At 65.1% G+C, this 55,871-nt stretch carries 54 protein-coding genes and 1 tRNA gene (2 of these 55 only partly in view); 32 read left to right on the top strand and 23 right to left on the bottom strand.

Annotation, left to right across the window (positions count from 1 at the left end; translation table 11 throughout):
• The 4 genes from bfr to hemA all read right to left on the bottom strand — a co-directional run.
• Positions 1-33, bottom strand: the 5' portion of a protein-coding gene (gene bfr / locus AZ34_RS16550; protein WP_035610125.1) for a bacterioferritin. It extends 465 nt beyond the left edge of the window; 33 of the gene's 498 nt are visible here — the first part of the coding sequence; its start codon is at positions 31-33; the stop codon falls past the left edge of the window.
• Positions 34-230: 197 nt separating this feature from the next.
• On the bottom strand, positions 231-1,082 hold the full coding sequence (gene prmC / locus AZ34_RS16545) for a peptide chain release factor N(5)-glutamine methyltransferase (RefSeq protein ID WP_035610124.1): 852 nt from the start codon (positions 1,080-1,082) through the stop codon (positions 231-233).
• A gap of 96 nt (positions 1,083-1,178) precedes the next feature.
• On the bottom strand, positions 1,179-2,279 hold the full coding sequence (prfA, locus tag AZ34_RS16540; protein WP_035610122.1) for a peptide chain release factor 1: 1,101 nt from the start codon (positions 2,277-2,279) through the stop codon (positions 1,179-1,181).
• A gap of 3 nt (positions 2,280-2,282) precedes the next feature.
• Entirely contained in the window at positions 2,283-3,569 is a 1,287-nt protein-coding gene (gene hemA, locus AZ34_RS16535) for a glutamyl-tRNA reductase (RefSeq protein ID WP_035610119.1), read from the bottom strand.
• A 78-nt stretch (positions 3,570-3,647) separates the two neighbouring features.
• On the opposite strand from hemA, the gene AZ34_RS16530 reads away from it, so the two are divergent.
• The 6 genes from AZ34_RS16530 to AZ34_RS16505 all read left to right on the top strand — a co-directional run bounded on the left by AZ34_RS16530 (position 3,648) and on the right by AZ34_RS16505 (position 7,277).
• A complete protein-coding gene (locus AZ34_RS16530; protein ID WP_051509974.1) occupies positions 3,648-3,941 on the top strand; it encodes a hypothetical protein in 294 nt (97 codons plus the stop codon).
• Positions 3,942-3,975: 34 nt separating this feature from the next.
• Positions 3,976-4,335, top strand: coding sequence for a YciI family protein (locus AZ34_RS16525; RefSeq protein WP_035610116.1), 360 nt, complete (start codon positions 3,976-3,978; stop codon positions 4,333-4,335).
• A 129-nt stretch (positions 4,336-4,464) separates the two neighbouring features.
• Positions 4,465-5,019 (top strand): SRPBCC family protein, encoded by a 555-nt coding sequence (locus AZ34_RS16520; protein ID WP_035610112.1) that lies wholly within the window; start codon positions 4,465-4,467, stop codon positions 5,017-5,019.
• An 83-nt stretch (positions 5,020-5,102) separates the two neighbouring features.
• The gene (locus AZ34_RS16515) at positions 5,103-5,525 is read left to right on the top strand and encodes a YciI family protein (RefSeq protein ID WP_035610111.1); all 423 of its coding nucleotides are present in this window, start codon (positions 5,103-5,105) and stop codon (positions 5,523-5,525) included.
• A gap of 23 nt (positions 5,526-5,548) precedes the next feature.
• Positions 5,549-5,965, top strand: coding sequence for a VOC family protein (locus AZ34_RS16510; RefSeq protein ID WP_035610109.1), 417 nt, complete (start codon positions 5,549-5,551; stop codon positions 5,963-5,965).
• Positions 5,966-5,972: 7 nt separating this feature from the next.
• Positions 5,973-7,277 (top strand): RNA polymerase sigma factor, encoded by a 1,305-nt coding sequence (locus AZ34_RS16505; RefSeq protein WP_035610107.1) that lies wholly within the window; start codon positions 5,973-5,975, stop codon positions 7,275-7,277.
• Positions 7,278-7,344: 67 nt separating this feature from the next.
• On the opposite strand, the gene ugpQ is transcribed toward AZ34_RS16505, so the two are convergent.
• The 6 genes from ugpQ to ugpB form a co-directional block, all read right to left on the bottom strand.
• Positions 7,345-8,148: a glycerophosphodiester phosphodiesterase gene (gene ugpQ, locus AZ34_RS16500; RefSeq protein WP_035610106.1), complete on the bottom strand. Its 804-nt coding sequence runs from the start codon at positions 8,146-8,148 to the stop codon at positions 7,345-7,347.
• A 33-nt stretch (positions 8,149-8,181) separates the two neighbouring features.
• Entirely contained in the window at positions 8,182-9,201 is a 1,020-nt protein-coding gene (locus AZ34_RS16495; protein ID WP_035610105.1) for a sn-glycerol-3-phosphate import ATP-binding protein UgpC, read from the bottom strand.
• A gap of 2 nt (positions 9,202-9,203) precedes the next feature.
• On the bottom strand, positions 9,204-10,055 hold the full coding sequence (gene ugpE / locus AZ34_RS16490) for a sn-glycerol-3-phosphate ABC transporter permease UgpE (protein WP_035610101.1): 852 nt from the start codon (positions 10,053-10,055) through the stop codon (positions 9,204-9,206).
• Between the two features lies 1 nt (position 10,056).
• Positions 10,057-10,938, bottom strand: coding sequence for a sn-glycerol-3-phosphate ABC transporter permease UgpA (gene ugpA, locus AZ34_RS16485; RefSeq protein WP_035610099.1), 882 nt, complete (start codon positions 10,936-10,938; stop codon positions 10,057-10,059).
• Between the two features lie 48 nt (positions 10,939-10,986).
• Complete coding sequence (gene phrB, locus AZ34_RS16480; protein ID WP_081767264.1) at positions 10,987-12,480, bottom strand: deoxyribodipyrimidine photo-lyase; 1,494 nt, start codon at positions 12,478-12,480, stop codon at positions 10,987-10,989.
• A gap of 74 nt (positions 12,481-12,554) precedes the next feature.
• On the bottom strand, positions 12,555-13,907 hold the full coding sequence (gene ugpB, locus AZ34_RS16475) for a sn-glycerol-3-phosphate ABC transporter substrate-binding protein UgpB (protein ID WP_051509973.1): 1,353 nt from the start codon (positions 13,905-13,907) through the stop codon (positions 12,555-12,557).
• A gap of 246 nt (positions 13,908-14,153) precedes the next feature.
• Here ugpB and AZ34_RS16470 point away from each other — a divergent pair, with 246 nt between their 5' ends.
• The 16 genes from AZ34_RS16470 (at position 14,154) to AZ34_RS16395 (ending at position 34,865) form a co-directional block, all read left to right on the top strand.
• The gene (locus tag AZ34_RS16470) at positions 14,154-18,092 is read left to right on the top strand and encodes a DUF3683 domain-containing protein (RefSeq protein WP_035610097.1); all 3,939 of its coding nucleotides are present in this window, start codon (positions 14,154-14,156) and stop codon (positions 18,090-18,092) included.
• 22 nt (positions 18,093-18,114) lie between these two features.
• Positions 18,115-18,546 (top strand): gamma-butyrobetaine hydroxylase-like domain-containing protein, encoded by a 432-nt coding sequence (locus tag AZ34_RS16465; RefSeq protein ID WP_035610096.1) that lies wholly within the window; start codon positions 18,115-18,117, stop codon positions 18,544-18,546.
• A 13-nt stretch (positions 18,547-18,559) separates the two neighbouring features.
• The gene (gene ubiE / locus AZ34_RS16460) at positions 18,560-19,291 is read left to right on the top strand and encodes a bifunctional demethylmenaquinone methyltransferase/2-methoxy-6-polyprenyl-1,4-benzoquinol methylase UbiE (protein ID WP_035610095.1); all 732 of its coding nucleotides are present in this window, start codon (positions 18,560-18,562) and stop codon (positions 19,289-19,291) included.
• 53 nt (positions 19,292-19,344) lie between these two features.
• Positions 19,345-20,409 carry a Tim44 domain-containing protein gene (locus tag AZ34_RS16455; RefSeq protein WP_155831847.1) on the top strand — a complete coding sequence of 355 codons (1,065 nt, stop codon included), beginning with the start codon at positions 19,345-19,347 and terminating at the stop codon, positions 20,407-20,409.
• A gap of 169 nt (positions 20,410-20,578) precedes the next feature.
• Positions 20,579-21,178 (top strand): hypothetical protein, encoded by a 600-nt coding sequence (locus tag AZ34_RS16450; protein WP_231495598.1) that lies wholly within the window; start codon positions 20,579-20,581, stop codon positions 21,176-21,178.
• Entirely contained in the window at positions 21,175-22,806 is a 1,632-nt protein-coding gene (gene ubiB, locus AZ34_RS16445) for a ubiquinone biosynthesis regulatory protein kinase UbiB (RefSeq protein ID WP_035610093.1), read from the top strand. Before AZ34_RS16450 ends, ubiB begins: the two co-directional genes overlap by 4 nt.
• A gap of 100 nt (positions 22,807-22,906) precedes the next feature.
• Entirely contained in the window at positions 22,907-24,040 is a 1,134-nt protein-coding gene (locus tag AZ34_RS16440) for a polyamine ABC transporter substrate-binding protein (RefSeq protein ID WP_035612022.1), read from the top strand.
• Positions 24,041-24,090: 50 nt separating this feature from the next.
• On the top strand, positions 24,091-24,432 hold the full coding sequence (locus AZ34_RS16435) for an FmdB family zinc ribbon protein (protein WP_035610091.1): 342 nt from the start codon (positions 24,091-24,093) through the stop codon (positions 24,430-24,432).
• A 65-nt stretch (positions 24,433-24,497) separates the two neighbouring features.
• On the top strand, positions 24,498-25,127 hold the full coding sequence (locus AZ34_RS16430; RefSeq protein ID WP_035610087.1) for a DUF502 domain-containing protein: 630 nt from the start codon (positions 24,498-24,500) through the stop codon (positions 25,125-25,127).
• 58 nt (positions 25,128-25,185) lie between these two features.
• A complete protein-coding gene (gene aspS, locus AZ34_RS16425) occupies positions 25,186-26,979 on the top strand; it encodes an aspartate--tRNA ligase (protein WP_035610086.1) in 1,794 nt (597 codons plus the stop codon).
• 347 nt (positions 26,980-27,326) lie between these two features.
• Positions 27,327-30,110 (top strand): cache domain-containing protein, encoded by a 2,784-nt coding sequence (locus tag AZ34_RS16420; protein ID WP_035610084.1) that lies wholly within the window; start codon positions 27,327-27,329, stop codon positions 30,108-30,110.
• Between the two features lie 139 nt (positions 30,111-30,249).
• Entirely contained in the window at positions 30,250-30,756 is a 507-nt protein-coding gene (gene nudB, locus AZ34_RS16415; protein WP_035610081.1) for a dihydroneopterin triphosphate diphosphatase, read from the top strand.
• Between the two features lie 13 nt (positions 30,757-30,769).
• Positions 30,770-31,555, top strand: a complete 786-nt coding sequence (locus AZ34_RS16410; protein WP_035612020.1) for an endonuclease/exonuclease/phosphatase family protein — start codon at positions 30,770-30,772, stop codon at positions 31,553-31,555.
• Between the two features lie 7 nt (positions 31,556-31,562).
• Complete coding sequence (gene clsB / locus AZ34_RS16405; RefSeq protein WP_081767263.1) at positions 31,563-32,909, top strand: cardiolipin synthase ClsB; 1,347 nt, start codon at positions 31,563-31,565, stop codon at positions 32,907-32,909.
• 20 nt (positions 32,910-32,929) lie between these two features.
• Complete coding sequence (gene folE / locus AZ34_RS16400; protein ID WP_051509970.1) at positions 32,930-33,661, top strand: GTP cyclohydrolase I; 732 nt, start codon at positions 32,930-32,932, stop codon at positions 33,659-33,661.
• A 22-nt stretch (positions 33,662-33,683) separates the two neighbouring features.
• Positions 33,684-34,865, top strand: a complete 1,182-nt coding sequence (locus AZ34_RS16395) for a hypothetical protein (protein ID WP_155831846.1) — start codon at positions 33,684-33,686, stop codon at positions 34,863-34,865.
• An 89-nt stretch (positions 34,866-34,954) separates the two neighbouring features.
• Here the strand turns inward: AZ34_RS16395 and AZ34_RS16390 are convergent, their stop codons facing one another.
• The 4 genes from AZ34_RS16390 to gpmA form a co-directional block, all read right to left on the bottom strand.
• On the bottom strand, positions 34,955-35,812 hold the full coding sequence (locus tag AZ34_RS16390; RefSeq protein WP_231495556.1) for a MinD/ParA family protein: 858 nt from the start codon (positions 35,810-35,812) through the stop codon (positions 34,955-34,957).
• 231 nt (positions 35,813-36,043) lie between these two features.
• Positions 36,044-36,841, bottom strand: coding sequence for a HesA/MoeB/ThiF family protein (locus AZ34_RS16385; protein ID WP_035610075.1), 798 nt, complete (start codon positions 36,839-36,841; stop codon positions 36,044-36,046).
• Positions 36,842-36,856: 15 nt separating this feature from the next.
• Complete coding sequence (locus tag AZ34_RS16380; RefSeq protein WP_035610072.1) at positions 36,857-38,299, bottom strand: S41 family peptidase; 1,443 nt, start codon at positions 38,297-38,299, stop codon at positions 36,857-36,859.
• A gap of 174 nt (positions 38,300-38,473) precedes the next feature.
• Positions 38,474-39,214, bottom strand: coding sequence for a 2,3-diphosphoglycerate-dependent phosphoglycerate mutase (gene gpmA / locus AZ34_RS16375; protein WP_035610070.1), 741 nt, complete (start codon positions 39,212-39,214; stop codon positions 38,474-38,476).
• 91 nt (positions 39,215-39,305) lie between these two features.
• On the opposite strand from gpmA, the gene AZ34_RS16370 reads away from it, so the two are divergent.
• The 8 genes from AZ34_RS16370 (at position 39,306) to AZ34_RS16335 (ending at position 44,559) form a co-directional block, all read left to right on the top strand.
• Positions 39,306-39,740: a rhodanese-like domain-containing protein gene (locus tag AZ34_RS16370; protein WP_035610069.1), complete on the top strand. Its 435-nt coding sequence runs from the start codon at positions 39,306-39,308 to the stop codon at positions 39,738-39,740.
• A 3-nt stretch (positions 39,741-39,743) separates the two neighbouring features.
• Positions 39,744-40,010 (top strand): glutaredoxin 3, encoded by a 267-nt coding sequence (gene grxC, locus AZ34_RS16365; protein ID WP_035610066.1) that lies wholly within the window; start codon positions 39,744-39,746, stop codon positions 40,008-40,010.
• A gap of 101 nt (positions 40,011-40,111) precedes the next feature.
• Entirely contained in the window at positions 40,112-40,564 is a 453-nt protein-coding gene (secB, locus tag AZ34_RS16360; protein ID WP_035610063.1) for a protein-export chaperone SecB, read from the top strand.
• Positions 40,565-40,586: 22 nt separating this feature from the next.
• Entirely contained in the window at positions 40,587-41,624 is a 1,038-nt protein-coding gene (locus AZ34_RS16355; RefSeq protein WP_035610061.1) for an NAD(P)H-dependent glycerol-3-phosphate dehydrogenase, read from the top strand.
• A gap of 9 nt (positions 41,625-41,633) precedes the next feature.
• Positions 41,634-42,545 carry a carboxylating nicotinate-nucleotide diphosphorylase gene (gene nadC, locus AZ34_RS16350; RefSeq protein ID WP_035610058.1) on the top strand — a complete coding sequence of 304 codons (912 nt, stop codon included), beginning with the start codon at positions 41,634-41,636 and terminating at the stop codon, positions 42,543-42,545.
• Positions 42,546-42,571: 26 nt separating this feature from the next.
• Positions 42,572-43,693, top strand: coding sequence for a quinolinate synthase NadA (nadA, locus tag AZ34_RS16345; RefSeq protein ID WP_035610056.1), 1,122 nt, complete (start codon positions 42,572-42,574; stop codon positions 43,691-43,693).
• A 99-nt stretch (positions 43,694-43,792) separates the two neighbouring features.
• Positions 43,793-44,293 (top strand): pantetheine-phosphate adenylyltransferase, encoded by a 501-nt coding sequence (gene coaD, locus AZ34_RS16340; RefSeq protein ID WP_035610053.1) that lies wholly within the window; start codon positions 43,793-43,795, stop codon positions 44,291-44,293.
• A 5-nt stretch (positions 44,294-44,298) separates the two neighbouring features.
• Entirely contained in the window at positions 44,299-44,559 is a 261-nt protein-coding gene (locus AZ34_RS16335; RefSeq protein ID WP_035610049.1) for a YfhL family 4Fe-4S dicluster ferredoxin, read from the top strand.
• A gap of 33 nt (positions 44,560-44,592) precedes the next feature.
• Here AZ34_RS16335 and pth read toward each other — a convergent pair whose 3' ends face one another.
• The 6 genes from pth to AZ34_RS16305 form a co-directional block, all read right to left on the bottom strand.
• On the bottom strand, positions 44,593-45,258 hold the full coding sequence (pth, locus tag AZ34_RS16330; RefSeq protein ID WP_051509968.1) for an aminoacyl-tRNA hydrolase: 666 nt from the start codon (positions 45,256-45,258) through the stop codon (positions 44,593-44,595).
• Positions 45,259-45,393: 135 nt separating this feature from the next.
• Positions 45,394-46,047: a 50S ribosomal protein L25/general stress protein Ctc gene (locus AZ34_RS16325; RefSeq protein ID WP_035610047.1), complete on the bottom strand. Its 654-nt coding sequence runs from the start codon at positions 46,045-46,047 to the stop codon at positions 45,394-45,396.
• Positions 46,048-46,182: 135 nt separating this feature from the next.
• Complete coding sequence (locus AZ34_RS16320; protein WP_035612013.1) at positions 46,183-47,166, bottom strand: ribose-phosphate pyrophosphokinase; 984 nt, start codon at positions 47,164-47,166, stop codon at positions 46,183-46,185.
• Positions 47,167-47,252: 86 nt separating this feature from the next.
• Positions 47,253-47,329: transfer RNA gene (locus AZ34_RS16315), tRNA-Gln, on the bottom strand.
• A 103-nt stretch (positions 47,330-47,432) separates the two neighbouring features.
• Positions 47,433-48,422, bottom strand: coding sequence for a 4-(cytidine 5'-diphospho)-2-C-methyl-D-erythritol kinase (ispE, locus tag AZ34_RS16310; protein ID WP_035610044.1), 990 nt, complete (start codon positions 48,420-48,422; stop codon positions 47,433-47,435).
• Positions 48,423-48,532: 110 nt separating this feature from the next.
• A complete protein-coding gene (locus AZ34_RS16305; RefSeq protein ID WP_035610041.1) occupies positions 48,533-50,467 on the bottom strand; it encodes a tetratricopeptide repeat protein in 1,935 nt (644 codons plus the stop codon).
• A 97-nt stretch (positions 50,468-50,564) separates the two neighbouring features.
• On the opposite strand from AZ34_RS16305, the gene mutM reads away from it, so the two are divergent.
• Positions 50,565-51,392, top strand: coding sequence for a bifunctional DNA-formamidopyrimidine glycosylase/DNA-(apurinic or apyrimidinic site) lyase (gene mutM, locus AZ34_RS16300; protein WP_035610039.1), 828 nt, complete (start codon positions 50,565-50,567; stop codon positions 51,390-51,392).
• An 11-nt stretch (positions 51,393-51,403) separates the two neighbouring features.
• Positions 51,404-52,492, top strand: a complete 1,089-nt coding sequence (gene mutY, locus AZ34_RS16295; RefSeq protein ID WP_081767262.1) for an A/G-specific adenine glycosylase — start codon at positions 51,404-51,406, stop codon at positions 52,490-52,492.
• Here mutY and rapZ read toward each other — a convergent pair.
• From rapZ to AZ34_RS16280, 3 genes are all read right to left on the bottom strand, one after another.
• On the bottom strand, positions 52,489-53,433 hold the full coding sequence (gene rapZ / locus AZ34_RS16290) for an RNase adapter RapZ (RefSeq protein WP_035610030.1): 945 nt from the start codon (positions 53,431-53,433) through the stop codon (positions 52,489-52,491). The two genes, mutY and rapZ, sit on opposite strands and share 4 nt — an antisense overlap.
• A gap of 33 nt (positions 53,434-53,466) precedes the next feature.
• Entirely contained in the window at positions 53,467-55,155 is a 1,689-nt protein-coding gene (gene recN, locus AZ34_RS16285; RefSeq protein ID WP_035610028.1) for a DNA repair protein RecN, read from the bottom strand.
• Positions 55,156-55,217: 62 nt separating this feature from the next.
• Positions 55,218-55,871 carry the 3' portion of an NAD kinase gene (locus tag AZ34_RS16280; protein WP_035610025.1) on the bottom strand. Its footprint extends 282 nt past the window's final position, so only the last 654 of its 936 coding nucleotides appear in the window; its start codon lies off the right edge, out of view; it ends in the stop codon at positions 55,218-55,220.

Genomic DNA, 55,871 nt, shown 5'->3' with positions numbered 1-55,871 from the left:
GAGGGTGTGGATGATTTGTTGTTTGCCCTGCATGAGGAGCCTCCGTGCGCGTATGAGATGCGAGATTCTGATGCAGCATCGCCCCAATGCAAAACCAAGGTCTAAAGAAATCGGATTCGGATTGAAAACCAGACTCAGTTGATGCACCGACGAGGGCTGCACACGAGGTGGTGCAGGCGCGCCGCGCGACCTGCCCCGGGTGTTCCGCAGCGAGTGTCGGAACTCGGCTTTCAAACTGGCCAGCGGCCACCACTGCAGCGTTCGATGCCCGCCAGGTCGCAGCGCGACTGCACCTGCGTGAAACCCACCTGCGCAAGCATGTCGCGCACGGCCATGGCTTGGTCCCAGCCATGTTCCAGCAGCAGCCAGCCGCCGGGTCGCAGATGGTCCGGCGCCTGCCCGACGATGGTGCGAATCGCGTCCAGGCCATCGGGGCCGGAGGTCAAGGCCAGCCGGGGCTCGTGCCCCAACGCATCCAGGTGCGGGTCGCCTTCGGCGATGTAGGGCGGGTTGGAGACGATGAGGTCGTAGCGTGCGGGGATGCCGGTCAGCCAGGCACCCAGCATGAACTGAACTGGCAGGTTCAGGCGTTCGGCATTGGCTTGGGCCAGCGCCAGCGCGTCAGGGCTGACGTCCAGGGCATGGACATCACCTGCCTGCCCGGTCCGTACGAGGAAACGGGCGATGGCCAGGGCCACGGCACCGCTGCCCGTGCCGAGGTCGATGATCTGGGGAACTGACCCGGTGGGCGCGCCAAGGCTCGGCACACATTCCAGCGCCCAGTCCACCAGGGTCTCCGTGTCGGGCCGCGGGATCAGCACCCGTCCGTCCACCTGCAAGGGCATGCCGTGGAATTCGACGTGGCCCGTCAGGTAGGGCAGGGGCGTGCCGGCGGCCCGTTGACGGGCCAGATTGATGTAGCGCAACTCGGTCTGGGCGGGTAGTGAGTCGGTGTCGTGCGCGATCAGCCAGGCACGGTCCACCAGCGATTTGCCCAAGGCGTGCAGCAGCAGCAGCTGTGCATCCCGCCGTTCCAGGCCCAGGGAAGAACAAGCGGTGTTGATGGCTTGCTGAATCTGCATGGCGCTGATTAGAACCTCGGGACGTAAAGCCGCCGTGAACCCGGGCAAACCGTAAGCGCCTCGCTGGTCAGGCTGCGGCTTGGTCTGGACCTCCCGTCAGTGCAGCGCGACTTCCAACTCGGCGAGCTGCTCGGCTTCGCGTGCTTGCCGCAGGGCCTGGATCACGTCGTCGAGCGCGCCTTCCATCACCTGGCCAAGTTTGTAAAGCGTGAGGTTGATGCGATGGTCGGTCAAACGCCCTTGCGGGAAGTTGTAGGTGCGGATGCGGTCGCTGCGGTCACCGCTGCCGATCAGGCCCTTGCGGGTGGCGGCGTCCTTGGCGGCGCGCTCGCTGCGTTCCTTTTCCTGGATGCGCGCTGCCAGGACCTGCAGCGCCTTGGCCTTGTTGCGGTGTTGACTGCGGTCGTCCTGGCATTCGGCGACGATGCCGGTCGGGATGTGGGTGACGCGCACGGCGGAGTCGGTCTTGTTGATGTGCTGGCCGCCCGCGCCGCTGGCCCGAAAGGTGTCGATGCGCAGGTCGGCCGGGTTGATCCGCACCGCCTCCTCCTCGTCGGGCTCGGGCAGCACGGCCACCGTGCATGCACTGGTGTGGATGCGGCCCTGGGTCTCGGTGGCGGGCACGCGCTGCACGCGGTGGCCGCCGGATTCAAAGCGCAGCTCGCCATAGACGCCGCCCTCGCCGGCGGCGCTGCCGTCGATGCGCAACACCACTTCCTTGTAGCCCCCGAGCTCGCTGGGGGACTCGCTGATGATCTCCGTCTTCCAGCCGCGCTGGTCAGCGTAGCGCGTGTACATGCGCAGCAGATCGGCCGCGAACAGGGCTGACTCGTCCCCGCCCGTGCCCGCGCGGATTTCAAGAAAGGCGTTGCGCGCATCGTCCGGGTCCTTGGGCAGCAGCAGGCGCTGCAGCTCGTCCTCCAGCCGACTCAGGTCGGCGGTGGCCGCCGTGATCTCTTCCCGGGCGATCTCCGTCATGTCCGGCTCGGCCAGCATCTCACGCGCGCTGGCCAGATCGGCCTCGCGTTGCTGGTATGCCGCGTAACGGCCCGCGATGGCGGTGACCTCGTTGTGCTCGCGCGAGAGGCCGAGGAACTGCTTCATGTCCGCCATGATGTCCTCGCGGCTGAGCAGGAAGTTCAATTCTTCGAGGCGCTGGGCATAACGCTCCAGCTGCTGGCGCAGGAAGTCTTTCAATGTTCACCGTTCCTTGCGCAGGAAGATCCGCTGGATGGACAGCGCCGCCCGCTCGCGCGCGGCGCTGTCGCCCGTGTTCAATTCCGCCAGGGCGCCATGCAGCATCTTCTGCGTCAGGCCGCGGGCCAGGGCTTCGAGCACGGCCTCCGTGCTTTCGCCCTTCGCGATGAGCTTGCGCGCCCGGGCCAGTTCGGCGGCGCGCCAACTTTCAGCCTGGGTGTTGAGTTGCTGGATCAGCGAGACCACGCCGTTCGCCGGGTCGCGCTGGTCCATCCAATGCATGAAATTGCGCACACCGGTGTCGATGATGACCTCGGCTTGCGCCACGGCGGCCTGGCGCTGGGCCTGGCCAGCCTGCACCACGGTGGCGAGGTCGTCCACGGTGTAGAGGTAGACGTCGCTGAGTTGACCCACTTCCGGTTCAATGTCGCGCGGCACGGCCAGGTCGACCATGAACATGGGGCGGTGCTTGCGCTGCTTCAGTGCCCGTTCGACCGCGCCCAGGCCGATCAGCGGCAGGGTGCTGGCGGTGCAGGAAATGACGGCGTCGAATTCGTGCAGGCGCGCGGGCAGGTCAGCCAAGCGCATGGCTACGCCGTCGAAGCGGGTGGCCAGCGCTTCGCCACGCTCCAGGGTGCGGTTGGCGATGGCGATGGACCGAGGGTTTTTAGCCGCAAAGTGGGTGGCTGCAAGCTCGATCATTTCCCCCGCGCCAACGAAGAGAATGCGAATTTGTCGCAAATCCTCGAACAGATTGCCCGCCAGCCGCACGGCGGCAGCGGCCATGCTGATGCTGTGCGCACCGATTTCGGTGGAGCTGCGCACCTCCTTGGCCACGGCGAAGCTGCGTTGGAAGAGCTGGTTCAGGGTCTGGCCCAGGGCGCCGGCTTCCTCGGCGGCGCGCACGGCGTCCTTCATCTGGCCCAGGATTTGCGCTTCTCCCAGCACCATGGAATCGAGCCCGCTGGCCACGCGAAAGGCGTGGCGCGCGGCCTCGTCGCCTTGCAGCATGTAGGTGTGGCTCCGCAGTTCCTCGGGCGAAATGCCGCCGCTTTGCGCCAGCCACTGCAGGGTGGGGGTGATTTCAGCCGCCTCGCTGGCGCAATAGATCTCGGTCCGGTTGCAGGTGGACAGAATGGCTGCCTCGGCCAGGCGACCCTGCGGTGCGGCGCGCAAGGCCTCGCGCAGGTGGTCCAGCGTCGGGGGCAGTTGCTCCGGGGCAAAAGCAAAGCGACCGCGCAGATCCAGCGGCGCGGTCGTGTGGTTGATGCCGAGAGCCCAGACGGCCATGGAAGAGTTCTTATGCAAAAGCAAGTCGCGAGAGGGCTGAATTATAAAATTTGCGCAAGCACCTGACCGTACTCCTGCATGAACCCCTCCGATTCTTCTTCTATCCTGCTCTGGCACGGGCTCAATTTCGCCGCGCCGGCCACTGTGCTGGCCTTGTTGTTGCCGCTGTTGGGGCGCCTGTTGCTGGGGCGCCGCGCGGCCATCCTGCCCTGGTGGGGGCAGATGCTGGCGCAGTGGCTGCTGGGTCTGACCGTGCTGGCGGCCTGCTTCTGGCAGTTTGGGGACGAGGGCCAGATGGCCTCGTATGCTGCCTTGGTGGTGGGGGCGGGCACCTTGCAATGGGTGCTGTTGCGCGGTTGGCGCACCGCCTGAACCTTATTCTTTATTCACCTGTTCTGGAGCACCGATGCCCTACATGCTGTTGATCCTGGAGCCTGTCGGGCAAAGAGAAGCCCGGGGCGAGGCCGAGGGCCGGGTCTTGTACGAGCGTATGCAGCGCTACGCGGCCGATTTGCAGGCGCGTGGCCTGCTGCTCGGTGCCGAGTCCCTCGCTTCGCAGCACACGGCCACCCGCGTCAGCCGAGCGTCAGCCTCCGGCGCGGCCCAGGTGTTGGACGGACCGTTCGCCGAAGCCAAGGAGATGGTGGGCGGTTATTTCCTGCTGGAATGCCCGACCCGCGAGCAGGCGGTGGAGATCGCCCGGGCCTGTCCGGCCGCCGAATGGGCTACCGTGGAAGTGCGCGAGTTCGGCCCCTGTTTCCTGTGATCTGGATGAGGGTCTGAACCAATCCGGATACTTTTTTCGGCGCCGCGTCAAAAAACCGGTCGATTTGGCGTGGGCTGCTTCGTCGTGGGGGCAGAGGCCGATGTCCGGCCCGTTTCCAGGAGTTGTCCCATGATCGCCAAATCCCTCTTGGCCATCGCCGTTGTGCTGGCGCTGGCCGTGGCCGCCTTGCTGTTGTACGCGTCACGCCAGCCGGACAGTTTCCAGGTACAGCGCAGCCTGCGCATCCAGGCCAGCGCCGAACGTATCCATCCGCTGATCAACGATCTGCGGCGCTTCAACACCTGGAACCCTTACATGAAGAAGGACCCGGGCATGGTCTCCCGCTACCACGGCCCGGATGCCGGCCCGGGCGCGGGCCTCGATTTCGAAGGGGATGGCCGCACCGTGGGTCGTGGCAGCATTGCGATCGTCGAATCCAGCGCACCTCAGCGGGTGGTGATGACCCTGGACATGCATGAGCCTTTCAAGGCACACAATCAGGTGACGTTCACGCTTGTGCCCCGTGGTGATGGTGTGACCGAAGTGACTTGGGCCATGCAGGGCGTGGGCCCGCTGCCCCTCATGGCCAAGGTCATGCATCTCTTTTTCGACATGGACCGCATGGTGGGCACTGACTTCGAGGTGGGGCTGGCCGATCTGAAGACACTGGCCGAACGTTCCTGAACTCTGCGCATTTTTTGCACACCCTGTCGATTCCGTCCTGCGTCGTTCGTCGTGGGAATGAACCGCAAAGAAAGGAGCTTCCCATGCGCTTCATGATCATCGTCAAGGCCACCGCCGATTCCGAGGCCGGCCGTTTCCCCGACAATCCCGAGCCTGTCTTCGCCGCCATGGCGGCCTACCACGAGGAACTGGCCCAGGCCGGTGTGCTGCTCGACGGTTCTGGCCTGCAGCCCAGCAGCAAGGGCTGGCGCGTGCATTACAGCGCCGATGGCAAGCGGACCGTGGTGGATGGCCCCTTCACCGAGAGCAAGGAGCTGGTCGCCGGCTACACCCTGATCCAGACCCGCAGTCGCGAGGAGGCGCTGGAATGGACGCGCCGCTTCCCCAACCCGATCAGCGAAGGCGTACCCTGCCATGTCGAGGTGCGGCAGCTCTTCGAGCTGGAAGACTTTGACGGACTGCTGTCCGAGCCCACGGCCGAGCGTTTCCGCAAGATCGACATGTGACGAACATCATCAGGAGCACCACCATGAGCCGCAAGATTTTTGTCAACCTGCCCATCGAGGACATGGCACGTTCCCAGGCCTTCTTCCGAGCCCTGGGTTTCGACTTCAACCCGCAGTTCACCAACGAGCAGGGTGCCTGCATGGTCGTGTCCGAGGACATCTTCGTGATGTTGCTGGTCAAGCCCTTCTTCCAGAGTTTCCTGCGCGGCACCACCATCGCCGACGCGCGCCAGGCCACCGAGGTGTTGGTGGCCTTGTCGTGCGAGAGCCGGGCCGAAGTGGACGAACTGGTGCGCAAGGCCCTCGCCCACGGTGGCCGCAGCGCGCGCGATCCGGAAGACCACGGTTTCATGTACGCACACGCCTTCTGCGACCCGGACGGGCACATATGGGAGCCGGTCTGGATGGACCCCGCGACGCTGGACGCCCCGGCCAACTGAAGCACGGATGCATTCAGCCACCCATCAGGCGATCGCCGCGGTCTGGCGCATCGAGTCGGCCCGCATCGTCGCAGTGGTCGCGCGTCTGGTGCGCGACCTGGGCGTGGCCGAGGAGCTGGCGCAGGACGCCTTGGTCGCCGCGCTGGAGCATTGGCCGCGCGAGGGCATTCCGGACAAGCCCGGTGCCTGGCTGACCACCACGGCCAAGCGCCGGGCACTGGACCACCTGCGCCACGGCAAGATGCGCGACGACAAGCTTCAGCAGCTGGGTGCCGACCTGGAGGCCCAGGAGGCCCTGGTCGTGCCCGACTTCGTGGACGCGCTGGACGCGGCGCGGCAGGACGACATCGGCGACGACCTGCTGCGCCTGATCTTCACCGCCTGCCACCCGGTCCTGTCTGCCGAGGCTCGGGTGGCACTCACGCTGCGACTGCTGGGAGGACTGTCCACGCACGAGATAGCCAGGGCCTTTCTCGCGTCCGAGCCCACGATCGCCCAGCGCATCGTGCGCGCCAAACGCACCTTGGCGGATGCCCAGGTGCCCTACGAAGTGCCGCGTGGCGCGGACTTGGCGCCCCGGTTGGCCTCGGTGCTGGAAGTGATCTACCTCGTGTTCAACGAGGGCTACACCGCCACGGCGGGCGAGGACTGGATGCGGCCCGCGCTGACGCAGGAGGCATTGCGCCTGGCCCGCATGCTGGCTGAGCTGGCCCCGGGTGAGGCCGAGGCGCAAGGGCTTGCGGCCTTGCTGGAACTGCAATCGTCCCGGCTCGCGGCACGCACCGATCGCGAGGGGCGCCCCATCCTTTTGCAGGACCAGGACCGCGCGCGTTGGGATCACCTGCTGATCCGGCGTGGACTGACGGCCTTGGCGCGTGCCGAGGCCTTGAACGGTGGTGAGGTCGGGGCGGGCGATGTGCTGCCCGGCCCGTATGCCTTGCAGGCGGCCATCGCGGCCTGCCATGCACGCGCGGCCACGCCCGAGGCCACCGACTGGGTCCGCATCGCCGAGCTGTACGCCGTGCTGGCCCGGGTCCGGCCCTCGCCCGTGGTGGAACTCAACCGCGCTGTGGCCGTGGGCATGGCCTGGGGACCGCAGGCGGGCCTGGACATCGTGGATGCCTTGTTGGATGTGCCCGCGTTGCGCAACTACCAGTGGCTGCCCAGCGTGCGCGCCGATCTGTTGGTCAAGTTGGGGCGCTACGCCGAGGCGCGCGCCGAGCTGATGCGGGCCGTGGCCTTGACGGGCAACGCGCGTGAGCGTGAACTGCTATTGGAACGTGTGGCGGCCTTGCCCGCCGAAGCGTCCTGACGGCGCGGGTGCTGAGCGCCCGCGCGAGAGCCGCTCAAGCTGTGTTGGCGTCCACGCCCGCAGGCGTTCAATTCGGCTTGAACAGATCAACCCGGTCCGTGATGATGCCGTCCATGCCCAGAGCCAGCAAACGTTGCACCTGGGCTTCGTCGTTCACCGTGTAGCACAAGGCACGCAGGCCGGCCTGGCGCAGCTGGGCCATGTAGGCGGCATCGGCCAGCTTGTGGTTGCAGACCACGGCCACGCAGCCCAGGGCCTGGGCGGTGGACAGCCAGCCATCCCACAAGGTGTCGATCAGCAGGCCGCGCGGCAATTCGGGGCGCGCGGCCTTGGCGGCCGCCAGGGCTTCGGGACGGAAGGAGGTCAGGAATGGTGGCACCTTCTGGCCTTGCCACAAACGCGCCGCATGCTCGGCCACGACCCGACCGGTTTCCTCTTCGGTGTCCGGTGTGGGTTTGATCTCGATGTTGAGGAAGAACTGGTTGGTCAGGCAGTAGCTGGCGATGGCCTCGAAACTGGGCAGCGGTTCGCCCGCGTAGGCCGGGCTGTGCCAGCTGCCAGCGTCCAGGCGCGACAGAGCGCTCCAGGGGTGTTCGCCGCCCACCATGCTGACGCTGGCGACCGGCTGAGCATCCGCGCTGGCACGCAGCTTCGCGGGGCCATCGGTCGTGCGCTCCAGGGTCGCGTCGTGCATCAGGAAGGGCACGCCGTCAGCCGAGAGCTTCACGTCGCATTCGAACATGCGGTAGCCGTGCGAGGCGCCGAGGCGGAAAGCGGCCAGGGTGTTTTCGGGCGCCAGCTTGCCGGCGCCACGGTGGGCGATCCAGCGCGGGTAGGGCCAGGCTTGGGTGTTGCCGGAGGAGGCGGGCATGGTGGGCGTTGTCCGGGTTTGGGTCGGCGGCGTTTACAGGCGCTTGCCGCTGGCCGCGTCGAACTGGTGGACGTGTTCCGGTGCGAAAGTCAGGTGCACGGTCGAGCCGTTGGTGAACGGTGTAGGGGTGACCTGGCTTTCGTCGACGCGCACGATGACCTGTTCCTCGCCCACGCGGGTGTAGAGCAGGCGTTCCGCGCCGAGCAGTTCCTGGGTTTCGAGTCGGGCTTCCCAGCCTTCACCGCGGCTGGCGATGCGCAAATGTTCGGGGCGAACGCCGAGGATGGCGCCAGCCTTCACGCCCGGTGCGTTCTTGAGCAGATTCATGGGCGGCGAGCCGATGAAGCTGGCGACGAAGGTCGAGGCCGGGCGTTGGTAGACCTCTTGCGGCGTGCCGAACTGTTCCATCACGCCGGCGTTCATCACGATCATGCGCTGGGCCAGGGTCATGGCCTCGACCTGATCGTGCGTGACGAAGAGGCTGGTGATGCCGAGTTCGCGGTGCAGCTTCTGGATCTCCAGGCGGGTTTGCGCGCGCAGCTTGGCGTCCAGGTTGGACAGCGGCTCGTCGAACAGGAAGACCTGGGGCTGGCGCACGATGGCGCGGCCCATGGCCACGCGCTGGCGCTGGCCGCCCGAGAGCTGGCGCGGCTTGCGGTCCAGCAGATGGCCCAGCTCGAGGATGGCCGCGGCCTTGTCCACGCGGACCTTGATCTCATCCTTGGGCACCTTGGCGATCTTCAGGCCGTAGGCCATGTTGTCGAAGACGCTCATGTGCGGGTAGAGCGCGTAGTTCTGGAACACCATGGCGATGTCGCGCTTGGCGGGTTCCAGATCGTTGACCACGCGCTCGCCGATCGAGATCGTGCCATCGGAGATTTCTTCCAGACCCGCGACCATGCGCAGCAGCGTGGACTTGCCGCAGCCCGAGGGGCCGACGATCACGATGAATTCACCGTTGGCGATCTCTGCGTTCACGCCGTGGATGACCTGAAGGGATGTTTTACCCGCGCCGTAGCGCTTGACGATGTTCTTGAGCGAGATGGCCGCCATCTTTATTTCTCCGTATCCACGAGGCCCTTGACGAACCACTTCTGCATCAATATGACCACCAGCACCGGGGGCAGCATGGCCAGGATGGCCGTGGCCATGACCACGTTCCAATCGTTTTGTCCTTCGCCGCCCGCGATCATGCGTTTGATGCCGATGACCACGGGGTACATGTCTTCCTTGGTCGTGATCAGCAGGGGCCAGAGGTATTGGTTCCAGCCGTAGATGAACTGGATCACGAACAGGGCCGCGATGCTGGTGGCTGACAGCGGTACCAGCACGTCCTTGAAAAAGCGCATGGGCCCGGCGCCGTCCATGCGCGCGGCTTCCACCAGCTCGTCCGGCACGGTCAGGAAGAACTGCCGGAACACGAAAGTGGCGGTGGCCGAGGCAATCAGTGGCACCGTGAGCCCCGCGTAGCTGTTGAGCAAGCTGAGGTCAGCCACCACCTGGTAGGTCGGGCTGATGCGCACTTCCACCGGCAACATGAGCGTGATGAAGATGGCCCAGAAGCAGGTCATCTTGAAGGGGAAGCGGAAGTAGACGATGGCGAAGGCCGACAGCAGCGAGATGGCGATCTTGCCGATGGCGATGATCAGCGCGCTGACCAGGCTGATCCACATCATGCGGCCCACCGCCGCCTGCGAACCGCTGCCCGCGCCTTCGCCCAGCAGGGCGGCCGTGTAGCTGGCCCAGGCGTTGTCCCCTGGCAGCAGGGGCATGGGCGCTTGCAGGATGTCCTGCGGATGGTGTGTGGACGCGATCAGGGCCATGTAGACCGGGAAAGCGATCACGAGCACGCCCAGGCACAGGATCACATGCGCCAGGATGCCCAGGGTAGGACGGCGTTCAACCATGTCAGTAATTCACCTTGCGCTCGACATAACGGAACTGGACCACCGTGAGCGCGATCACGATGCCCATGAGCACCACCGACTGTGCGGCGGAGCTGCCCAGGTCCATGGCCTTGAAGCCGTCGTAGTAGACCTTGTAGACCAGGATGGAGGTTTCCTTGCCCGGACCGCCGCTGGTGGCGGCATCGACGATGGCGAAGGTGTCGAAGAAGGCGTAGACCACGTTCATCACCAGCAGGAAGAAGGTGGTGGGCGACAGCAGCGGGAACTGGATGGTCCAGAAACGCCGCCAGGGGCCTGCGCCATCGATGGCTGCCGCTTCGATCAGCGATTTCGGGATGCTCTGCAGCCCGGCCACGAAGAAGAGGAAGTTGTAGGAGAACTGCTTCCAGACTGCCGCGGCCACGATCAGCGCCATCGCGTGTTCCCCCTTGAGCAGGTGATTCCACGGAATGCCGATCTGATCCAGCGCCCAGGCCACGGGGCCGATCGAGGGCGAGAACATGAAGACCCACATCACGGCGGCCACGGCCGGTGCCACCGCGTAAGGCATGATGAGCAGGGTGCGGTAGGCCAGCACGCCGCGCAGCACGCGGTCGGCGAACACGGCCATGATCAGGGCGAGGGTCAGGCCGATCGCCGCCACCAGCACCGAGAAATAGGCCGTGGTCTTGAACGAGGCCAGGTAGCCCGGGTCATTGAACAGGCGCTCGAAGTTCTCGAACCCCACCCATTCGGTGGACAGGCCGAAAGCGTCCTGCTGCTGGAAGGACTGCAGCAAGGCCTGGCCCGCGGGCCAGAAGAAGAACACGCTGATGATGAGCAACTGCGGCAGCAGCAGGGCCCAGGGCAACCAGCGGGAATGGAAGAGGACGCGTTTTTCCATGCGTGGATCTGTGTAGCCGCCGGCAGAGGCGGGAATAGGGGCAGGAGTCTAACCGGGACGGAAGGGGGCAGACCGCGTCTCGGTCGGGAAGTTTTCGGTCATGCCTGGCTCGCTTTCCGGGGGCTGCCCCAGGCTGGCGAAGAGGGCGATGGTGGCCTTGCGGCTGGCACCCAGGTCCACCATGGGCGCCGGGTAGCCAGGCGGCGGCCCGGAGGGCACGAGGTGGGGCGCATGGATCGCCTTGTCGCTCAGGCCCGCCAGTTCCGGCAACCACTCACGGATGAACTGGCCTTGCGGGTCGAAGCGCTGCGACTGCGTGATGGGGTTGAAGATGCGGAAATAGGGCGCCGCATCCGTGCCGGTGGACGCGCTCCATTGCCAGCCGCCGTTGTTGGCCGCGAAGTCCCCGTCGATCAGCTGTTCCATGAAATACCGCTCGCCCCAGCGCCAGTCGATCTGCAGGTTCTTGCTGAGGAACATGGCCACCAACATGCGCAGGCGGTTGTGCATCCAGCCCGTGGTGTTCAACTGGCGCATGGCGGCATCGATGATGGGGATGCCAGTGCGGCCTTCGCGCCAGAGCGCGAAATCCTCGGGAGCATGGCGCCAAGGGAAAGCCTCGGTGTGGACCTGCATCGCGCGGTGCATGCAGACCTGGGGATAGTCCACCACCAGGTGCTGGTAGAACTCGCGCCAGATCAGTTCGCTGATCCACGTGCTCACGCCTGCGTTGGCATCCCAGTCCCCGCCAGTGTGCGTCAGCACATCCGCGAGGGCCTGGCGTGGCGACAGCGCGCCAATCGCCAGGTAGGGCGACAGGCCGGAGGTGCCGGCCACGGCGGGCAGGTCGCGCTGTGTCTGGTAGTTGCTCAGGTCCTGCGCGATGAAGCGTTGCAGCCGTGTTCGGGCCACGGCCTCGCCAGCCGGCCAGTGCGCGCTCAGGTCGCGCAGTTCTCGTCCATCGAACAAGCGGTCGATGTCTTGCGCACTGGCGGACGGGCAGGGCTGCGCCGCTTGACGCGTGGGAGCCCCCAGGGGGCGCAGGGGCAGCAGGCTGGCCAGTTGCAACCACTTACGCTTGTAGGGCGTGAAGACCTTGTAAGGCATGCCCGCCTCATTGCGCACCTTGCCCGGGGGGATGATCACCCGATCGTGGCAACGTTTCACCGTCACGCCGTGTGCGCGCAGCAGTTGGTTGACCTGCTGGTCGCGGTTCAACTCGTCGAGCGGGTATTCGGCATTGAAGAAGCAGTGGCTGATGCCGTGATCCTGAACCAGCTTGGCCAGGGCGGGGGCGATCTCATGCGCTTGCGCCACGCGCAACACCTGCAAGCTGATGCTATGCCGCGCCAGTTCCTCGGTGAGTAGCCGCAGATGGCGGCGCGTGAAATCCAGCCGTGCGGGTGCAATGGGAAAGCGCGTGACATAGGCCTCGCAATGCACATAGACCGCGATCACGCCTTGCTGCAACTCGGCGGCGGCGTGCAGGGCCGGGTTGTCGTGCAGGCGCAGATCGTTGCGCAGCCAGGCCAGAGCCGTCATGGTGTGAGGTGGAGGTAAAGAAAAACCGCCATCCCGAGGAGGGATGGCGGTGATCGTTTGGACGCGGGCGAGAGTTACTTGTTCGCCTTTTCGAAGCGCTCCAGCAGTTCGTTGCCGCGGCTCACGATGCTGTCCAGCGCGTCCTTGGGGGACTTGGTGCCGGCCCAGACTTGTTCGAGTTCTTCGTCCTCGATGGTGCGGATTTGCACATAGTTGCCCAGGCGGATGCCACGGCTCTTGTCGGTCACCTTGCGGATCATCTGCGTCACGGCGATGTCGGTGCCTGGGTTCTTCTGGTAGAAGCCAGAACTCTCGGTCAGCTTGTAGGCCGCCATGGTGATGGGCAGGTAACCGGTCAGTTGGTGGCTGGCGGCCTGGATTTCAGGCTTGGAGAGGAAGTCAAAGAAGGTGGCGATGCCCTTGTATTCCTCGGCCTTCTTGCCGCTCATGACCCAGAGGCTGGCGCCGCCGATCACGGTGTTCTGGGGCGCGCCCTTGACGTCCGGGTAGTAGGGCAGGGCGCCCAGGCCGTAGGCGAACTTGGCGTTCTTCGCCACGGTGCCGTAGAAGCCCGAGGACGTGGTGATCATCGCGCATTCACCCGAGGTGAAGGAGGCTTGCGCGTTGGCGGCACGGCCCTTGTAAACCAGCGTGCCGTCCTTGGCCATCTTGGCCAGGTTCTCGATGTGGCGCACATGCAGTGGCGAATTCACTTTCAGGCGGGCGTCCATGCCGCCGAAGCCATTCATTTTGGTCGCATATTCCACGTTGTGCCAGGTGGAGAAGCTCTCCAACTGGGTCCAGCCTTGCCAAGCGGGCGTGAACGGGCACTTGTGACCGCTGGCCTTCAGTTTGTCGACCGCGACCTGCATTTCTGGCCAGGTGGCCGGCGCCTTGTCGGTGTTCAGGCCTGCGGCCTTGAAGGCGTCCTTGTTGTAATAGAGCACGGTGGTCGAGCTGTTGAAGGGGAAGCTCAGCATCTGACCGTTGGGCGCCGTGTAATAACCAGCCACGGCGGGCACATAGGCGCTGGGGTCGAACTTGAAGCCCGCGTCGGCCATCACCTTGCCCACGGGCACCACGGCACCCTTGCTGGCCATCATGGTCGCGGTGCCCACTTCGAACACCTGCAGGATGTGCGGCGCATTGCCGGCTCGGAACGCGGCGATGGCGGCGGTCATGGACTCGTCGTAATTGCCCTTGAAGACGGGGACGATCTTGTACGCCTTCTGGCTTTCGTTGAACTGCTTGGCCAGGTCATTGACCCAGTCGTTGTTGACGGCAGTCATCGAGTGCCACCACTGGATTTCGGTCTGTGCCTTGGCCGCCGGCGTGAACGCCAGGGCGGAAAGGGCCGAAACGACCGTCAGCGCCAGGGTGCTGAGCGGGCGGCGGGCCAGGGCATGGGCAAACGAGGTTTTTTTCATCTGGATCAATCCTATAGAGGGCTGCGTAAGTCGCGCAGCGTAGAACGCAATTGTGACAAACGGATTAAGCCCGCATGACGAGGCCCTCGCGCTCCGGGATTTCCATAGGATGGACGCGCCCAGGGTCGTTCTGCCCAGGTACAGGCCCGCCGTGGGGCGCTGGGGTAACATCCAGTTTCAGCCGGTGTTGGCCTTCTGTGTTGGTACCTGCTCCCAGGCAACCTCGGGCTGAAATTTCAGGTTTCCATGAACGCACCGACCTTGCCAAACGCCGTCGCGGACGCCGTCCGCGCGCTTGATAACGAGCGCATCCGCGAAATTCCGTACAACTACACCTCCTACTCCGATCGCGAGATCGTGCTGCGCCTTCTGGGCGCACGTGCCTGGGAGGTGTTGAACCAGTTGCGCGAGGAGCGCCGCACGGGCCGTTCCGCCCGCATGCTGTACGAGGTGCTGGGCGACATCTGGGTGGTGCAGCGAAATCCTTATTTGCAGGATGACTTGCTGGACAACCCCAAGCGACGCGGCCAGCTGGTCGAGGCCCTGCATCATCGGCTGGGTGAGGTGGAAAAGCGCCGCCGACCCGTGCCCGCGGGCGCTGGCTTGGACGGCGCCGCGCCCGGCGGTGACGCGAAGCGCGATGCCCTGGTGGGTGAGCTGTTGAACGCCGCGCGGGCTGCGGTGCAAGCCTTCGATCAGAACTTCCGCGAGGTCGAGAGCCTGCGTCGCAAGGCTCAGCGCGTCCTGTGCCGATTGACCGCCCGCGACAACGTCAAGTTCGACGGCTTGTCGCGCGTCTCGCATGTGACCGACGCGACCGACTGGCGCGTCGAATACCCCTTCGTCGTGCTCACGCCGGACAGCGAGGAAGAGATGGCCGAGCTGGTGAGGGGCTGTATCGAACTGGGTCTGACCATCGTGCCGCGCGGCGGCGGCACTGGCTACACCGGCGGCGCGATCCCGCTGACCTGGAAGAGCGCGGTCATCAACACCGAGAAGCTCGAGGCCATGACCGAGGTCGAGATGGTTCTGCTGCCTGGCTTGGACAAGCCGGTCCCGACCGTTTGGACCGAGGCTGGTGTGGTCACCCAGCGCGTGACCGACGCGGCCGAGCGCGCGGGTTTTGTCTTTGCGGTAGACCCGACCAGCGCGGAAGCCTCCTGTGTGGGCGGCAACATCGCGATGAACGCGGGCGGCAAAAAAGCTGTGCTCTGGGGCACGGCGCTGGACAATCTGGCGAGCTGGCGCATGGTCACGCCCGATGCTGAATGGCTGGAAGTGACTCGCGTCGGCCACAACCTCGGCAAAATCCACGATGCCGACGTCGCCAGTTTTGAACTCAAGTATTTCGACGCTTCCGGCAAGAAGCTGCGCCGTACCGAGCGCCTGGACATTCCCGGCCCGCGTTTCCGCAAGGAAGGCCTGGGCAAGGATGTGACGGACAAGTTCCTCAGCGGACTACCTGGCGTGCAGAAGGAAGGCTGCGACGGACTGATCACCAGCGCGCGTTGGGTGGTGCACCGCATGCCCGAGCACACGCGCACGGTCTGTCTGGAGTTCTTCGGCCACGCCAAGGACGCGGTGCCCAGCATTGTCGAGATCAAGGACTTCATGTTCGCCGAGCAGAAGCGCAGCGGGACACTGCTCGCCGGCCTGGAACACCTGGACGACCGCTACCTGAAGGCCGTGGGCTACGCCACCAAGAGCAAGCGCGGCGGCTTGCCCAAGATGGTGCTGATCGGCGACATCGTGGGTGACGATCCGGACCAGGTGGCGCGCGTCGCCAGCGAGGTCGTGCGCATGGCGAATTCGCGCAGCGGCGAGGGTTTCACCGCGATCAGCCCCGAGGCGCGCAAGAAGTTCTGGGCCGACCGCAAGCGCACGGCGGCGATCAGCAAGCACACCAACGCGTTCAAGATCAACGAGGACGTGGTGATTCCGCTGCCGCGCATGGCCGAGTACACCGACGGCATCGAGCGCATCAACATCGAGCTGAGCCTGCGCAACAAGCTCAAGCTGGCCGACGAGTTGGACGCATTTTTCCAGCGTCCCGATCTGGCCACCTTGCTCAAGGCCGGCAAGCAGGCGGCGGACGATGGCAGCGAGGTTTCTGCGGCGGAACTCTTGCCCGAGCGCGCGGGGCAGGCGCTGGCGCTCGTGCGTTCGGTGCGTGCGCAGTGGCAGGACTGGCTCCAGCGCGTCGATGTCCTGTTCCCACAGCTGCAGAGCCATGAACTGCGCGCCAGCTGGAAAACCCAAGTTCGCCAGCCGCTGCAGGCCATCTTCACCGGCGGCGTGTTCCAGCCACTGCTGGACGAATGCAACACCATCCACAAGCGCGTGCTCAAGGGCCGGGTCTGGGTGGCGCTGCACATGCACGCGGGTGATGGCAATGTGCACACCAACATCCCGGTCAACAGCGACGACTACGAGATGCTGCAGACCGCCCACGAGGCGGTGGCGCGCATCATGAAGCTGGCGCGTTCGCTGGACGGCGTGATCTCGGGCGAGCACGGCATCGGCATCACCAAGCTCGAGTTCCTGAGCGACGAGGAACTGCAGCCCTTTGCCGACTACAAGGCCCGGGTCGATCCGCAAGGCCGTTTCAACAAGGGCAAATTGCTGCGGACGCTGCCGGTCGCGCAGGACGACGAGGACATGCACGCTGCGGACCTGAGCCAGGCCTACACGCCGAGCTTCGGCCTGATGGGGCATGAGTCGCTGATCATGCAGCAGAGCGACATTGGTGCGATTTCCGACAGCATCAAGGACTGCCTGCGTTGCGGCAAGTGCAAGCCGGTCTGCGCGACCCATGTGCCGCGCGCCAACCTCCTCTATTCGCCGCGCAACAAGATTCTCGCCACTTCCTTGCTGGTGGAGGCCTTCCTCTACGAGGAACAGACCCGCCGCGGCGTCAGCATCAAGCACTGGCAGGAATTCGAGGATGTGGCCGACCACTGCACGGTTTGCCACAAATGCGAGTCACCCTGCCCGGTCAAGATCGACTTCGGCGACGTGACCATGAACATGCGCAATCTGTTGCGCAAGATGGGCAAGAAGAGTTTCCGGCCGGGCAATGTGGCCGCCATGTTCTTCCTGAATGCGACCAATCCGGACACCATCAAGCTGATGCGCAGCGCCATGGTGGGAGTGGGCTTCAAGGCCCAGCGCCTCGCCAACGACCTGCTGCGTCGGCTCACCCGCGCGCAGACCGCCAAGCCCGCCGCCACGGTGGGCATGCCGCCGGTCAAGGAGCAGGTGATCCACTTCATCAACAAGAAGCTGCCGGGCGGCCTGCCCAAGAAGACCGCGCGCGCCCTGCTGGACATCGAGGACAAGAATTACGTGCCCATCATCCGCGACGCCGCCAGGACGACGGCGGAAACGGAGGCCGTGTTCTACTTCCCCGGTTGCGGCTCGGAACGGCTGTTCTCGCAGGTGGGCCTGGCCACGCAGGCCATGCTCTGGCATGCGGGCGTGCAGACCGTGCTGCCGCCAGGCTACCTCTGCTGTGGCTACCCGCAGCGCGGCAGCGGCCAGTTCGACAAGGCCGAGAAGATGATCACGGACAACCGCGTGCTCTTCCATCGCGTGGCCAACACCCTGAACTACCTGGACATCAAGACCGTGGTGGTGAGCTGCGGCACCTGCTATGACCAGCTCCAGGGCTACAAGTTCGAGGAGATCTTCCCGGGCTGCCGCATCATCGACATCCACGAATTCCTGCTGGAGAAAGGCCTGAAGCTCGAAGGCGACGGTGCCTACCTTTACCACGACCCCTGCCACACGCCGCTCAAGCAGCAGGAACCGATGAAGACCGTCAAGGCCTTGGTGGGCTCGAACGTGGTCAAGAGCGAGCGTTGCTGCGGCGAGAGCGGCACCTTCGGCGTGACCCGTCCCGACATTTCGACCCAGGTGCGCTTCCGCAAGGAAGAAGAGCTGAAGAAGGGCGAGGCCGCGCTACGCGAGACGGGCTTGGTGGGCGCCCAGGATGATCTGAAGATCCTCACGACCTGCCCGAGTTGTCTGCAGGGCTTGAACCGCTACGGCAACGACCTGAACAACGGCTTGCTCGAAGCCGACTACATCGTGGTCGAGATGGCGCGCAAGATCCTGGGCGAGGACTGGATGCCCAAGTACGTCGCCGCGGCCAATGCTGGCGGCATCGAACGCGTGCTGGTTTGATGCACGCAAGGAGGAGACCCAGATGGCAGGTTTGAAACCCGGCTCGCCCAAGCCGCTGAACATGACGGTGCACGGCAAATCGCGCGTGCTCGAGGTGGCATTCACGGATGGCAAGATTTTTCGCATCCCCTTCGAGCTGATGCGGGTCTACTCGCCTTCTGCCGAGGTGCAGGGCCATGGCCCGGGGCAGGAGGTCCTGCAGACCGGCAAGCGCGAGGTGGAGCTGGTCGGCTTGGAGCCCGTGGGCAACTACGCCGTGCAGCCTGCTTTCAGCGACGGGCACAGCAGCGGCCTCTACACTTGGGACTACCTCTACCTACTCGGCTCGCAGGAGTCGCGGCTCTGGGCTGATTACGAGGCCAAGCTGCAAGCAGCGGGCTTGAACCGCGACGCGCCCATGCCCGCGAGCGCGGGTCACGGTCATGGCGGGCACGCCTGCGGCCACCACCATTGAGACAGAGCCATCCATGAGCCAGACCCATTTTGGTTTCGAGACGGTCGATGAGACCGAAAAAGCGCGCCGCGTGCGCGGCGTGTTCGACTCCGTCGCGTCCAAGTACGACGTGATGAACGACCTGATGTCCGGTGGCCTGCACCGGCTTTGGAAGCGCTACACCGTCATGGTGGCCAACCTCAAGGAGGGCCAGCGCGCGCTGGACATCGCGGGTGGCACGGGTGATCTCGCGCTCGCCTTCGCGCGTGAGGTGGGCAAGACTGGGCAAGTGGTGCACACCGACATCAACGAGGCCATGCTGCGCGTGGGGCGTGATCGCTTGCTGGACGCTGGCGTGGTCTTGCCGACGGTGGTCTGTGACGCGGAAAAGCTGCCTTTCCCGGATGGCCATTTCGATCTCGTCAGCGTGGCCTTCGGCTTGCGCAACATGACCCACAAGGATGCCGCCCTGGCCGAGATGCGCCGGGTGCTCAAGCCCGGTGGCCGCCTGCTGGTTCTGGAGTTCTCCAAGGTCGCGCCGCCGCTGGAAAAGGTCTACGACTGGTACTCCTTCAAGGTGCTGCCCCGGCTGGGTAAGTTCATCGCGGGCGACGCGGATAGCTACCGGTATCTGGCCGAGTCCATCCGCATGCACCCGGGCCAGGAGGAGCTGAAGGCCTTGATGCACAAAGCCGGATTTGGTCATGTGGACTTCCATAACCTGACGGGTGGTGTGGTCGCCTTGCATGTTGGAATCAATACCTGATACGGTTAGGCATACGTTTTTGTTCACAGCATTTTTGTTCTAGGGGTTGGTGCATGAAGCGCGGGTTGCATGAGGTGAAGCGGGGTGGGGCTCTGGCCCTTACTCTGACCTTGGGTCTGGTTCTGGTCTTGGGTCCCATGGATGCCGAGGCGCGCCGCCTGGGGGGTGGCACCTCGGTGGGCAAGCAGTCCGGCAATGTGATGCGGCGTGACGCCCCGGCCCAACCGCCCGCTACGACACCTGCGCAGTCCTCGTCGGCGAGCCAGGGCGGCGCGGCCTCGGGCGGTAGCCCGACGGCGCCCGCCAGCGCGGCAACGCCCGCGAGCGCGGCCGCTGTTGGCGCGGCTGCCGCACCGGCCCGCCGTACCGGCATGGGTTTGCTGGGGGGGGTGGCGGCCGGTCTGGGCCTGGCATGGTTGGCTAGCAGCCTGGGGTTGGGTGCGGCTTTTGGCCAGTTCCTGCTGATCGCTTTGTTCGTGTTGCTGGCCTTCGTGGCCTTGCGCTTCTTGTTGCGGCCCCGCGCCGCCGCTTCGGGGCCGCGCAACAGCTATGCCTTCCAGGGCGCGGGGGGCGCTGGCGTGGCCACCATCCCCTCGGCCTATTACCCCGAGAACGTGGGCAACGATGCCTCCGCACGTCCCTGGGAGCAGGGGGCGAGCACCACCGTGGCTGGCACGGGGCACGGTTCGGTCATCGGCTCCGCCTTGCACGGCAGCGCCGGCGAATGGAGCGTGCCTGCTGGCTTCGATGTCGAAAGTTTCCTCAAGGTGGCCAAGAGCAACTTCATCCATCTGCAGGCAGCCTGGGACAAGGCCGACATGGTGACGCTGCGCTCCATGATGACGGACGATATGCTGGCCGAGATCAGCGCCCAGTTGGCCGAGCGCGAGCGTCTGTCCGGCGGCGAGCCCAACCTGACCGAGGTGCAGATGCTTCAGGCGCAGTTGCTGGGCATCGAAGACATCGGCGGCGAATATATGGCGAGCGTGGAGTTCTCCGGCATGGTGCGCGAAGACCGTCACAGCGGCCCCAGCCCCTTCCGCGAGGTCTGGAACATGACCAAGCCGCGCGACGGCAGCCGCGGCTGGCTGGTTGCGGGCGTGCAGGCGCTGCAGTAAATAAGTTCCCCCCAGGCTTCGCTCTCTGCGTTCGCTACGCCACCCTTTCACGGGCGCGCACTCAGCGGCCCGGCGAAGCCGGTTTCGCTAGTTCTCGCTTTGTGGACTTGCCATGCGGAGCGGGGGCAGAACCGGGAATAATCGGGGGCTTATGCAGTCCCCCTTGTCCATGCTTGAAGACGCGGCGCAAAAGCTGCTCGGTGCCTTGCCGAAGCCGCCTTTTCCGCTGCCTGTTCCACCGCTCGATCGCCTGCCCCAGCCCCCGGCCTGGGTCGTGCGGGAGGCGCAGCGTCGTGTGGTGTTGTTGCTCAACCATGTGCTGATGCAGGAGCCCGAGGCCATGGCCCGTCTGGCGCGCCAGCAAGGGCGGTCCGTGCTGTTCATGTGGCGCGGTCTGAGTTTCAGCTTGCGTTGTACGCCGGCTGGCTTGTTCGATCTGGACGACGCAAGGCCCACGGAAGAGGCGCCCGCGCCTGACCTTACCCTGACAGTGACGGAGGCCTCGCCGCTCGCGGTGGCGCAGGCCTGGATGGCGGGTGAACAGCCGACCGTGCGCATCGAAGGCCATGTGGCCTTGGCGTCCGAGCTGAACTGGCTGGCCGAACATTTGCGCTGGGATGTGGAGGAAGACCTGGCACGCCTGATCGGCGACGCACCGGCCCACGGCATCGCCCAGGCCGCTCGGCGCGTGGCGCAGGCCTTGCGCGCCTGGTTGCCAGCCCGGCCCGGCGCCCCCGCTTTTTCTGCTGGGCCTGGAGCGCAGGCATGACCGGGCTTGCCAGTCGTTTCCTGCGTGGCGCCTACATCGTCTGGATCGTGCTGCGCTACGGCCTGGACGAACTGGTGCTGTCCAGTTTTCGCAAACCCTGGTTGCGCGTGACCGCGCGTATCGTGGCCTTTGGCCGGCCCCTGAACAAGCCGCGCGGTGTGCGCCTGCGCGAGGCGCTGGAGCGCCTGGGACCCATCTTCGTCAAGTTCGGGCAGGTGCTGTCCACCCGGCGCGACCTGTTGCCGCCGGACATCGCGGAGGAACTGGCCAAACTGCAGGATCAGGTGCCCCCCTTCAGCCCCGAGGTGGCGGTGGCCACCATCGAGCGGTCCTTCCGTCAGCCGCTGGACAACATCTTCAGTGAATTCCAGCACGAGCCGGTGGCCAGCGCCTCGATAGCCCAGGTGCATTTCGCCCGCCTGCGCGGCAAGGACGGTCAGCACGTGGGGCGCGAGGTGGCCGTCAAGGTGCTGCGTCCGGGCATGTTGCACGTCATCGAAAAGGACTTGGCGCTGATGCGCTGGATGGCGGCCTGGGTGGAAGGACTGTCCGCAGATGGTCGGCGTCTCAAGCCCCGCGAGGTGGTGGCCGAGTTCGACAGCTACCTGCACGACGAGCTGGATCTGGTGCGCGAAGCCGCCAGTGCCGCCCAACTGCGCCGCAACATGGCGGGACTGAACCTGGTGCTGATCCCGGAGATGTTCTGGGATTACTGCCACAGCGACGTGATCGTGATGGAGCGCATGCAGGGCATCCCGATCAGCCAGACCCAGCGCCTGCGCGAGGCCGGGGTGGACCTGAAGAAGCTGGCGCGTGATGGCGTGACCATCTTCTTCACCCAGGTCTTCCGTGACGGTTTCTTCCACGCGGACATGCACCCGGGCAATATCTTCGTCAGCACGGACCCGGCCACCTTCGGGCGCTATATCTCGCTGGATTTCGGCATCGTGGGTACGTTGACGGAATTCGACAAGGAATATCTGGCGCAGAACTTCACGGCCTTCTTCCGGCGTGATTACAAGCGCGTGGCTGAACTGCACATCGAAAGTGGCTGGGTGCCGCCAGAGACGCGCGTCAACGAACTGGAAGCGGCGGTGCGGTCGGTCTGTGAACCCTATTTCGACCGGCCGCTGAAGGAAATTTCACTCGGCATGGTGCTGATGCGCCTGTTTCAGACTTCGCGCCGTTTCAACGTCGAGATCCAGCCGCAACTGGTGCTGCTGCAGAAGACCCTGCTCAACATCGAGGGCCTGGGGCGCGACCTCGATCCGGATCTGGACCTTTGGAGCACGGCCAAGCCCTTTCTGGAGAAATGGATGGCTGATCAGATTGGCCCCAAACGCCTCTGGGCCGAGCTCAAAAACCAGGCACCGCGCTACGCCAAGCTGCTGCCGGAGCTGCCGCGCCTCTTGCACGACTTCCTGCGGGACAACCAGGGACGCGGGTCGACGGGCGGCGGGCGCCGCACGCTGGAAGCCCTGCTGGCCGAGCAGCGTGCCACGCGCCGTTTGTTGCACATCCTGCTCGCGGCGGGCATTGGTTTTGCAACAGGGGTCTTGCTGATGCAGGCGCTCTGGCACTGGCCCGCGATGGCAGGTGCTTTCGCTGGTTTTTTCCAGGGTCGCTAGGATTTCACCGGATAATCCCGGGGTTTCGCCTGAAACTCCTCGCCGTTTTCAGCATTCCGTTTTTTCACCACCTGCGCTTTCCTCGAAAGGATTGATGGACATGAAGACTTTGACCCCCCGGTTCCGCGGTTTCGTCGCGACCATGGCGCTGGCAGTCACCGGTTTCACAGGCATGGTCTCCAGTGTGGCGGCCGCCGAGGAGCCGGTGCTCAACATCTACAACTGGGCGGACTACATCGCCGAGGACACGATTGCCAATTTCCAGAAGGAAACCGGCATCAAGGTCAACTACGACAATTTCGACAGCAATGAGGCCCTGCATGCCAAGCTGATGGCGGGCATGTCGGGTTACGACATCGTGGTCCCGGGTTCGCACTTCGCCAAGCTGCAGATTCAGGGCGGCCTGCTGATGAAGCTGGACAAGTCCAAGATCCCCAATCTGAAGAATCTCGATCCCGCCATTCAGGCGCAACTGGCCAAGGTGGACCCGGGTAACGAGCATCTGGTGGACTGGCTTTGGGGTTACACCACGGTGGGCATCAACGTCGACCAGGTCAAGAAAGCCCTGGGAAGCACGCCGATGCCGGCCAATGCCTGGGATCTGGTGTTCAAGCCGGAGTACGCCTCCAAGCTCCAGAAATGCGGTATTTCCGTCCTGGACACCGCGTCGGAAATCATGCCGATCGCGCTCAAGTACATTGGCAAGGACCCGCGCAGCAAGAATCCCGTGGACTACGCCGAAGCTGGCAAGATGCTGAAGGCTGTCCGCCCCTACGTGGGCCGCTTCGCCGGTTCGGGTTCTGATTACATCGATCAGATGGCCAGCGGCCAGCTTTGCGCCGTGGTCGGCTGGTCTGGCGACATCATGATCGCCAAGGACAAGTCCAACGAAGCCGGCAAGCCGCAGAACCTGCAGGTGATGCTGCCCAAGATGGGCGGCTTGCTGTTCTTCGACACCATGGCCATCCCCAAGGACGCCAAGCATCCGGAGAACGCGCACAAGTTCATCAACTACATCCTGCGTCCCGAGGTGCATGCTTCCCTGACCAACGCGGTGTTCTACGCCAACCCGAACAAGGCGAGCATGAAGTTCGTCAATCCGCTGCTGGCCAAGGACCCGGCCGTGTTCCCGGATGCTGCGGGCATGGCCTCGATGATCGCGCCTGACACGCCGGACGCCGCCACCATGCGCCTGATCACTCGCACCTTCACCAATTTCAAGGTGGACCGCTGATCGGCTTTCGTTTCGCACGCAGACCCGCTCCAGACTTACTTCGTTTCATCATGCCTATCTACGCCTACAAGTGCAGCGCCTGCGGCCTTGCCAAGGACGTGCTGCAGAAAATCTCCGACCAAGCGTTGTCCACCTGCCCGAACTGCGGCAAGGACACGTTCAGCAAGCAAGTCACTGCGGCTGGATTCCAGCTCAAGGGCAGCGGCTGGTATGTCACGGACTTCCGTGGCGGTTCAGGCGGTGGTTCCGAATCGTCTGGAGGTGGTTCCAGTGGTGGCGCCTCCAGCGAGTCGGGTGGTGGGGGCAGCTCCAGCTCATCCGAAGGCAGCGGCACGACGACCGCCGCCTCGGCTTCGGGGCACAGCTGTGGCTCGGACTGTGGTTGTGCCTGAACCCGAGGGTTCGGGTTGCCCTGTGAGATGGCAATGACAATGAAGATGGCAGGAGTACTTCCGTGATGGCGAAGTTCCGAAAATGGTTGCTGGCCGGCTTGCTGGTGCTGGTGCCGCTCATCATCACCCTATGGGTGCTGAACTGGGTCATAGGTACCTTGGACCAGACCCTGGGCATCCTGCCTGTGGCCTGGCATCCGGACAATCTGCTGGGCTTTCACATTCCCGGTTTGGGGGTGATTTTTGCCCTGGGTGTGGTGCTGGGGATTGGGGCCATGGCGTCCAACATCATCGGCAATCGGCTGATTGCCTGGGGCAATGCCCTGGTGCAGCGCATTCCCGTGGTGCGAGGCATCTACTCCGGCGTCAAGCAGGTCTCGGACACCTTGTTTTCCGAGAAGGGCAACGCCTTCCGACAGGCCGTGCTGGTGCAGTGGCCCCGTCCAGGCATGTGGACCATCGGCTTCGTGACCGGTGCGCCCGGGGGCGAACTGGTCAAGCACCTGCAGGGCGACTACCTGAGTGTCTACGTGCCCACCACGCCTAACCCGACGGGGGGCTATTTCGTGATGCTCAAGGCCAGTGATTGCGTGGTGCTCGACATGAGCGTGGACGCGGCCCTGACCTATGTGATTTCCATGGGCGTGATCGCGCCGGGCGCCAAAACGCCCGGCGATGCTGAACCGCCGGTCTGAGCGCCCACGGCGTTTTCCGATTCCTTCCCCCCGAACGAGCTAGAAAGAGAAAATTTTCATGTCCATGCGCTCCCACTACTGCGGTCTCGTGACCGAGGCCCTGCTGGGCCAGACCGTCACCTTGTGTGGCTGGGTCAACCGCCGGCGCGACCATGGTGGCGTGATCTTCGTGGACCTTCGAGACCGTGAAGGTTATGTCCAGGTGGTCTGCGACCCGGACCGTCCCGAGATGTTCAAGGCCGCCGAGGACTTGCGCAACGAGTTCTGCGTCCAGATCAAGGGTTTGGTGCGCGCGCGTCCCGCAGGCACGACCAACGACGGCCTCAAGAGCGGCAAGATCGAAGTTTTGTGCCACGAACTGACCGTGCTCAATCCCTCGGTGACGCCGCCGTTTCAACTGGACGACGAGAACCTGTCCGAGACCACGCGCCTCACGCACCGCGTGCTGGACCTGCGCCGTCCTTACATGCAGAACAACTTGATGCTGCGCTACCGCGTTGCGATGGAGGTGCGCAAGTTCCTGGACGCCAACGGCTTCATCGATGTTGAGACGCCGATGCTGACCAAGAGCACCCCCGAGGGCGCGCGCGATTACCTGGTGCCCAGCCGCGTGCACGACGGCATGTTCTTCGCCTTGCCGCAATCGCCCCAGCTCTTCAAGCAACTGCTGATGGTGGCTGGCTTCGACCGCTACTACCAGATCACCAAGTGCTTCCGCGACGAGGATCTGCGCGCTGACCGTCAGCCCGAGTTCACGCAAATCGATATCGAGACTTCCTTCCTGACCGAGCAGGACATCCGCGACATGTTCCAGGGCATGATCAAGACTGTGTTCCAGAACGTGCTGGGCATCGACTTGGGTGAGTTCCCGGTCATGGCGTATTCCGAGGCCATGCATCGCTTTGGCTCCGACAAGCCCGACTTGCGCGTCAAGCTCGAATTCACCGAGCTGACGGACGTGATGAAGGACGTGGACTTCAAGGTCTTCTCCACGCCGGCCCAGACCAAGGGCGGCCGTGTGGTCGCCCTGCGCGTGCCGGGTGGCGGCGAGATGAGCCGTGGCGAAATCGACGCCTACACCGAGTTTGTCAAGATCTATGGCGCCAAGGGCCTGGCCTGGATCAAGGTCAACGAGGTGGCCAAAGGCCGCGACGGTCTACAGTCGCCCATCGTCAAGAACCTGCACGATGCCGCGATCGCCGAGATCCTGAAGCGCACGGGCGCAAAAGATGGTGACCTGATTTTCTTTGGCGCGGACAAAGCCAAGATCGTCAACGACAGCATAGGCGCGCTGCGCATCAAGATCGGCCACAGCGAGTTTGGCAAGAAGAGCGGCCTGTTCGAGGCCCGCTGGGCGCCGATGTGGGTGGTCGATTTCCCCATGTTCGAGTACGACGAGGACGAGCAGCGCTGGAGCGCCGTGCACCACCCGTTCACCGCGCCCAAGGACGGTCACGAGGACTGGATGGTCACCGACCCCGAGAAGTGCATCGCCAAGGGCTACGACATGGTGCTCAACGGCTGGGAAATCGGCGGCGGCTCGGTGCGTATCCATCGCGCCGACGTGCAGGCCAAGGTGTTCGATGCGCTCAAGATCGGTCCTGACGAGCAGCGACTGAAGTTCGGCTTCCTGCTCGACGCGCTGCAGTATGGTGCGCCTCCCCACGGCGGCTTGGCCTTCGGCCTGGACCGTATCGTCACGCTGATGACGGGCGCCGAATCCATCCGCGACGTGATTGCCTTCCCCAAGACCCAGCGTGCGCAATGCCTCTTGACCCAGGCCCCGAGTCCGGTGGACGAGAAACAGTTGCGAGAACTGCACATCAAGCTGCGTAACCCGCAGCCGGTTTGAGCCCGTAGCGGCAATCGTCATCCCGCTCGGTGCACGGCCGGAGGGGCGCTGACCTGGAGCGCAAAGATGACAACGTGATGGCAAAAGGCGTCTTCGGACGCCTTTTTTCATGGAGTTTGCGCAAGCATGGACTCGGGCATGCCTTGTGCATACGCCGCACGTGCATGGGCTGACAGCAGCCGGGCCTCGAGAATGGGGCGGGCCGTGCTGCCGTGGCGCCTGTGGATGCGGCTGTGTTCTGCGCGTTCAGGTTCAGGTCGGCTAGGTGTGCCGAGGCGTGAAATGGACGCGGTGTCACGCGCTTCTAGTATGCTAGTTACAATTTTAAAAACCCGGGGAGGGGTTTCATGTCATCCACCGATACCTTGCCTGCGCCAGAGCAATGGTTGCGTTACATGCCCGGCGTCGAACGCCAGCGCCAGGAACTGCGCCTCGTCGAGAATGCCTGGGATCAGCTGTCCCTCCTGTCCTCCTTTTCATTGCTCTCGTCCAACGCGTCGTCGGGTGGTGATTTGGCCCGCGCCCGGCAGGATTTTTCCTCCCTGTCCATCGAGTTGATGCATGGCCTGGCCGCCGAGGCTGTGCACAACTGCGTGGATGACTTGAGCAGCCGCGCCCAAATCTGCATCGACGTGCTGGTGCGCAATCTGTTCGAGCGCACTGCCGATATCGGTTTTTTCTCGACCGACGTGGGCATCGCCCATTTCCTGGGTGCGCCTGCGGACGAGCGTCGTCCCGAACAGATCGCCAGCCGTCTGCGCCAGTACGCCAGCAAGTACACCGTCTACGACAACATTTATCTGTTCGACGCGCAGTGCCAGCTGGCTGCGGCCCTGCACGAGGGTCCGGGCCTGGCTGTGGGGGCCGCGGCGCAGGGTGAGGACGTGAACTTCCTGCGCCAGGTCATGGCCAGTGACGCGCCCTATGCCGAGGACTACGCCGTCCGCGACTTCATCGGCCAGAGCTATCCGTGCTTGGCATATGCCCACCGGGTCGAGGCGGGCGGCCAGGTGGTGGGCGTGCTGGTGCTGAGCTTCAAGATGTCGGATGAAATGCTGGCGCTCTTCGCCTCCATCCAGGGCAAGGACCGTGAACATGGCGGGGATGTGGTGCTGGCCCTGGTGGATGCCCACGGCGAGGTGCTGGCCTCCAGTGACACACACCAATTGCCCCTGGGCTGGCGGGTGCGCTGCGACCTTCCGCCGGAACTGGCCTCGGGCGCCTTCATGCTGCAGCACTTCAGCCGTCGTTACCTGGCCGTCGTGCGCGAGGCCCGCAGCTTCCAGGGCTATGCCGGACCGGGCTGGCGCGGTCTGGCCTTGCTGCCGCTGGACGTGGCTTTTGACGATGCCACGAGCTCGGAACACAGCGCCCTGATCAAGGAACTGGCCGGCAACGCGGATTTCCTGTCCGAGGAGCTGCGTGAAATTCCTCGGCGCTCGGTGGCGATCCAATCGGCGCTGGAGCGCTCGGTCTGGAACGGTCTGCTCGAACTCAACCAGATGCAGGACGGCACCGAGGGCCGTAACGAGGTGGCCGCACCGCGCGACCTCTTGTTCGCCAAGACCCTGTTGTCCGAGATTGGCGCCACCGCACGCAAGACTGCGCGGGCATTTTCCAGCGCGCTGGAGGACCTGTACGGCGTGGTGACCCGCTCCATCCTGCGTGATGGACAGAGTCGGGCCGATCTGGCCATGCAGATCCTCGACCGTAATCTCTACGAACGCGCCAATGATTGCCGTTGGTGGGCGCTCACGCCCCAGTTCGCCGAAACCCTGGCTGCTGGTCGAGTGGGCTGTGAACAGGCCACAGCCGTGTTGCGGGACATCAACGCGCTCTACACGGTGTACAGCAGCCTGGTGCTGTTCGATCGCCAAGGCCGGGTGATGGCGGTTTCCAACCCCGCGCAGCAGGACCTGGTGGGCACCCCGCTGGACGAAGAGTGGGTGGCGCGTTGCCTGCGTCTGTCCAGCGCGCAGGAGTACGTGGTCAGCGCCTTCGCGCCCAGTCGTTTTTATGACCGCGGCTCGACCTTCATCTACGCCGCCGCGGTGCGTGATGCCGCTGCGGTCTCCGGCAGCTTGGCCGGGGCCAACCTGGGTGGCATCGCCATCGTGTGGGATGCCGCGCAACAACTCCAGTCCATCCTGGGCGATTGCGCCGAGGGTTGTGGGGACCGGGACATGCTGGCGTTCATCGACAGCCGTGACCAGTTGGTGCTCGCTCACGGGCAGGCGGAGGCGGTGGCAATGCTGGGGACCGAGGGCGTCATCGAGTCCTGCCGCACGGGTGGGCGCATGGTCAACCTGGCTGGGCACCTGCACGGCGTGGGCATGGCGCGGGGTGCGGGCTATCGCGAGTTTCGCGCGCGCGATGGTTACGACCATGGCTTGAGTTGCCTGGCTCTGCGGCATCTGTGCGAGCGCAAGCCGGCGGGCGCCGCATTGCCCGCGCCGCAGAACCAGGGCGCGCGCGTGGATGCGACGCAGCGCGTGCAGATGGCCACCTTCATGCTGGGCAGCTATTGGTTGGGAATCGACGCGGCCCTGGTCGTGGCCGCCGCGCCGGATGCGACCGCGCTGGGAGCTGGGCCGGTGCGTCTGCCCTTTATTGGCTTGGCGCCCATCGGCAACCGGGTTTGCCCCTTGATGGATTTACGCAGCATCGTGCGTGACGATGCCGGGCGAGGGGCGACGGACCTTGTGCGTGTCGCGCAACAGCCAGGGGCCGAGGGACAAGCCGCGGCGCAGGAGGGGGGGGCGGCAAGCCGCATCCCACAGGTTCAGCGCGCGGCCCACCCGGACCGGCAACTGATCATCGTGCGGGTGCCGCTCGAGGAAGGCGGCATGCGTGAACTGGCGCTGCGCGTGGACGCCTTGGGCCCGATGCTCGACCTGGATCGCCGCAAGTTCCAACCCGTGGGTTTTGGTGTGCAGACGGCCTTGATCGACGCCGTGATCGGCGTGCCCGTGACCGCCTCGCAAGGCGTGCCTGCGGCTGGCGCCATGTCGGTCAGCATGTTGTGTCAACTGTCCATGGCTTGGCTCAAGCAATGCGCGGCCGGCGCTCTGCCGACCAACGCGCAGGACCAGGACCTGGCGGCCTTGCTGCAGGCGCACCAGGAGGGGTGACAGGTCGTATGGTGGAGTCAGCCTGTCTGGCCGGCATGGGCCCATGGGCATCGGCGTACCGGCGCGCCCGAGGGGCGAGCTCAGGGCGGGTCGAGTTCGTCTGCAGCGACACCCGCTCGTTTCTTGGGGGTGCGGCACCATGACCCAGGCCGTGGCCGGGGGTTACAAGATTCCTCAGTCCGTGCTGGTGCTCATCCACACACCGGCCTTGGACGTGTTGTTGATCCAGCGCGCGGACACGCCCGAGGGCCAGCCTGCGTACTGGCAGTCCGTCACCGGCTCCAAGGACCACGCCGATGAGCCATATGCCGTCACTGCCTGGCGCGAAGTGCGTGAGGAAACCGGCATCGATGCCCGCCTGACGTCTCAGGGCTTGAGGGATTGGGGACTGGAAAACGTCTACGAAATCTACCCCTGGTGGCGCAAGCGTTATGCCCCGGGCGTGACGCACAACACCGAGCACCTGTTCAGCCTGTGCGTGCCTGCGGGCACGTCGATCCGCCTGGCGCCCCGCGAGCACCTGGCCCACCAATGGTTGCCTTGGCGCGAAGCAGCCCAGGTTTGCGCGTCCGCCAGCAACGCCGAGGCCTGCCTACTGTTGCCACGTTTTGCCGACCCGGCTGCGGCTGTTGCCCCGGAGTCGTGAAAAAATGCGGGCCATGCAGCCCGCACCCCGTCCAGGCTTACAGGAACCCGCGTCTGGCCACCAAGCCGTGACCTTGCGGGTGGCCACCTACAACATCCACAAAGGCGTGCTGGGTCTGGGACCACGCCGCCGCTTGGAGATCCACAATCTGAGCCTGGCCGTTGAACAGCTCGATGCCGACATCGTCTGTCTGCAGGAAGTGCGCAAACTCAACCACCGCGAGGCCGCGCATTTCAGCCGTTGGCCCGAGCTGCCCCAGGCCGACTACCTGGCCCCCGAAGGGTATGAGGCCCTCTACCGCACCAATGCCTATACCCGCCATGGCGAGCATGGCAACGCCATGCTGTCGCGTTGGCCGTTGCTGGCCGCGGGGCATGAGGACATGTCCGACCATCGTTTCGAGCAGCGTGGCCTGCTGCACGGCCTGGTGTCCGTGCACGGGCACAATGTGCATGTGCTGGTCGTGCATCTGGGGCTGATTCGGGCCAGTCGCGTGCGTCAGGCCGCGCAACTGGACCGGTACATCCGCCGGGAGATTCCGCCGCAGGCGCCCTTGATCGTCGCGGGAGACTTCAACGACTGGGGCGAACGGGTGCATCGGCATTTCGAGGCCATGGGCCTGCAGACCTGGGAACCTGCCACGCACCCGACTTTCCCGGCCCGATTGCCCCTGGTGCAACTGGACTATGTCTACGTGCGCGGACTGACGCCGAGCCGCGTGCAGGTGCCACGGGGACGCGCCTGGTGGCGCATGTCGGACCATCTGCCCCTGATTGCCGAATTCAGCCTGTCCCCATGAGGTTCTCATGCAGCCACTGAGGCAGGCCAGGCGGCATCTGCGCCCCATACGCGATTGGGCCATTCGTCGGCGCGCGACGCAGCGCGTCCTGCGTCGCATGCTGCGGCGGGCGGCCCGGATGGTGACCCTGCGTCCAGGCCATCAGGTGCATCTGCTGCAAGGTGGGGCAGAGCTGTTCCCTGCCATGGTGCAGGCCATGGCGGGGGCGCGGCATGAAATCCGGCTTGAAACCTACATCTTCTGGCACGACGAAGCCGCGCTCAAGATCGTCGATGCCTTGGTGCAGGCCGCCGAGCGTGGCGTGGCCGTCTGGCTGTTGGCCGATGGGGTCGGAACGCCCCAGCTCCCGCCGGCCTGGGCCCGCCGTCTGAGCCAGGCCGGCGTGCGCTGGCGGTTGTACAAGCCGGGTGGGGCCTGGTTGCGCTGGTTGTCCTTGCTGCGTCCGAGCCGCTGGCGACGCTTGCATCGCAAGCTGTGCGTGATCGACGGCGAAATCGCCTTCTGCGGCGGTATCAATGTGCTGGATGACAAGATCGACCCCAACCATGGCCGCCTCCACGCCCCGCGCTTTGACTTCGCGGTGTGCGTGCAGGGGCCCTTGGTGAGCGTGGCGCATGAGGCCATGACGCAGATCTGGCGGCGCTGGCAACCGCAGGATTGGTTGCGCGACGCGCGCAACAGCCGGCATATCGCCCACAATCCATCGCAGGCTGATGGTCATCCCCATGACGGCGCGGCTGCGGGGCGAGCGACGGGTTCCGCACGGGCGGCGCTGCTGCTGCGCGACAACCTGCTGCACCGCAGACACATCGAACGTGCCTACCGCCGGGCCATCGCGGCGGCGCGCGAGGAAATCATCATTGCCAACGCCTACTTTCTTCCTGGTCGCAAGTTGCGCCAAGCCTTGATCGAGGCGGTCCGACGCGGGGTACAGGTTCGCCTACTGCTGCAAGGGCGTTACGAATACTTCATGCAGTACCACGCGGTACGCACCGTCTATGGCACGCTGCTGGCGGCGGGTGTGGAGATCCACGAATACTCCGCCAGTTTCCTGCATGCCAAGGTGGCGGTGATCGACGCCGTGAGTCGGGCCCCTGGCGCGAAACCCTGGGCCACCGTGGGCTCGTCCAACCTGGACCCGCTGAGCCTCCTGCTCGCGCGCGAAGCCAATGTGGTGGTCGAAGACGCCCTTTTCGCCGCCGACCTGCGCGAGCGCCTGCTGGAGGCCATGCGCAGCGGGGGGCGCGTGGTCGCCGCCGATTTTGCGCGCCGTCCCTGGCGCCAGCGTTTCCTCGACCGGCTGGCCCTGGGGGCGGTCCGGCTGGCTTTGTTCGTGCTCGGGCAGAGGTATTAGGCCCCTGGTAGGATCGTTCCATGACTTCCTCCCTCATTCCCGCCGCCTTGTCCACCCTCGCAGCCGCCGACGAAGGCGTGCCGGTTTCCGTCAAGATCCGCGAGCGTGTGAAGGCCGCCAAGCAGCGCTTTCACGCCAACGACAACATCGCCGAGTTCATCCGTCCTGGCGAGTTGGAGGCCTTGCTGGATGAGGTGGAAAGCAAGATGCAAGGGGTGCTCGACAGCCTGGTGATCGACACCGCCAACGACCACAACACGGAAAGCACCGCGCGGCGTGTCGCCAAGATGTACCTGAACGAAGTGTTCAAGGGGCGTTACCTGCCTGCGCCGCGCATCACGGAGTTTCCGAATGCCGAGCATCTGAACGAGTTGATGATCGTTGGCCCCATCACCGTGCGCAGCGCCTGCAGTCACCATTTCGTGCCGGTCATCGGTCGGCTCTGGATCGGCGTCATGCCCAACCAGTCCACCAACGTGATTGGTCTGTCGAAGTACGCGCGCCTGGCGGAGTGGGTGATGAGCCGTCCGCAGATCCAGGAAGAGGCCGTGGTGCAGCTCGCCGACCTGATCATGCAAAAGACCCGGCCCGATGGCCTGGCCCTGGTGATGGAGGCCACGCACTACTGCATGTCCTGGCGCGGCGTGCGCGACATGGACAGCAAGATGCTCAATTCCGTGATGCGCGGCGTGTTCCTCAAGGACGCGGTGCTGCGACAGGAATTTTTGTCCCTGATTCCGCGCCATCAATAGGCGGCTCGACCTGGGGCTGTGCTTGAGATTCCCAGTCCAGGCCGTTGTTCCGCTCCTGGCCGTTGCCTTGCTGCTCGGCGGCTGTGGCACGCCACAGCTCTTTTACGACCGGACAGAACTGCGGCACGATCCCTTGCCGGAAAGACAGGTGCGCGCCCTGCCAGAGGAAATCCTGCGCCGCCTCGATGGGCGCCGCGCGGTCTGGGTGGATGTGGACGGCAAGGAGACGGTCTTGAACGCGGCGACCTTGCCGCAGCTGCCGACGGCAGAGTTGGGCGCCTTGTGGGCCGCGCTGCTGCTGGGGCGCACCGGTGGTGAGTACGACATGCGCATTCATGTCGCCGGCAAAGGGCCATCGCCGATTTCCGTGCTCATCGGCGGGAACGACAGCCTGCGCATCCTCTCGTCGCGCGGTGACGCGCCTCGCGAGGCAGTGCTTACCGAGGCCAAGATCCGCGAACGTTTCGGACTGCAGCGCAGCTTCCAGGGTGAATGGAGCGAGGCTGAGCGCCAGGCGCTGACCGAGTCACTCGCGTTGCTGCAGCCCGGGGAGTTGGCGGTCCTGCGGACGGTGCGTTTCGAGCGCAGCCAGCGTGATCTGGGGCGGGACAAAGCCGCGCGTTATGAACTGGACGGCTGCCTGGCGCGGATCACCCTGTATCCGGCGGGCGCGGGGTTCAACCGCTATCTCTTCGTGGGGGATGTCATCGCGCCGCGTGACGCGGTGCTCTTTCCCTTGCTGCACGAAATTGGCCACGTCGTGGAGCGGGCGCCCGCACGGCGCGCGCTGTGCGCCGCCGAGAGTCACCGTGTCGCCGCTGAGAAGCACCGCAGCGATGCCTGGCGCTTGCGCGATCAGCCGGCGCGCTACCACGCGCTGATCCGGCGGCATGAGGATCTGGTGCGTCGCTACGACGAATTGATTGCCGAGGCCGAGCGGCTGAGGAGCCCCGGTCCGGTGATCACGGCCTATCTGCGCGCGCTGGCCGGTCAACCGCCGCCGACCGACTACGGTCGTGAATCCGCTCAGGAATCGTTCGCTGAATCCTTTGCCCTGTTCCATGCCGATCCTCAGGCGTTGTCGCGGGCACGTCCCGCTGTGTACCGCTGGTTTGCATCGGGGGGGCATGTCAAAGCCATGAATGCCGCCATGGCGGGCATCCTGGAAGTTGATGAGGATGGCGTCGACGAGGTGCCGTGGTGAGCGTGCCGGCGCCAACTCGATGTGCAGGGGCCCCGTAGGGCGCGTCAGGCGTTGGGGAAGCGGAAGCTCGTTGCGAGCCGCAACCCGCCTCAAACCTGCGGGCGGGCGGCAGGGGCGCTGGGGCCGTCCCCCGGGCGCAGGGCCGTGTCCTGCAGCTTGCTGGCCACCTGAACCATGGCCAGTGCGGCCGGCGCACCCGGCATAGCCTGCATCAGCAGTTGGCGACGCATCACCGCCTGGCGCACGGCCGGGTCGCTGGGGATATCGCCCAGATGGATCAGTCGCCCGGTTTCACCCGCATGGGCGGGGCGTTCAACACCTTCCGTCCCCTCAGGCACCACGAAACGCTCCACGACCTGCTGCAGTTGCAGGGTGATGGCACGCCCATCACCAGGCCGGCTGGCCTGATTGACGATCATGTGGATGCGGGGGCGCCTTTGCTGGCTGACCAGCACCTTGATGGTGGCGTAAGCGTCGGTCAGGGAGGTCGGCTCGGGCGTGGCGACCAGCAGCACCTCGGATGCGAGCGAGATCGCGAACAGCACGGCGTCGGAGATGCCCGCACCCGTGTCCAGCAGCACCACGTCGTACCGGGGTGTGAGGGAACGCAACACCTGCGTGAACTTCTCGCGCATGTCGGGCGTGAGGCGGGCGTACTCGGCCATGCCCGAGCCCCCCATCAAGACCGAAAAACCGCCTGGTGCGGGGACGATGGCCTGCTCCAGCTTGGCCTTGCCGGTCAGCACGTCGTGCAGGGTGGTGCGGGCGTAGAGGTTGAGCACTACATCGAGGTTGGCCAGGCCCAGGTCGGCGTCCAGCACCAGCACGCGCAGCCCGCGCCGCGCAAGCGCGGCCGCCAGATTGGCCGAAACAAAGGTCTTGCCCACGCCACCTTTGCCGCTGGTGACAGCCAACACCTTGCCAGGCCCCTGTCCCTGGGGGGGCATGGGCCGCGACGACGGCTTGGATGATGGAGCGGGGGGCGCCGCAGGCGCTCGAAATGTGGACACCGGCAATGGAAGGACAGGGTTGGGGGACTGTAAGGAACGGTAAAGTCTATCGGCCTCACGGCGACGCCGGGGCGGGGAATACCGTGGAGGAAAGCCTGCAAATCAGGCGTTCAGTGACCGTTTTTCGGCGGCGGCCAGACGCTTGTGTCAGCTCTGTCGCGGAGTTGATCACGCATGTGCGTGACCACAGATTGGACAAGACGGATTGCGCGGCACCTGCACCTCGCTCCAGCGCATGCGCAGGCCATCCAGCATCAGCAGCCGACCGGTCAAGGGCGCTGCCGGTTGGGCGAGGGCGCCCGATGGACCCATCATGAGCAGCCGCAGGGCCTCCGCAGCCTGCGTGGCGCCGATGATGCCGACCAGGGGGGCGAACACGCCCATGGTGGAGCACAGGACTTCTTCGAATGCTTCACGCGGATCGAACAGGCAGGCGTAGCAGGGGGAATCTGCCCGTCGGGGGTCATAAACGGCGATCTGCCCATCGAAGCGGATCACCGCGCCGGAAACCAGGGGTTTTTTCGCGTGGACGCAGGCGGCATTCACCGCCTGCCGGGTGGCGTAGTTGTCGCTGCAGTCGAGCACCACGTCGGCCTCGGCGACCAGGGTAGCCAGCAGATCGGCGTCGGCGCGCTGGGCCAGGGGCCGCAGGCGCACGCCCGGGTTGAGGGCCTCCATGGCGCTGACGGCGGAAGCCACCTTGGGCATGCCCACGCGCGCCGTGCTGTGGGCGATCTGACGTTGCAGATTGGTCAGATCCACCGTGTCGGGATCCACCAGGGTGATCAGTCCGGCGCCGGCGCCGGCACCGACGCCTGCCGCAGCCAGATACAGCGCGGCGGGTGAACCCAGCCCGCCCGCGCCGATCAGCAGGACCCTGCCGTCCAGGATGCGCTGCTGGCCCTCGACACCGATTTCATCCAGCAGTATGTGCCGCGAATAACGCAGCAACTCCTCATCGGTCATGGACTGGGCGCCGACTTAGTTTTCTTTCGGCGCGTCCTTGCGTTCGGTCAAGGTCTTGCTGACCATCACCGGCCGGCCCTTGAGCTGGTTCAGCGCCTGCATGAGCTGGAAGTCGTCCGCGCTGCCGTACTCAGGCAGCTTGCGCTCGGCCGGCGGCTTCTTGGCTTCTTCCTCCAGGCGCTTGAGCGCGGCATCGCGTGCCTTGGCGCGCTCATCCGACAGGCGTTTCTCTTCCTTGCTGTCGCCATTGGACAGGTGCTTGTCCAGGTCCGCCTCGCGGGTGCGCAGGGCGGCGAACAGATCACCCTCGGGGGTTTCATCCACCAGCACGTCGGGCAGGATGCCCTTGGCTTGGATGGAGCGGCCCGCGGGCGTGAAATAACGCGCGGTGGTGATCTTCAGGCCCGTGTCTGGCCCCAACGGCCGCACGGTCTGGACCGATCCCTTGCCGAAGGTCTGGCTACCCATCAACGTGGCGCGCTTGTGATCCTGCAGGGCACCGGCGACGATCTCGCTGGCGGACGCGGAACCTTCGTTGACCAGCACCACCAAGGGTACTTTTTTCAGGGCGGCGGGCAGGCGCTTGAGCGGGTCGGGCCCGCTGCGGCGCAGGTAGTGCTCGGGTGTCGCCTTGAAGGTGTACTTGCTTTCCGCCAACTGGCCATCGGTGGAAACCACCGTCACGTTCTCGGGCAGGAAGGCCGCGGAAATCGCCACAGCCGCATCCAGCAAGCCACCGGGGTCGTTGCGCAGGTCCAGCACCAGGCCCTTGAGGTTGGGCTCCTGCTTGTAGATGTCGCCGATCTTGCGGACGAAATCTTCAACCGTGCGTTCTTGGAACTGCGACAGGCGCACCCAGGCGTAACCCGGCTCGATCACCTTGCCCTTGACGGACTGGGTTTTGATCTCCTCGCGCACGATGGTCACTGGGAAGGACCGGTTTTCATCCTTGCGGAAGATGGTCAGGATGACCTTGGTATTTGGTTCGCCGCGCATGCGCTTGACGGCTTCGTTCAGCGTCAGGCCCTTCACGGCGGTGTCGTCGATGCGGGTGATCAGGTCATTGGTCTTGAGCCCGGCGCGATCGGCCGGCGAGCCCTCGATCGGGGAAACGATCTTGACCAGTCCGTCTTCCTGAGTGATCTCGATGCCCACGCCCACGAATCGTCCGGAGGTGCCTTCGCGGAATTCCTTGTAGCTCTTCTTGTCGAAGTACTGGGAATGCGGGTCCAGGCTGGATACCATGCCCGAAATCGCGTCTGTGATGAGTTTTTTCTCGTCTACGGGTTCGACGTAGTCGCTCTTGATCAGGCTGAAGACGGCAGCCAACTGCTGCAGCTCTTCCAGCGGCAGCGGCGCGGCCGCGTTGCGTGCCACGGTTTGCAGCGACACCGTGGTGAGCGCGCCCGCGAGCACGCCCAGTGAAACCCAGCCTGCGATTTTCAGTTTTTGCCCCATGGTATTTGCCCGAGGAAGTAGGAGGCTCGAATGAAGAGGCCTAAGTATGGTTTTTCCCGCCCGCGCCTAGCGGGCGGAATCCGTAGCCAATATACACGGTCGCGCCTTTCTTGGGGCCTGCCAGGGGCATGGACTTGGTAACGGCCTGAACCTGAAGTGGCCTGTCCTGCGTATTCAGGTGCCCTGTCGCGCCACCGCAGCTGCTGCCGTGGCGGCCGCTTGTGCGTCGCCCAGGTAATAGTGGCGGATGGGCTTCAGGTCTGCGTCCAGCTCATAGACCAAGGGGATCCCATTGGGGATGTTCAGGCCCACGATGTCTGCGTCCGAAATCCCGTCCAGGTGCTTGAGCAGGGCTCGGATGGAGTTGCCGTGCGCCGCAACGACCAAGCGTTTGCCCGCCTGGATGGCAGGGGCCATGCTCTCGTTCCAGAATGGGATCACCCTTGCCACCGTGTCCTTCAGGCATTCGGTCAGAGGGATATCGCCCTGCGCCAATTCGGCATAGCGTCGATCGCCGCGTTCGCTGCGCGGATCGGTGGCCTCCAGCGCGGGCGGTGGCGTGTCGTAGCTGCGGCGCCAGACCAGGACCTGCTGCTCGCCGTATTGCCGGGCCATGTCGGCCTTGTTCAGCCCCTGCAATGCGCCATAGTGGCGCTCGTTCAGGCGCCAATCCTTGACCACGGGCAGCCAGGTGCGATCCAAACCGTCCAGCACATGCCAGAGGGTGTGGATGGCGCGCTTGAGGACGCTGGTGTAGGCCAGGTCGAAGTCATAACCCTCGGCCTTCAACAACTGACCTGCGGCCATGGCCTGAGCCACGCCGGTGGGGGTGAGGTCCACATCCGTCCAGCCGGTGAAGCGGTTTTCCAGGTTCCAGGTCGATTCACCGTGGCGGATGAGCACGAGTTTGTACATGTGGCTTGAGTATGGGTAAGGAGGACGTTTTTGCGCAGTGCAGCCCTCCATTTTAAAATCCCTTTTTTATAGAACCGGTGCAAGGACTTCCGTGGACTTCATTCTTCAAAACTGGGCCCTGATTCTTGTGGCCCTCGTTTCCGGCCTGCTGCTGCTGCGACCCGCCTTGAGTGGGGCCGGCGCGCTCACGCCAGCTGCCGCCGTGCAGCTCATCAACCGTGAAAAAGCCGTGCTGGTCGATGTCAGCAGCGCCGACGAATACGCGGCGGCGCATGCCAATGGCGCGAAAAGCGTGCCCCTGGCGCAACTGAAGGAGCAACTGCCGCAGGCGGTGAAGAACAAGGCGGTGCCGGTGATCTTCATGTGCGCCAGTGGCGCCCGCGCGTCTGCTGCGGCCCGCATGGCCAAGGGCCTGGGTTACGACCGCGCCGTCGCCCTGGCCGGCGGTCTGAAGGGCTGGAGCGCGGCCAACCTGCCCGTGGCCTCCTCGGGCAAGGCCCAGGACGGTAAAACCGCCAAGGCCTGAGCCATGCAGCACGTCAAGATGTACACCACGGCGGTCTGCCCCTATTGCATGCGCGCCAAGCAATTGCTCAAGGCCCGTGGCGTGGAGCAGATCGAGGAAATCCGCATCGATGTCGATCCGGCCCAGCGTGACCAGATGATGGCCACGACCGGTCGCCGCACGGTGCCGCAGATCTTCATCGGCCAGACGCATGTCGGCGGTTGCGATGACCTGATGGCGCTGGATGCGCAGGGTGGTCTGTTGCCCCTGCTCGGTCATACTGCGGCCTGAGCCCTTGCCCTAGACCGTCCATCCTCCGTGCGCGACATCCCCCGGCCTTGACGCCGGGGCGTTTCATTTTCATTCCATTCAAAGCAACAACAGAGACCACCATGGCCGAACAGCAACCCGTCTTCCAGATCCAGCGTGTCTACCTGAAGGAGTCCTCGCTGGAGCAACCCAATTCCCCGGCCATCTTCCTCCAAAACGAGCAGCCTTCGGTCGACATCCAGCTCAATGTCGCGGGCGAGCCTGTGGCAGAAGGCATTTTCGAAGTCAGCGTGACGGCCACCGTGACCACCAAGATCGCGGACAAGACCGTGTTCCTGGTGGAGGCCAAGCAGGCCGGCATCTTCGAAATCCGCAACGTGCCCGCGACGCAGATGGGGCCGGTGCTTGGCGTTGTCTGCCCGCAGATTGTTTTCCCCTACCTGCGCGGTAACGTGGCCGACCTGGTGCAGCGCGCTGGCTTTCCGCCCGTGCACCTGCAGGAAATCAACTTTCAGGCGCTTTACGACCAGCAGCAGGCGGGTTCGAATGGCGCCGCAGGACAGCAAGTCCAGTAAGACCGCGGACTGAGATTTTCGAATGAACATCCTGGTTCTGGGCGCGGGTGCATGGGGCACGGCTCTGGCCGTCAGCGCCAGCGGCAACCCGCGCCAGGCCCACCAGGTCACGCTCTGGGCACGCGATGCCGAGCAGGCTCGGGCCATGCAGGCGCAGCACGTGAATGCCCGTTATCTGCCGGGCCTGCCCCTGCCGGAGAACTTGCGCGTCGTCGACGGCGCGAATGTCGCGGCACTTTGCGCCCAGCAGGATCTCGTCATACTGGGCGCACCCATGGCGGGCTTGCGTGCCCTGCTACAGGAACTGCGCGACTGCCGGGCACCGGTTGCCTGGATCTGCAAGGGGTTGGAACGCAGTCTGGGCAGTGAACGCGGCGACGGTAGTGAAGCCATTGCTTTGGGGCTGATGGCCCACGAGGTACAGGCGCAGGTGGCACCAGAGCTGCAGGCCGGCGTTCTGAGTGGCCCCAGTTTTGCGCAAGAAGTCGCCCAGGGCCAACCCACGGCCCTGGTGGCGGCCAGCACCCACGCCCTGGTGCGTGAACGCCTGGTGCAAGCCTTTCACAGCCCGCGCCTGCGCGTCTATGAAAACGACGATCTGGTGGGCGTAGAAGTGGGCGGCGCGGTCAAGAACATCCTGGCCATCGCCACGGGCCTGTGCGACGGCCTCAATCTGGGCCTGAATGCCCGCGCCGCGCTGATCACCCGCGGCCTGGCCGAGATGATGCGTTTTGGCCTCGCGCTCGGCGCGCGCGCCGAGACCTTCATGGGTCTGTCTGGCCTGGGGGACCTCGTACTCACCGCCACCGGTGACCTCAGTCGCAACCGCAAGGTCGGTCTGTTGCTGGCCCAGGGCAAGACCCTGGACGAGGCCGTGACTTCGCTGGGCCATGTGGCCGAAGGTGTCTACTGCGCGCGCACGGTCGCCCAAAGGGCGCGCCACCTGGGCGTGGACATGCCCATCACCGAGGCCGTGGTGGCCCTGCTGGATGGCGAAATGCAACCGCAGCAGGCCGTGCAGGCCTTGATGGAGCGCGAGCCCAGTCCTGAAATCCGTTGATGGAACCTCATGTCCGCGACCCTTCCCGTGCTTGATTACACCGCCGACATGCTGCGCCAACTGGCCGAGGCCGATGTGCACCGCGCCCTGGCGGAAGACGTGGGTGCTGGCGACCTGACGGCCGCGCTGGTGCCCGCCGGCAAGACCGCAAGCGCGCGCATCCTGGCGCGCGAAGCCGCCGTCATCTGCGGCGTCCCCTGGGCCGAGGCCGCTTTGCGGCAGGTGGCGCCGGGCGCGCAATGGACCTGGCGGGTGGCCGAAGGCCAGCGCTGCCAGCCGGACCAGACCGTGCTGGAGATGACGGGACTCGCGCGTGGCCTGCTGACGGCCGAGCGCACCGTGCTCAATTTCCTGCAACTGCTCAGTGCTGTGGCCACGCGCACCGCTGATTACGTGGCTGCAGTGGCGCAAGTGCCGAGCCTGGATGGCGAAACCGGCCGGGTGCGCGCCCGCATCGTCGACACGCGCAAGACCCTGCCCGGCCTGCGACTGGCGCAGAAATATGCCGTCCACTGTGGCGGTGGCTGGAACCACCGCATCGGCTTGTACGACGCGGTGCTGATCAAGGAAAACCACATCGCCGCTGCGGGTGGAGTGACCGAGGTCCTGGCCCAGGTGCGGGCCACGGCGTCCATCACCGCAGTGGCCAAGTTCATCGAAATCGAAGTCGAGACGCTGGCCCAACTGGAAGAAGCCCTACAGGCTGGCGCCACCATGGTGCTGCTGGACAATATGGACCTGCCGACGCTGCGCGAGGCCGTGCGCATCAACGCCGGCCGGGCGATCCTGGAGGTGTCTGGCGGCGTGAACATGGGCACGGTGCGCGAGATCGCGGCCACGGGCGTGGACCGCATCTCGATCGGCGCCTTGACCAAGGATGTGAAGGCGGTCGATTTCTCGATGCGTTTCGTCGATCTCTGACGGTCGACTTGAATGGTGGAGCAGTGATGGACAGCGCAGTCATTGACGTTGAATACGAGCAGCCCGACAACCAGGCTGCGGGATCCACCTGCGCCACGCACCATGCCTGGGCCCGTGTGCCGATCGAGCCCGCGCCGGCCGAGCGCGCCGCGCTCAAGGACAGGATCCGCCGCCTGCTCAAGGAAAAAAATGCGGTCATGGTGTCGCACTACTACGTGCACCCAGACCTGCAGGATCTGGCCGAGGAGACCGGCGGCATCGTCAGCGATTCCCTGGAAATGGCCCGTTTCGGGCGGGACCATGCGGCCCAGACCCTGGTGGTGTCCGGCGTGCGTTTCATGGGCGAGACGGCCAAGATCCTCAGCCCCGAGAAGACCATCCTGATGCCCGACCTGGACGCGACCTGCTCGCTGGACCTGGGTTGCCCGGTGGACGAGTTCAGCGCCTTCTGCGACGCGCACCCCGACCGCACCGTGGTCGTCTACGCCAACACCAGTGCGGCGGTGAAGGCGCGGGCGGACTGGTTGGTCACCTCCAGCTGCGCGCTGGACATCGTGCGTGCCCTGAAGGCCCAGGGCCACAAGATTCTCTGGGCACCTGACCGTCACTTGGGTGCCTACATCGAGCGCGAGACCGGCGCCGACATGCTGATGTGGAATGGCGCCTGCATCGTGCATGACGAGTTCAAGGCCTTCGAGCTGGAAGAGCTCAAGAAGGAACACCCGAAGGCCAAGGTGCTCGTGCACCCCGAATCTCCGCGCGGTGTGGTGGCGCTGGCCGACGCCGTGGGCTCGACCTCGGGCATCCTGAAGGCCGCGAAGGAACTCGACGCGCAGGAGTTCATCGTCGCCACCGACAAAGGCATGATGCACAAACTGCGCACGATCAACCCCGGCAAGACCTTCATCGAAGCGCCCACGGCGGGCAACAGCGCGACCTGTAAGAGTTGCGCGCATTGCCCCTGGATGGCCATGAACGGCCTCGCCGGTGTGGCCCAGGTGCTTGAGACCGGGATGAATGAGGTCCACGTCGATCCCGCGCTGATTCCCCGCGCGCGCCTGCCCATCGACCGCATGCTGGCTTTCACGGCCGCGCAGAAAGCGGGCCAACCGCTCGCGGGTCTGGTGCCCCACCTCGGCGCTGCCTGAGCGCAGGGGCGGCCGGCATTGCAGGGGAGTTTTGTGTCCGCGCTACATAATGGCCGTCCGCGCATCTGAGGCGCACCTGAGTCTGGAGACGCTTTCACCATGTCCCGCAATGTGATTGCCATCTACCCCGGCACCTTCGATCCCCTGACTCTGGGGCACAGCGACGTGGTGCGCCGCGCGGCCCAGCTCTTCGACCAGGTCATCGTCGGCGTGGCGGCGGCCCATCACAAAAAGACCCTGTTCACGCTGGACGAGCGCATGGCCATGGTGCGCGAGGTGCTGCACGACCAGACCAATGTGTCGGTTGAAAGCTTCACGGGCCTGCTGCGGGATTTTGTCGTCGCGCGCAGTGGCAAAGTGGTGATTCGTGGCCTGCGCGCCGTGACTGACTTCGACTACGAGTTCCAACTTGCCGGCATGAACCGCACGCTGATGCCTGACGTGGAAACGGTGTTCCTCACGCCGGGCCTGAATTACCAGTTCATCTCCAGCACCCTGGTGCGGGAGATCGCCGCCCTGGGCGGCGAGGCCGAGAAATTCGTCGATCCCGCGGTCGCGCGACGCCTGGCGGAAAAGATCCGCAGTTCTTCAAGAGGGTAGGCGCCATGGCCCTGATGATCACCGACGAGTGCATCAACTGTGATGTCTGCGAGCCGGAATGCCCGAACGAGGCGATCTTTCTCGGCCCGCAGATCTACGAGATCGACCCGGCGCGCTGCACCGAATGCGTGGGTCATCATGAGCAGCCCCAGTGCGTGCAGCTCTGCCCCGTGGCCTGCATACCCGTGGACCCGCGGCATGTCGAGAGCCGCGAGACCCTGATGCAGAAATACCTAAGGCTGCAGGCTGAGAAGCCGGCGGCCTGAATTCAGGGCGAGGTCAGCCGCAGGCCTATCAGGTCAAGACGCCGGACCGGCTTTCTGGTCCGCAGCCCTTGTGTTGGCCGACGGGGCGGTTTCCGGTCGAGATGGCTTCGGGGGCTTGGGGCGCGGAGGCTTGCTGGTGTGAAGCCGCTGGGTGGCTTTGTCCATTTCCCCATTGAGCAGTTCGGGCAGGGCCTGGGTGGCACGAATGAGGCTGTCTTCGATCGCATTGCGGTGCTCGGGCGAAGGCTTTTTCAAGACCCAGTGGATCACCTCGGATTTGACGCCCGGATGGCCCACGCCGATGCGCAGGCGCCAGTAGTCGTCGCTGCCGAGCTGGGCATGGATGCTGCGCAAGCCGTTGTGGCCGGCATGCCCGCCGCCGCGCTTGAGTTTCAATTCCCCGGGCACGATGTCCAGCTCGTCATGGGCGACCAGGATTTCCTCGGGTTGGATCTTGTAGAAGCGCGCCAAGGCCGCGACGGATTTGCCCGATTCATTCATCCAGGTCATCGGTTCCAACAGCCAGACCGGACGACCGTCCCAGGTGGCACGGGCCAGCAGGCCCTGATAGCTTCTGTCGAGGACCATCGACACCTTCAGCTCCCGCGCGATGGCGTCCAGCCACCAGAACCCGGCGTTGTGCCGCGTGGCCTCGTATTCAGGGCCGGGATTGCCCAGGCCGACGATGAGTTTGAACATGGACGTGATTATGGGAGTGCGATGGACGCGGACCGGGGCTGACGGCGGCCGAATGAAAACGGCCCGCCGAGGCGGGCCGTTTCGCAAGGCATGGACCGGGCAGTCGCACCCGACGCATGCCCAGGAAGCAACAACTTACTTCTTGGCAGGTGCCTTGGCCGGAGCAGCTTTGGCCGGAGCAGCCTTGGCATCGGCGGGAGCGGCTTCGGCGGCGGGAGCGGCCTCTTCCTCACCTGCGGGCGCCACCACGGCGACCAGCACCGGGTTGGTCTTGCCGTGGGTCACGGCCGTCACACCCTTGGGCAGGGTGATGTCATTCAGGTGCAGCGAAGCGCCCTTGGTCAGCTTGCTCAGGTCCACGGCGATGAATTCGGGCAGGTCCTTGGGCAGGCAGGAGACTTCCAGTTCGGTGACGATGTGGTTCACCAGGGCCTTGTCCTTGACGGCGGGCGAGTTTTCCTCGCCGCTGTAATGCAGCGGCACCTTCATGTGCAGCTTGGTGTTGGCGTCCACGCGCTGGAAATCGATGTGCAGCACCAGGGGCTTGTAGGGGTGCATCTGCACGTCGCGCAGCAGCACCTGGTTGCTCTTGCCGTTCAGTTCCATGTCCAGGATGGACGAATGGAAGGCTTCCTTCTTCAGGGCATGCCACAGGGCATTGTGGTCCAGCTCGATCAGCGAGGGCTCGGCGGTACCGCCGTAAACGATGCCGGGCGTGCGGCCTGTGTAACGCAGGCGGCGGCTCGCACCCGTACCTTGCTTGGCGCGCTCAAAAGCGACGAATTTCATGGTTCACTCCTTTTGGAAGCTTGGCTATGCAATGCTTCCTGCGGAACCCACCGCGACCAGTGTGGTTCCGGTTTCAACAATACCCGCGTCTTTCGATGCGGGCGGCTTTTGGTCTCGCAGCGGGGCAGCGCCTGCTCACAGCAGCGGCGCGTCCTGCTCCGAGAACAAACTCAGGACCGATTCGCCTCGGGCGATGCGGTGGATGGTCTCCGCGAACAGCGGAGCCACGGACAGCTGACGGATCTTGTCGCAGGCGCGAGCGAGTTCAGCCAGCGGGATGGTGTTGGTCACCACCACTTCGTCGAGCGCGGTACTCTTGGAGATGCGCTCGATGGCCGGGCCGGACAGGATGGGGTGCGTGCAATAGGCGTAGACGCTCTTGGCGCCGCGCTCCTTCAGCACCTCGGCGGCCTTCACCAGCGTGCCGGCGGTGTCGATCATGTCGTCCATGATCACGCAGTTGCGGCCTTCGATGTCGCCGATCACGTTCATGACCTCGCTGACGTTGGCCTTGGGGCGACGCTTGTCGATGATGGCGAGGTCACAGTTCAGCTGCTTGGCCAGGGCGCGGGCGCGCACGACACCGCCCACGTCGGGGCTGACGACAATCAGATCTTCATAGTTCTGCTGGCGCAGGTCGCCCAGCAGCACCGGCGAAGCGTAGATGTTGTCCACCGGGATGTTGAAGAACCCCTGGATCTGGTCGGCGTGCAAATCCATGGTCAGCACGCTGGAAACGCCCACGGTCTGCAGCAAGTTGGCCACAACCTTGGCCGAGATCGGGACGCGGCTCGAGCGTGGGCGGCGATCCTGACGCGCATAACCGAAGTAAGGGATAACGGCGCTGATGCGCTCGGCCGAGGCGCGTTTGAGCGCGTCGACCATGATCAGCAGCTCCATCAGCGAGTCATTGGTTGGCGCGCAGGTGGACTGGACCACGAACACGTCGCGGGCTCGCACGTTCTGGTTGATTTCTACCGTGACTTCGCCGTCGGAGAAACGCCCGACAGTCGCCGCGCCCAGACTGATGCCCAGATGCTTGGCAATGTCCGCCGCCAGGGTGGGGTTGGCGTTGCCCGTGAAGAGCATGAAATCCGGGGAGGATGCTGTGTTCTGCATGGAAGAGCCCAGCGTGGAGACGTCGGAGGTGGAAGGTGGCAACGCGCTTGTTCTAAGCGTGGGTGACTGGTACGAATGCAGGAATTTGGCAGGGGAGGAAGGACTCGAACCCTCGCATGCCGGAATCAAAATCCGGTGCCTTAACCAACTTGGCGACTCCCCTACACAGGTCGACGGTCAGTCACCACAACCGCCCACCTCAAAACTCGTTCACGTCGGACTGAGTCCGAACTCCCTGACGCTCTCTTTTACTGGCCATCTGTCCGCTAGGCCCAATGGGCCAGTGGATGGATATCCAGACTGCTGCACCAGCGGATTTGCATCCGGTCCGGCACGGCAATCGCCGTACTGGAAAACCTGGCACGCACATGCATGTCAGGCGATACCCATGCAAACACCGCGCTGCCTGAACCAGTCATTCGTCCCGGCAAACCCAGGGAATTCAACCATTCCAGGGCTTGCGTGACACCAGGGCATAGCCGCTGGGCGACGGGCTGCAAGTCGTTGCGTGCCTCCTCAAGCAGGAATTTTCTGAAACGCTGCGCGCTTTGCTCGCGCCCAAGGTCGCCCGAATTTTCCACGCTTGCTGAGTCCACGCCGGAGTCAGCAGCAAAGCCTGTGATTGTAGCAGCAAAACTGTCGCGTTTCAAAGCCGGGTCACGGAAAATCGCAGCAGTCTCCAGGCCTGCTTCGGGCTTGACGACCAGCAGGGCATGGCCGGGCAGCAGTCGGGCGGGCTCCAGGTTCGTCGGCAAGGGCGTGAGACGCTCACCCACCCCTTCCACCCAGGCCGTGGCGTGCTTGGCATGTGCCGCGTGCAGGAAATAGGGCACGTCCGCGCCCAGGGTGAGGCCGATGGCCGACAACTGCTTCAGCCCGAGCTTGAGTTTCCACAGCCGATTGAGTGCCAACAGGGTCGTGGCCGCGTCGGAGGAGCCGCCGCCCAGCCCCGCTTGGGCGGGGATGTGTTTCGCGATCGCGATGTGCGCGCCGCCTGCATGGCCTGTGGCGGCCTGCAAGGCGCGGGCGGCCCGCAGCACCAGATCGTCTGCGGGCAAGGGCGTGGTCAAGTCTTCGCGGCTGAGGCCACCATCGTGCTGTCGGTGGGGGCGCGCCTCGAAGTGCAGGGTGTCGGTCCAGTCGATGAGGCTGAACACCGATTGCAGCAGGTGGTAGCCATCGGCGCGCCGGCCAGTGACATGCAGGAAAAGATTGAGCTTGGCGGGTGCGGAGACATCATGCAGGGAGGACGGCATGGCGGGCGAGTGTAGCGTTGTGATCGGCCCGCGCCTCGGGGGGCAGTCGGTCCCGAGGCGCAGGCCGCCCGATGGCCTGCTGCCGGTGTATGGCTGTGGCCCAGGTCCGCTCAGGGCTTTTTGACGCCCAGGCGCTGCAACGTTTCGAGCAGGGTTTCGTTGTCGGCGTTCAGTTCCAGCCCTTCGCGCCAGATCTTGCGCGCTTCGTCGCGCTGGCCCAGGCTCCAGAGCACCTCGCCGAGGTGGGCGGCAATCTCGGCGTCCGGCCGGCCCGCATAGGCCCGTTTCAGCAGGCGCATGGCTTCTTCCCTGTTGCCTTCGCGGAAAGCCACCCAGCCGAGGCTGTCGGTGATGAACGGGTCCTCGGGGGCGGCGTCCAGGGCTTTCTGGATCAGCGCGCGCGCCTCGGGCAGGCGCATGTTGCGGTCGGCTAGAAAGTAGCCCAGCGCGTTGTAGGCGTGGTGGTAGTCCGGCTTTTCCGCCATGATGCGGCGCAGGACGCGTTCCATCTCCTCTGCGCGCCCCAGCTTCTCGGCCATCATGGCCAGGTCGTAGAGCAGGTCGTAATCCTGAGGGGCGTTGCGCACGGCCTCGTCGAGCAGTGCATAGGCCTGGGCATGGCGCTTATGGTCGCGCAGCAGCTGCACCTGCGCCTGGAGCTTGCCGCGCGCTTCCTCGGGCGTGTCTTCCGGCAGGCTGCGCAGCATTGCCAGTGCCTCGTCCAAGCGGTTCTGACGTGCCAGCAGCCCGGCGCGTTGGCGTTGCACGCGCAGCAGTTCCTCTGCGTTGCCGGCGGTGTCAATGCGCGCGAGCCAGTCTTGCGCGCCCTTGTAGTCCTTGCGCTGTTCGGCGATCTGGGACAGTGCCAGGTAGGCCTGGGTCATGGCACGCTGGATGGCTTGCTGGCCCGCGCTGCGCTGGAGCAGTGGGCCCTCGCTCGTCTCGTCAGCACCGTCTTCGTCGTCCGCCCCATCCTGATTGCGGGCGGCAGCGGCTTGCTTGCGCTGGGCCTCCATCAGGGTGAGGAAACGCTTCAAGGACTTTTCCGCGTTGTTCGGGCGTTTGTCCTGCAATTCCAGCATGCCCTGCAACAGCCATGCATCGGCCAGATCGGGCTGCTCCTGGGTGACGATCTTCAGCTGGGCCTGGGCTTCGGCGTAGCGTTGCGCGTCGACCAGGGTGCGCGCGTAATTCAGGCGCAGTCCCGCGGAGGCAGGCGCGCTTGAGGCGAAATGACGTGCCAAGAGTTCCTTGGCCTCGTCCCGCTGCGGCGCGTAACGCGCGGGCAGTTGGGGCGAGAGCAAGGCCATGGCCAGCAACAAGGGTTCAGGCGCACGTGGGTCGAGTGCCGCGCCGCGCCGTGCGGCCTCCAGCACGCCCACGGGGTTGTCTGCTGCCAGGCGCATGCGGCCCACCGCGCTCCAGGCCGCAGCGCCGGTGGCCCGGTCGATCGGCGTGGCCTGGGCCGCGGTTGGATTGAGCTGGGGCTGCAAGGCCTGCTCCAGCACGCTGGCGGCGCGGGCCTTGTCATTGCTGCGGGAAAAGTAGAGCGGCAGCGTGGCGACCAGTGTGGGGCGTTCCTGCGGCGCGGCCAGTGCGAGCGCACGCTGCAGCGGCCCCACTGTGTCGTCCAGTCGATTCAGACCTAGCAGGATCTGCAAGAGGTAACGGTTGGCTTCGGCGGAATCGGGCTGCGCCTTGGACCAGTCGCGGGCAGCCTGCAGCGCGGAATCACCGGCGCGTGCGCGCAGGGCGATTTCGATCGCACGCAGGTACAAGCGCCCATCATCGGTCTTGCGTGCGGCGTTGAGCAGCAGGGAATAGGCCATGCCCGATTCACCCTGCTGCACGCTTAGCTCGCCCAGCAGCAACTGGTAAAAAAGCTCACCATCCAGCGATGAGTTTTCCACGGGTGGCGCCAATTCTGGCTCTGCCGCCTCCTTCGTGTTGGGGGGCGTGGCGGGCGCTGCGTGGGTGGAGGAAAACAAAAGCGCCAGCAATGCAGGCAGGAGCAGGGCGGGCAGGCGCGGGCGTAGGGCAGACATAAGCGATCCGAATCGGTGCGGGTCATGATAAGCCAAGGCGTGCGCCGCTTTTGTACCTCTTCATAATGTCCGTTTTTGCCGCGACTATTCTCGAGTCATGCCTGAATTGCCCGAAGTCGAAGCCACCCGTCTGAGCTTTGCGGACCGCATCACGGGGGGGCGTGTCCTGTCCGCCAGCGTGGGCTTGCCCTTGCGCTGGCCCCTGGGCATCGCCCCGGCGCAATTGGTCGGACGGTGCGTGCGGGGTGTCCGCCGGCGCGGCAAGTACCTCTTGTTGGATCTGGATGAGGGGCTGCTGCTGCTGCACCTGGGCATGTCCGGTAGCCTGAGCTTCACCGGCGAGGATGCGCAAGCCCCTAGGCCGCGTGGCCCGCACGACCATTTCGATCTGCAGACTGATCGTGGCCTGCTACGCCTGAACGATCCGCGCCGCTTCGGCGCCGTGGTCTGGGCCGCGAGCGACAGTGCGTCGATTGCGCGCAAGCTGCTGGATGGCCTGGGTGTGGAGCCGCTGGATGCGAGCTTCGAGGCTCGTGCCTTCCACGCCGCGCTGCAAAAACGCAGAAGCGCCATCAAGCAGGTGCTGCTGGCGGGCGACGTGGTGGTGGGCGTGGGCAATATCTACGCGTCCGAGGCGCTGTTCCTTGCGGGCATCCGACCCACGCTGTCCGCGGCGCGCATCAGCGGGCCACGCGCCGTGAAGCTGCACGCCGCGATACGCGATGTGCTGGGCCGGGCCTTGGCCGCGGGAGGCACCACGCTGCGCAACTACAGCAACGCGGTCGGCGAACGCGGCAATTTCCAGTTCGAGGCCAAGGTCTATGGACGCGCGGGGCAGCCGTGCACGGTCTGCGGCAGCCCCATCAGATTGATGCGGCAGGGCCAGCGGGCGACCTATTTCTGCGTGCAATGCCAGAAAGCGTGACTCGTAGAAACATGACAGTTACCGAGTTGATGGAGCAGGGCGAGGCGGCGCAGTGGTCCGACCGACTGCTGCGCTGGCAGTCCGTGCATGGCCGCCATGACTTGCCCTGGCAGAACACCCGCGATCCTTACCGGGTCTGGCTCTCGGAAATCATGCTGCAGCAGACCCAGGTCGCGACGGTGCGTGACTATTACGCCCGTTTCCTGCAGCGCTTTCCCGACGTGGAGGCCTTGGCTGCGGCGCCGTTGGATGACGTGCTCGCGCTCTGGAGCGGCCTGGGCTACTACAGCCGGGCGCGCAACCTGCATGCCTGCGCGCAGAAAGTGGTGGCGTTGCACGGAGGTGCATTCCCGCGCGACGCGTCTACTTTGCAGGAATTGCCGGGCATAGGCCGCTCGACGGCGGCGGCCATCGCGTCCATCTGCTTTGGCGAACGCGTGGCGATCCTGGACGGCAACGTCAAGCGCGTGCTGACGCGCGCCCTGGGCTTCGACGGCGACCTGGCGCTGACCGCGCAGGAGAAGGCTTTGTGGAAGCTGGCGGATGAGCTGCTGCCCCGTGAGGACCTGGATCAGCGCATGCCCCGCTACACCCAGGCGGTGATGGACATGGGCGCCACCGTCTGTCTGCCGCGCAAACCGGGCTGTCTGATGTGTCCGCTGGCCGACCTCTGCGTGGCGCGCCGTGAAGGCCGTCCCGAGGCCTATCCCGTCAAGACCCGCAAGCTCAAGCGCACGGCGCAATCACTCTGGCTCTTGTGGGCGCGGACGCGTGACGGCGCGGTCTGGTTGCGCCAGCGGCCCGCGTCCGGCGGCGCCGACGATGCCTTGAAAAGCGTGTGGGCGGGTTTGTATTGCCTGGAACTGTTCGACAGTTTTGAGTCCTTGCAAGCGGCCGTGCCGGCCAGGCAGCGCGACGACTTGAATGAGCTGCCGGTCTTCAAGCATGTGCTGACGCACAAGGATTTGCATTTGCACCCCGTACGCGTGGAGTTGCCGGCATCCGTGACGGTGTCAGGGCAAGGCTTCTGGCACGCGGTAGACGCCTGGCCCGCGCTGGGCCTGCCGGCGCCGATACGGAAACTGCTGGAGCAGGGTTAGCCGAGTTCCCGATGCCGCTTGAGCGTGGTCCAGCGCGTCGCGAAGCGCTGCGCCAGTTCCTCGACCAGATAGACCGAGCGGTGCTGGCCGCCGGTGCAGCCGATGGCCACCGTCACGTAGCTGCGGTGGTTGTGCAGCAGGGCGGCCAGCCATTGGTTGAGGAAACGTTCGATGTGCTGGCGCATCTGGTCGACTTCGGGCTGGGCGCGCAGATAGTCGATGACGGGCTGGTCGCGTCCGGTCAGGTCCTTCAAGGCCGGCTCATAGTGCGGGTTGGGCAGCATGCGCACGTCGAACACATAGTCCGCGTCCACGGGGATGCCGCGTTTGAAGGCGAAGGATTCGAACACCAGGGTGAGCGAGTTGCCCGGCAGGCGGATGGCTTCCTTGATATAGCTTTGCAGTTGCGCGGCGCGCAGCACGCTGGTGTCGATGACCTGGGCCTGGTCGCGCAGGTCGGCCAGCAGTTCGCGTTCGAGTTCGATGGCTTCGATCAGGGCGCGATTGGGGTCGGCCGCCTCGCCCACGGCGCTTTCGTCTTTGCCGATCGACGGCGCTGCCTTCTTGTCATTCGCGTTTGCCGTCTGCGTTCCCGAACGGGCGATGGCGCCGGGCGCGCTGGACAGCGGATGCTTGCGGCGGGTCTCGGAATAGCGGCGCACCAGGGTGTCGGTCGCAGCATCGAGGAACAGCGACTTGATCGTGTGTCCCTGCTCACGCAGCGTATTCAGCAGGGCGGGCAACTGCGGCAGCGAGGTGGCGCTGCGCACGTCCATGGCGATGGCGACATGGCGGGCCCTTTGCCGCTGTTCCAGCGCGACGAAAGGTTCCAGCAGCTCCGGCGGCAGGTTGTCCACGCAGTAATAACCGGCGTCTTCGAGGGCGTTGAGGGCCACCGATTTGCCGGAGCCGGACATGCCGGTGATGAGGACGATTTCCATGCGGCAATTCTGCCTGTGCCGGTCCGGGTCTGCTCAAATCAGACCGGGTTGTCCCTGGTCCTGCAGCATTTCCTTGGCGTGGGCCAGGGTCGCGCCGGTCAGGCGCTCGCCGCCGAGCATGCGCGCGATTTCCTGCACCCGCGCCTCACCCTGCACCGGGGCCACGCTGCTGAGCGTGGCGCTGCCTTCGCGCTGCTTGGACACTTGCAGATGGTTGTTCGCGCAGGAGGCGACTTGCGGCAGGTGCGTGACGGCCAGCACCTGGCGGTCACGACCCAAGCGTTGCATCAGACGTCCCACGGTCTCGGCCACCGCGCCGCCCACACCGGAATCCACTTCGTCGAAGATCAGGGTCTGTGCTGCGCCGAGCTGGCTGGTGGTGACGGCGATGGCCAGCGCGATGCGCGACAACTCACCGCCCGAGGCCACTTTGCCGATGGGCCGCGGCGTGCTGCCCGCGTGCCCGGCCACCAGGAATTGCACTTCTTCCAGGCCGTGCGCTTGGGGTTGCTCGCTGGTCAGCAGGGTTACGTCGAAACGGCCGCCTTCCATGCCCAGGCCTTGCATGGCCTGGGTGATGGCCTGGGCCAGGCGGGGTGCGGCGGTGGCGCGGGCCTGCGAGATGGCCTGCGCCGCGTGCATGTAGGCCGCGCGCGCATCCTGCTCTGTTTTGTGTAGCGTCTCCAGGTCGGCCGCGGCGTCCAGGCGGGCCAGCTCTTCGCGCCAGCCCGCGAGGGCGGTGGCCAGTTCCTCCGGCGCGCGCTTGTACCGGCGGGCCAGGGCCACCCACTGCGTCAGCCGCGCGTCGAGTTCGGCCAGGCGTTCCGGGTCCAGGTCGGTTCGGCGCAGGTAGGAGCGCAGGCTGTGCGCGCTGTCTTCCACTTGGGCGAGGCTGGAGGCCAGCACTTCTGCGAGGGCCTTGAACTCGGGCTCCAGGTGCTCCTGATTTTGTAGCGACTGGCGAGCGGCACCGAGGGCGTATCGGGCGCCGCCGTCCGCGCCGTCGTCGCCGCCGTCCAGCGCGTCCAGTGCGGTCTGGGCGGCGTCCAGCAGGGCCTGGGCGTGCGCCAGGCGGCCGTGGTCGGTGTTGAGCGTCTCCCATTCACCGGCTTGGGGATCGAGCTTCTCCACCTCGCCGATTTGCCAGCTCAGGCGCTCGCGTTCGCTTTGCAGCTTGTCCTGAGCGGCGCGGGCGTCTTCCAGCGTTTTCACGGTCTGCCGCCAGTGCGTCCAGGCCCGGGTCAACGCCTCGGTGTTGATGCGGCCATACGCATCGAGCAGGCCGCGCACGGCCTCGGCGCGGGTCAGGCTTTGCCAAGCATGCTGGCCGTGGATGTCGAACAGCTGTTCGCCCAACTCGCGTAGCTGCGTGGCGGTAGCGGGGCTGCCGTTGATCCAGGCGCGGCTTTTGCCCTGGGTGTCCACGGTACGGCGCAGCAGCAGCGTGGCGCCCGGGTCGAAACCGGTGTCGAAACCGGTTGCTTCCAGCCAACCGTTGTAGAGCTGGCATTGGTCGAATTCCACGCTCACATCGGTGCGTGAGGCCCCCTCGCGGATCAGCCCCGTGTCGGCGCGCGCGCCGGTGACGAGTTGCAGCGCGTCGATCAGGATGGATTTGCCCGCGCCGGTTTCGCCGGTCAGCACGGTGAAGCCGGGCGCGAATTCGAGGTCGAGTTCGCTGATGATGACGAAGTCCCGCAGGACGATTCTCTTAAGTGCCATTTGCGTGACGCTCCTCAAACGGTGGCTTGCCAATCAACCCAGGCTGGCAGCCAGGTGGTGAGTCAAGTTTCATTCCAGTGCAATTTCTTGCGCAGGGTGTCGAAATAGCTCCAGCCGCGCGGGTGCAGGAAGCGCGCGGTGCGTGCCGAGCGACGGACCAGAATGCGGTCACCCTGCTGCAGGGCCGTCAGCGTCTGCATGTCGAAATTCACCATGGCTTCGCGCTCGGAAACGATCTCCAGTGACACCTCCGAGTCCGAGGGCAGCACCACTGGCCGGTTGGACAAGGAATGCGGCGCGATCGGTGCGAGTACCCAGCCGGCGATGGCGGGGTGCAGGATGGGCCCGCCGGCCGAGAGCGAATAGGCCGTGGAGCCGGTGGGCGTGGCCAGGATGAGCCCGTCGGCCCGGTGGTTGGCGACGAAACGACCATCCACTTCCACATGCAGCTCCACCATGCCCGAGGAGTTGCCGCGATGCACCACCACGTCGTTCATGGCCAGAGCGTCAAAGACACAGCTATCGCCGTCCGGCCCAGGGCGCAGTACCCGGGCTTGCATCAGGGCGCGGCCTTCGGCCTCGTATTCCCCGTGCAGCATGGGCGGCAGCACGCTGGCGTAGCTCTCCAAGGAAATGTCGGTGATGAAACCCAGGCGGCCGCTGTTGATGCCGATCAATGGCAGACCCTGGTCCGTGCCAGGGTGGAACAGCACCCG

The organism is Hylemonella gracilis str. Niagara R, from assembly GCF_000600295.1.
Classification (GTDB): Bacteria; Pseudomonadota; Gammaproteobacteria; order Burkholderiales; family Burkholderiaceae_C; genus Hylemonella; species Hylemonella gracilis_A.
The sequence above is the reverse complement of the archived record's forward strand: the minus strand, read 5'-3'. Positions and strand labels throughout refer to the sequence as shown.

Bases quoted from the DNA above. Each gene is read 5' to 3' on its own strand.
- phrB (WP_081767264.1), bottom strand. From the start codon at position 12,480: ATGACGGCTCTGGCCTGGCTGCGCAACGATCTGCGCCTGCACGACAAC.
- AZ34_RS16465 (WP_035610096.1), top strand. From the start codon at position 18,115: ATGGCAGGTTTGAAACCCGGCTCGCCCAAGCCGCTGAACATGACGGTG.
- ugpE (WP_035610101.1), bottom strand. From the start codon at position 10,055: ATGGTTGAACGCCGTCCTACCCTGGGCATCCTGGCGCATGTGATCCTG.
- nadA (WP_035610056.1), top strand. From the start codon at position 42,572: ATGGACAGCGCAGTCATTGACGTTGAATACGAGCAGCCCGACAACCAG.
- ugpB (WP_051509973.1), bottom strand. From the start codon at position 13,907: ATGAAAAAAACCTCGTTTGCCCATGCCCTGGCCCGCCGCCCGCTCAGC.
- rapZ (WP_035610030.1), bottom strand. From the start codon at position 53,433: ATGGAAATCGTCCTCATCACCGGCATGTCCGGCTCCGGCAAATCGGTG.
- AZ34_RS16410 (WP_035612020.1), top strand. From the start codon at position 30,770: ATGCAGCCCGCACCCCGTCCAGGCTTACAGGAACCCGCGTCTGGCCAC.
- AZ34_RS16420 (WP_035610084.1), top strand. From the start codon at position 27,327: ATGTCATCCACCGATACCTTGCCTGCGCCAGAGCAATGGTTGCGTTAC.
- AZ34_RS16325 (WP_035610047.1), bottom strand. From the start codon at position 46,047: ATGAAATTCGTCGCTTTTGAGCGCGCCAAGCAAGGTACGGGTGCGAGC.
- ugpA (WP_035610099.1), bottom strand. From the start codon at position 10,938: ATGGAAAAACGCGTCCTCTTCCATTCCCGCTGGTTGCCCTGGGCCCTG.
- ispE (WP_035610044.1), bottom strand. From the start codon at position 48,422: ATGCCGTCCTCCCTGCATGATGTCTCCGCACCCGCCAAGCTCAATCTT.
- AZ34_RS16320 (WP_035612013.1), bottom strand. From the start codon at position 47,166: ATGCAGAACACAGCATCCTCCCCGGATTTCATGCTCTTCACGGGCAAC.
- hemA (WP_035610119.1), bottom strand. From the start codon at position 3,569: ATGGCCGTCTGGGCTCTCGGCATCAACCACACGACCGCGCCGCTGGAT.
- AZ34_RS16305 (WP_035610041.1), bottom strand. From the start codon at position 50,467: ATGTCTGCCCTACGCCCGCGCCTGCCCGCCCTGCTCCTGCCTGCATTG.
- AZ34_RS16380 (WP_035610072.1), bottom strand. From the start codon at position 38,299: ATGGGGCAAAAACTGAAAATCGCAGGCTGGGTTTCACTGGGCGTGCTC.
- AZ34_RS16520 (WP_035610112.1), top strand. From the start codon at position 4,465: ATGATCGCCAAATCCCTCTTGGCCATCGCCGTTGTGCTGGCGCTGGCC.
- AZ34_RS16355 (WP_035610061.1), top strand. From the start codon at position 40,587: ATGAACATCCTGGTTCTGGGCGCGGGTGCATGGGGCACGGCTCTGGCC.
- AZ34_RS16450 (WP_231495598.1), top strand. From the start codon at position 20,579: ATGCTTGAAGACGCGGCGCAAAAGCTGCTCGGTGCCTTGCCGAAGCCG.
- AZ34_RS16530 (WP_051509974.1), top strand. From the start codon at position 3,648: ATGAACCCCTCCGATTCTTCTTCTATCCTGCTCTGGCACGGGCTCAAT.
- coaD (WP_035610053.1), top strand. From the start codon at position 43,793: ATGTCCCGCAATGTGATTGCCATCTACCCCGGCACCTTCGATCCCCTG.
- nadC (WP_035610058.1), top strand. From the start codon at position 41,634: ATGTCCGCGACCCTTCCCGTGCTTGATTACACCGCCGACATGCTGCGC.
- mutY (WP_081767262.1), top strand. From the start codon at position 51,404: ATGACAGTTACCGAGTTGATGGAGCAGGGCGAGGCGGCGCAGTGGTCC.
- grxC (WP_035610066.1), top strand. From the start codon at position 39,744: ATGCAGCACGTCAAGATGTACACCACGGCGGTCTGCCCCTATTGCATG.
- recN (WP_035610028.1), bottom strand. From the start codon at position 55,155: ATGGCACTTAAGAGAATCGTCCTGCGGGACTTCGTCATCATCAGCGAA.
- ubiB (WP_035610093.1), top strand. From the start codon at position 21,175: ATGACCGGGCTTGCCAGTCGTTTCCTGCGTGGCGCCTACATCGTCTGG.
- AZ34_RS16430 (WP_035610087.1), top strand. From the start codon at position 24,498: ATGGCGAAGTTCCGAAAATGGTTGCTGGCCGGCTTGCTGGTGCTGGTG.
- AZ34_RS16510 (WP_035610109.1), top strand. From the start codon at position 5,549: ATGAGCCGCAAGATTTTTGTCAACCTGCCCATCGAGGACATGGCACGT.
- prmC (WP_035610124.1), bottom strand. From the start codon at position 1,082: ATGCAGATTCAGCAAGCCATCAACACCGCTTGTTCTTCCCTGGGCCTG.
- gpmA (WP_035610070.1), bottom strand. From the start codon at position 39,214: ATGTACAAACTCGTGCTCATCCGCCACGGTGAATCGACCTGGAACCTG.
- pth (WP_051509968.1), bottom strand. From the start codon at position 45,258: ATGTTCAAACTCATCGTCGGCCTGGGCAATCCCGGCCCTGAATACGAG.
- secB (WP_035610063.1), top strand. From the start codon at position 40,112: ATGGCCGAACAGCAACCCGTCTTCCAGATCCAGCGTGTCTACCTGAAG.
- nudB (WP_035610081.1), top strand. From the start codon at position 30,250: ATGACCCAGGCCGTGGCCGGGGGTTACAAGATTCCTCAGTCCGTGCTG.
- AZ34_RS16470 (WP_035610097.1), top strand. From the start codon at position 14,154: ATGAACGCACCGACCTTGCCAAACGCCGTCGCGGACGCCGTCCGCGCG.
- AZ34_RS16515 (WP_035610111.1), top strand. From the start codon at position 5,103: ATGCGCTTCATGATCATCGTCAAGGCCACCGCCGATTCCGAGGCCGGC.
- folE (WP_051509970.1), top strand. From the start codon at position 32,930: ATGACTTCCTCCCTCATTCCCGCCGCCTTGTCCACCCTCGCAGCCGCC.
- clsB (WP_081767263.1), top strand. From the start codon at position 31,563: ATGCAGCCACTGAGGCAGGCCAGGCGGCATCTGCGCCCCATACGCGAT.
- AZ34_RS16440 (WP_035612022.1), top strand. From the start codon at position 22,907: ATGAAGACTTTGACCCCCCGGTTCCGCGGTTTCGTCGCGACCATGGCG.
- AZ34_RS16495 (WP_035610105.1), bottom strand. From the start codon at position 9,201: ATGGCGGCCATCTCGCTCAAGAACATCGTCAAGCGCTACGGCGCGGGT.
- AZ34_RS16455 (WP_155831847.1), top strand. From the start codon at position 19,345: ATGAAGCGCGGGTTGCATGAGGTGAAGCGGGGTGGGGCTCTGGCCCTT.
- AZ34_RS16505 (WP_035610107.1), top strand. From the start codon at position 5,973: ATGCATTCAGCCACCCATCAGGCGATCGCCGCGGTCTGGCGCATCGAG.
- aspS (WP_035610086.1), top strand. From the start codon at position 25,186: ATGTCCATGCGCTCCCACTACTGCGGTCTCGTGACCGAGGCCCTGCTG.
- AZ34_RS16435 (WP_035610091.1), top strand. From the start codon at position 24,091: ATGCCTATCTACGCCTACAAGTGCAGCGCCTGCGGCCTTGCCAAGGAC.
- ubiE (WP_035610095.1), top strand. From the start codon at position 18,560: ATGAGCCAGACCCATTTTGGTTTCGAGACGGTCGATGAGACCGAAAAA.
- mutM (WP_035610039.1), top strand. From the start codon at position 50,565: ATGCCTGAATTGCCCGAAGTCGAAGCCACCCGTCTGAGCTTTGCGGAC.
- AZ34_RS16390 (WP_231495556.1), bottom strand. From the start codon at position 35,812: ATGCCCCCCCAGGGACAGGGGCCTGGCAAGGTGTTGGCTGTCACCAGC.
- AZ34_RS16335 (WP_035610049.1), top strand. From the start codon at position 44,299: ATGGCCCTGATGATCACCGACGAGTGCATCAACTGTGATGTCTGCGAG.
- AZ34_RS16385 (WP_035610075.1), bottom strand. From the start codon at position 36,841: ATGACCGATGAGGAGTTGCTGCGTTATTCGCGGCACATACTGCTGGAT.
- AZ34_RS16525 (WP_035610116.1), top strand. From the start codon at position 3,976: ATGCCCTACATGCTGTTGATCCTGGAGCCTGTCGGGCAAAGAGAAGCC.
- ugpQ (WP_035610106.1), bottom strand. From the start codon at position 8,148: ATGCCCGCCTCCTCCGGCAACACCCAAGCCTGGCCCTACCCGCGCTGG.